At 36.1% G+C, this 49,272-nt stretch carries 40 protein-coding genes and 1 pseudogene; 27 read left to right on the forward strand and 14 right to left on the reverse strand.

What is annotated here, in order from left to right:
- Both pgi and Q0543_RS16135 read left to right on the forward strand, forming a co-directional pair.
- The coding region (pgi, locus tag Q0543_RS16130) for a glucose-6-phosphate isomerase (RefSeq protein ID WP_299255489.1) at positions 1–1,516 on the forward strand (1,516 nt) is incomplete at its 5' end.
- 70 nt (positions 1,517–1,586) lie between these two features.
- A complete protein-coding gene (locus tag Q0543_RS16135; RefSeq protein WP_299255491.1) occupies positions 1,587–2,771 on the forward strand; it encodes a glycoside hydrolase family 3 N-terminal domain-containing protein in 1,185 nt (394 codons plus the stop codon).
- A gap of 71 nt (positions 2,772–2,842) precedes the next feature.
- Here the strand turns inward: Q0543_RS16135 and Q0543_RS16140 are convergent, their stop codons facing one another.
- A complete protein-coding gene (locus Q0543_RS16140) occupies positions 2,843–3,553 on the reverse strand; it encodes a DNRLRE domain-containing protein (protein ID WP_299255493.1) in 711 nt (236 codons plus the stop codon).
- A gap of 217 nt (positions 3,554–3,770) precedes the next feature.
- Between Q0543_RS16140 and Q0543_RS16145 the strand changes: the two genes are divergently transcribed.
- Together Q0543_RS16145 and Q0543_RS16150 are read left to right on the forward strand one after the other, a co-directional pair.
- Entirely contained in the window at positions 3,771–4,799 is a 1,029-nt protein-coding gene (locus Q0543_RS16145; RefSeq protein ID WP_299255495.1) for a sterol desaturase family protein, read from the forward strand.
- Positions 4,800–4,965: 166 nt separating this feature from the next.
- Positions 4,966–5,463: a pyridoxamine 5'-phosphate oxidase family protein gene (locus tag Q0543_RS16150; protein ID WP_299255497.1), complete on the forward strand. Its 498-nt coding sequence runs from the start codon at positions 4,966–4,968 to the stop codon at positions 5,461–5,463.
- Positions 5,464–5,554: 91 nt separating this feature from the next.
- On the opposite strand, the gene Q0543_RS16155 is transcribed toward Q0543_RS16150, so the two are convergent.
- Both Q0543_RS16155 and Q0543_RS16160 read right to left on the reverse strand, forming a co-directional pair.
- Positions 5,555–6,538, reverse strand: a complete 984-nt coding sequence (locus Q0543_RS16155; protein WP_299255499.1) for a type I phosphomannose isomerase catalytic subunit — start codon at positions 6,536–6,538, stop codon at positions 5,555–5,557.
- A gap of 111 nt (positions 6,539–6,649) precedes the next feature.
- Positions 6,650–6,988 carry a YraN family protein gene (locus Q0543_RS16160; protein WP_299255501.1) on the reverse strand — a complete coding sequence of 113 codons (339 nt, stop codon included), beginning with the start codon at positions 6,986–6,988 and terminating at the stop codon, positions 6,650–6,652.
- 36 nt (positions 6,989–7,024) lie between these two features.
- On the opposite strand from Q0543_RS16160, the gene lipB reads away from it, so the two are divergent.
- The 8 genes from lipB (at position 7,025) to Q0543_RS16200 (ending at position 16,449) form a co-directional block, all read left to right on the forward strand.
- The gene (lipB, locus tag Q0543_RS16165) at positions 7,025–7,759 is read left to right on the forward strand and encodes a lipoyl(octanoyl) transferase LipB (RefSeq protein WP_299255503.1); all 735 of its coding nucleotides are present in this window, start codon (positions 7,025–7,027) and stop codon (positions 7,757–7,759) included.
- A 252-nt stretch (positions 7,760–8,011) separates the two neighbouring features.
- The gene (locus Q0543_RS16170) at positions 8,012–8,410 is read left to right on the forward strand and encodes a hypothetical protein (RefSeq protein ID WP_299255505.1); all 399 of its coding nucleotides are present in this window, start codon (positions 8,012–8,014) and stop codon (positions 8,408–8,410) included.
- 144 nt (positions 8,411–8,554) lie between these two features.
- Positions 8,555–10,384, forward strand: a complete 1,830-nt coding sequence (locus tag Q0543_RS16175; protein WP_299255507.1) for an ABC transporter ATP-binding protein — start codon at positions 8,555–8,557, stop codon at positions 10,382–10,384.
- Between the two features lie 8 nt (positions 10,385–10,392).
- Positions 10,393–12,651: a ribonuclease R gene (gene rnr, locus Q0543_RS16180; RefSeq protein WP_299255509.1), complete on the forward strand. Its 2,259-nt coding sequence runs from the start codon at positions 10,393–10,395 to the stop codon at positions 12,649–12,651.
- Positions 12,652–12,732: 81 nt separating this feature from the next.
- Positions 12,733–13,710: a polyprenyl synthetase family protein gene (locus tag Q0543_RS16185; RefSeq protein ID WP_299255511.1), complete on the forward strand. Its 978-nt coding sequence runs from the start codon at positions 12,733–12,735 to the stop codon at positions 13,708–13,710.
- A 28-nt stretch (positions 13,711–13,738) separates the two neighbouring features.
- Positions 13,739–14,353, forward strand: a complete 615-nt coding sequence (locus tag Q0543_RS16190) for a rhomboid family intramembrane serine protease (RefSeq protein ID WP_299255569.1) — start codon at positions 13,739–13,741, stop codon at positions 14,351–14,353.
- Between the two features lie 282 nt (positions 14,354–14,635).
- Positions 14,636–15,508, forward strand: coding sequence for a diacylglycerol kinase family protein (locus Q0543_RS16195; protein ID WP_299255513.1), 873 nt, complete (start codon positions 14,636–14,638; stop codon positions 15,506–15,508).
- Entirely contained in the window at positions 15,505–16,449 is a 945-nt protein-coding gene (locus tag Q0543_RS16200; protein WP_299255515.1) for an App1 family protein, read from the forward strand. Before Q0543_RS16195 ends, Q0543_RS16200 begins: the two co-directional genes overlap by 4 nt.
- Positions 16,450–16,454: 5 nt before the next feature.
- Here Q0543_RS16200 and Q0543_RS16205 read toward each other — a convergent pair whose 3' ends face one another.
- From Q0543_RS16205 to rplU, 4 genes are all read right to left on the reverse strand, one after another.
- Positions 16,455–18,071 carry a right-handed parallel beta-helix repeat-containing protein gene (locus Q0543_RS16205; RefSeq protein WP_299255517.1) on the reverse strand — a complete coding sequence of 539 codons (1,617 nt, stop codon included), beginning with the start codon at positions 18,069–18,071 and terminating at the stop codon, positions 16,455–16,457.
- A 47-nt stretch (positions 18,072–18,118) separates the two neighbouring features.
- Positions 18,119–19,162 carry a sodium:calcium antiporter gene (locus Q0543_RS16210; RefSeq protein ID WP_299255519.1) on the reverse strand — a complete coding sequence of 348 codons (1,044 nt, stop codon included), beginning with the start codon at positions 19,160–19,162 and terminating at the stop codon, positions 18,119–18,121.
- A 369-nt stretch (positions 19,163–19,531) separates the two neighbouring features.
- Positions 19,532–19,801 carry a 50S ribosomal protein L27 gene (rpmA, locus tag Q0543_RS16215; RefSeq protein WP_299255521.1) on the reverse strand — a complete coding sequence of 90 codons (270 nt, stop codon included), beginning with the start codon at positions 19,799–19,801 and terminating at the stop codon, positions 19,532–19,534.
- Positions 19,802–19,813: 12 nt separating this feature from the next.
- On the reverse strand, positions 19,814–20,122 hold the full coding sequence (gene rplU, locus Q0543_RS16220) for a 50S ribosomal protein L21 (protein ID WP_299255523.1): 309 nt from the start codon (positions 20,120–20,122) through the stop codon (positions 19,814–19,816).
- A 510-nt stretch (positions 20,123–20,632) separates the two neighbouring features.
- Here rplU and Q0543_RS16225 point away from each other — a divergent pair.
- The 6 genes from Q0543_RS16225 (at position 20,633) to Q0543_RS16250 (ending at position 27,976) form a co-directional block, all read left to right on the forward strand.
- Positions 20,633–21,607, forward strand: a complete 975-nt coding sequence (locus Q0543_RS16225; protein WP_299255525.1) for a ribonucleoside-diphosphate reductase small subunit — start codon at positions 20,633–20,635, stop codon at positions 21,605–21,607.
- 57 nt (positions 21,608–21,664) lie between these two features.
- Positions 21,665–24,037: a ribonucleoside-diphosphate reductase subunit alpha gene (locus Q0543_RS16230; RefSeq protein WP_299255527.1), complete on the forward strand. Its 2,373-nt coding sequence runs from the start codon at positions 21,665–21,667 to the stop codon at positions 24,035–24,037.
- Positions 24,038–24,117: 80 nt separating this feature from the next.
- The gene (locus tag Q0543_RS16235) at positions 24,118–25,119 is read left to right on the forward strand and encodes a HEPN domain-containing protein (RefSeq protein WP_299255529.1); all 1,002 of its coding nucleotides are present in this window, start codon (positions 24,118–24,120) and stop codon (positions 25,117–25,119) included.
- A 300-nt stretch (positions 25,120–25,419) separates the two neighbouring features.
- On the forward strand, positions 25,420–26,268 hold the full coding sequence (locus tag Q0543_RS16240) for a hypothetical protein (protein WP_299255531.1): 849 nt from the start codon (positions 25,420–25,422) through the stop codon (positions 26,266–26,268).
- Positions 26,269–26,611: 343 nt separating this feature from the next.
- A complete protein-coding gene (locus tag Q0543_RS16245) occupies positions 26,612–27,097 on the forward strand; it encodes a cytochrome c (protein ID WP_299255533.1) in 486 nt (161 codons plus the stop codon).
- A gap of 387 nt (positions 27,098–27,484) precedes the next feature.
- A complete protein-coding gene (locus tag Q0543_RS16250; RefSeq protein WP_299255535.1) occupies positions 27,485–27,976 on the forward strand; it encodes a hypothetical protein in 492 nt (163 codons plus the stop codon).
- Positions 27,977–28,143: 167 nt separating this feature from the next.
- On the opposite strand, the gene Q0543_RS16255 is transcribed toward Q0543_RS16250, so the two are convergent.
- The 3 genes from Q0543_RS16255 to Q0543_RS16265 form a co-directional block, all read right to left on the reverse strand.
- Entirely contained in the window at positions 28,144–28,377 is a 234-nt protein-coding gene (locus tag Q0543_RS16255; protein ID WP_299255537.1) for a hypothetical protein, read from the reverse strand.
- A 12-nt stretch (positions 28,378–28,389) separates the two neighbouring features.
- Positions 28,390–28,695: a transposase gene (locus Q0543_RS16260; protein WP_299255539.1), complete on the reverse strand. Its 306-nt coding sequence runs from the start codon at positions 28,693–28,695 to the stop codon at positions 28,390–28,392.
- A 127-nt stretch (positions 28,696–28,822) separates the two neighbouring features.
- Complete coding sequence (locus tag Q0543_RS16265) at positions 28,823–28,945, reverse strand: hypothetical protein (RefSeq protein WP_299255543.1); 123 nt, start codon at positions 28,943–28,945, stop codon at positions 28,823–28,825.
- A gap of 257 nt (positions 28,946–29,202) precedes the next feature.
- On the opposite strand from Q0543_RS16265, the gene Q0543_RS16270 reads away from it, so the two are divergent.
- The gene (locus Q0543_RS16270; protein ID WP_299255545.1) at positions 29,203–29,811 is read left to right on the forward strand and encodes a hypothetical protein; all 609 of its coding nucleotides are present in this window, start codon (positions 29,203–29,205) and stop codon (positions 29,809–29,811) included.
- A gap of 284 nt (positions 29,812–30,095) precedes the next feature.
- Here the strand turns inward: Q0543_RS16270 and Q0543_RS16275 are convergent, their stop codons facing one another.
- A complete protein-coding gene (locus tag Q0543_RS16275) occupies positions 30,096–32,534 on the reverse strand; it encodes a T9SS type A sorting domain-containing protein (protein ID WP_299255547.1) in 2,439 nt (812 codons plus the stop codon).
- Between the two features lie 495 nt (positions 32,535–33,029).
- Here Q0543_RS16275 and Q0543_RS16280 point away from each other — a divergent pair, with 495 nt between their 5' ends.
- The 6 genes from Q0543_RS16280 to pta all read left to right on the forward strand — a co-directional run bounded on the left by Q0543_RS16280 (position 33,030) and on the right by pta (position 39,995).
- Positions 33,030–33,611: a Crp/Fnr family transcriptional regulator gene (locus tag Q0543_RS16280; protein WP_299255549.1), complete on the forward strand. Its 582-nt coding sequence runs from the start codon at positions 33,030–33,032 to the stop codon at positions 33,609–33,611.
- Positions 33,612–34,002: 391 nt separating this feature from the next.
- Positions 34,003–34,890, forward strand: coding sequence for a pirin family protein (locus Q0543_RS16285; RefSeq protein ID WP_299255551.1), 888 nt, complete (start codon positions 34,003–34,005; stop codon positions 34,888–34,890).
- A 49-nt stretch (positions 34,891–34,939) separates the two neighbouring features.
- Positions 34,940–35,467 carry a YceI family protein gene (locus tag Q0543_RS16290; RefSeq protein WP_299255553.1) on the forward strand — a complete coding sequence of 176 codons (528 nt, stop codon included), beginning with the start codon at positions 34,940–34,942 and terminating at the stop codon, positions 35,465–35,467.
- Between the two features lie 203 nt (positions 35,468–35,670).
- A complete protein-coding gene (locus tag Q0543_RS16295; RefSeq protein WP_299255555.1) occupies positions 35,671–36,315 on the forward strand; it encodes an HXXEE domain-containing protein in 645 nt (214 codons plus the stop codon).
- 392 nt (positions 36,316–36,707) lie between these two features.
- Complete coding sequence (locus Q0543_RS16300) at positions 36,708–37,889, forward strand: acetate kinase (protein ID WP_299255557.1); 1,182 nt, start codon at positions 36,708–36,710, stop codon at positions 37,887–37,889.
- A gap of 12 nt (positions 37,890–37,901) precedes the next feature.
- Entirely contained in the window at positions 37,902–39,995 is a 2,094-nt protein-coding gene (gene pta / locus Q0543_RS16305) for a phosphate acetyltransferase (RefSeq protein ID WP_299255559.1), read from the forward strand.
- Positions 39,996–40,247: 252 nt separating this feature from the next.
- Here pta and Q0543_RS16310 read toward each other — a convergent pair whose 3' ends face one another.
- Positions 40,248–44,132 (reverse strand): OmpA family protein, encoded by a 3,885-nt coding sequence (locus tag Q0543_RS16310; protein ID WP_299255561.1) that lies wholly within the window; start codon positions 44,130–44,132, stop codon positions 40,248–40,250.
- Positions 44,133–44,376: 244 nt separating this feature from the next.
- Entirely contained in the window at positions 44,377–46,011 is a 1,635-nt protein-coding gene (locus Q0543_RS16315; protein ID WP_299255563.1) for a GLUG motif-containing protein, read from the reverse strand.
- A gap of 185 nt (positions 46,012–46,196) precedes the next feature.
- On the opposite strand from Q0543_RS16315, the gene Q0543_RS16320 reads away from it, so the two are divergent.
- Together Q0543_RS16320 and Q0543_RS16325 are read left to right on the forward strand one after the other, a co-directional pair.
- The gene (locus Q0543_RS16320) at positions 46,197–48,221 is read left to right on the forward strand and encodes a T9SS type A sorting domain-containing protein (protein ID WP_299255565.1); all 2,025 of its coding nucleotides are present in this window, start codon (positions 46,197–46,199) and stop codon (positions 48,219–48,221) included.
- Between the two features lie 177 nt (positions 48,222–48,398).
- A pseudogene (locus tag Q0543_RS16325) lies at positions 48,399–48,764 on the forward strand (RDD family protein); the annotation flags it as partial.
- Between the two features lie 114 nt (positions 48,765–48,878).
- Here Q0543_RS16325 and Q0543_RS16330 read toward each other — a convergent pair.
- Positions 48,879–49,193, reverse strand: a complete 315-nt coding sequence (locus Q0543_RS16330; RefSeq protein ID WP_299255567.1) for a hypothetical protein — start codon at positions 49,191–49,193, stop codon at positions 48,879–48,881.
- Positions 49,194–49,272: the final 79 nt, after the last annotated feature.

The following is a 49,272-nucleotide window of genomic DNA, read 5'->3' on the forward strand; positions in this document are numbered from 1 at the left end:
ATTCAATGATATTTTAGTCGATTACTCAAAGAATAGAATTACAGACGAAACCATGTCGTTATTACTTGCATTAGCAGAAGAGGCTGGATTGAAGCAAGCAATCGAAGATATGTTTACGGGTAAAAAAATCAATGCAACTGAAAAACGTTCGGTATTACACGTAGCGTTACGCAACCGTTCCAATACACCTATTTTTTCGGATGGTAAAGATGTAATGCCAGAAATAAATGCGGTATTAGATAAGATGAAAGGCTTCTGCGAAAACGTTCGCAGCGGGGCATGGAAAGGCTATACAGGAAAATCTATTACGGATATTGTTAACATCGGTATTGGTGGTTCTGATTTAGGTCCGGTGATGGTTACAGAAGCACTTAAACCATACGGTTCTGAAACATTAAATGTACATTTTGTTTCGAATGTAGATGGTACACACATTGTAGAAATTACAAAACATTTAAATCCAGAAACTACTTTATTCATCATTGCATCCAAAACGTTTACGACGCAAGAAACCATTACCAATGCAGAATCTGCAAAAGCTTGGTTTTTAAAAACAGCTAAAGATGAAACAACCGTTGCAAAACATTTCATAGCACTTTCTACAAATGCCAAGTTGGTAGCAGCCTTTGGTATTGATACCAATAACATGTTCGAATTCTGGGACTGGGTTGGTGGTCGCTACTCGCTTTGGTCTGCCATCGGTATGTCTATCGCATTATATATTGGTTACGACAATTACATTGAATTATTAAGTGGCGCACATGCCATGGACAACCATTTTAAAGAAACACCTTTCTCTAAAAATATACCCGTTATTCTTGCCGTGTTGGGCGTTTGGTACAATAACTTCTATAAAGCTGAAACGCTTGCCATTTTACCTTACGACCAATACATGCATCGTTTCTCTGCATATTTCCAACAAGGAGATATGGAAAGTAATGGCAAACATGTAACAAAAGATGGTACGGATGTGAATTACCAAACAGGACCAATTATTTGGGGTGAGCCTGGTACAAACGGACAGCATGCCTTTTATCAATTGATTCACCAAGGAACAAAATTAATCCCGTGCGATTTCTTAGCACCAGTTGTAAGTCAAAACCCAATTGGCGATCATCATCCTAAATTGCTTGCTAATTTCTTTGCACAAACAGAAGCTTTAATGAAAGGTAAAACTGCTGCAGAAGTAAAAGTAGAATTAGAAAAAGCAGGTTTATCTGCTGAAGATGTTGCAGCATTAGTAAATCATAAAGTATTTGAAGGCAACAGACCTACAAACTCAATCTTCTTTAAAAAGTTAACGCCCTTTACCTTAGGCTCGCTAATAGCGATGTACGAACATAAGATTTATACGCAAAGTGTAATTTGGAATATCAATGCCTTCGACCAATGGGGTGTTGAATTGGGTAAGCAATTAGCGAACGCAATTCTTCCTGAATTGAAGGATGCTACGCCCGTTACAAATCATGATAGTTCTACAAATGGCTTGATTAATTTCTACAAAAAGAATAAATAATACGCATTCGTTCAAATTTAGAAACGTCAGGTAAAGAATACCTGACGTTTCTTTTTTAACTATCTATACTATGAAAAACACCATTCTAATCCTTTCCATTTTATTGTTTTCGGTTTTCATTTCCTGCAAAAAACAACCTGTTGTTACGCAAGACAAACCCTTGACTGTAGTTGCAGCGGTAGAGAAAAAAGCCCCTATTGAAAAAGTTAAGAAACCTCTTTATATAGGTAAAAGCTTAGATGAAAAAATTGGGCAAATGATTATGATTGGCATCAATGATCGTAAAAGTTTACCTTCGAATGATTCATTAATTGCTGAAATCAAAAGTGGCAAAATGGGTGGTATTATTTTATTTGAAAAAAATATAGCCAATTCAAATTCTGCGGAAACATTAAAAAAGCTTATTAGTGATTTACAGAACAATGCACCTACCCCACTGTTCATAAGTATTGACGAAGAAGGTGGTAAAGTACACCGTTTAAAAGAAAAATATGGTTTTGTATCCATGCCATCTGCAGAGTTTTTAGGCAAGCTCAACAATATCGATACAACTATTTATTTTACTACAGCACTTGCAAAACAATTACAAAACTTGGGCATCAATTTAAATTATGCTCCATGTTTGGATTTAGCAACAAATTCAAACAATCCCATCATTGCAAAAGTAGGTAGAAGCTATTCTGCCGACCCTGCAATTGTTGCGACACAAGCAGCAGCAAGCATTCAGACACATCACGCATATGGGGTTAAAACAATTGTAAAGCATTTTCCAGGTCACGGCAGCTCTTCTTCTGATTCTCATCTAGGCATTGTAGATGTAACCAATCAATGGAACATCATTGAATTACTTCCATACAAAACATTAATTGATTCCGGATATATCGATGCGGTAATGACTGCTCATATCATCAACGAACATTTAGATGCGTCGAAATTGCCGGGCACCTTATCTAAAATTATGGTAACAGATATATTAAGAACCATGTTGGGATTTGATGGCGTAGTTTTTTCAGATGACATGCAAATGTATGCAATCAGCAAAAACTATGGACAAGAAAACGCTATAAAGCTTTCCATCTTAGCGGGAGTAGATGTTTTGGTTTTTGGCAACAATGTAAGTGTGACAGATAGAATGAAAGCATCTGAAATACATGCTATTATTAAGAAATTAGTTCTATCAGGCGAAATTCCAGAAAGCAGAATCAACGAAGCGTATGAACGCATACTTACATTTAAAAATAAAAAAGTGAATTAAAAATGCTTTTTACGAACATAAAAAATTTGACTTTTAGTCGATTTTTATGTTCGTAAAAAGCATTTTCGATTTTAGTATAGTATTGTAATTTTAGGACATAAAGATGGATATGCATTTTCAGATGATGCAAACCTCAATAAATTATGTCTTGAGAAATTTAGCATATCAATTTTAAAACCTTTATTCCCTGAAGCTAATTGCTCCTTCAATATTTCTGTTACATCAAAACTATATGTTTCAAATTTATTTTTTGTAACAGCTGTCATTGTAGCTGATACAGCACTTGAAGAAGGCTGATTAAAATAATTCAATGTTGATTCAGACCAATCACCTGTTACGTTGCTAACTTGTATCTTTTTTGTATCATCCTCAATATCATGTCCGTATGTTACATATTTAGGCATTGAATTGTATCGGAATGTATCTACATAAAGTGTAATAAATGCTCTGTCAATAACAGCTGATGCGGGAAGTTGCGCATAATCGAATTTTAAATAGATAATGTTATCATAGTACATTCCATAAATATCCTCAACTCCTCTCCAGCTTCCAACTTGAAGATTGCGCGATGAGCCAAAATTGGCTGAATTACCGCCATTATAGCCAAATACATAGCAGTCTTCTACTAAGTCTTCTGTTTGGATCTCAAGTGCACTTTTTGTCTCACAATAAAAAACAGGTTTGTTATTATTTTCAGGAGCAGGATCTATTTCTTGCTTTTTGCAGCTGCTCAGCGAAAGAACACCTAATAAAAGTAACATTGAAAGAATTGAATTTCTCATTTTAAAAGTTTTTTGGTTGAAGTGTTTAAAATATGGTTAAAATCTATCGTATAGTTACGAATATTTAATTATTCAACAGCATACTTATATTCATTATTTTGTATTATTTATTCATTTTTTAACATAAGATAAATAACCCAACCTCAAAATTTCACTTTTCATGGACATTTTTGCTCATTTTTAGTAAATTGCACATAAATTAAAAATTACGCATAACATGTTTCAATCAATAGTAGATGCCCTTCACCAACTTCAAGGTGATTATAAATTCGATGATCCAATAGCAGCATATGGTGTTGTAGCATTTGTATTATTAATCGGATTAGAAATTGTTTTAAGCTTAAAATATGATCCCGAACTATACCAATGGAAAGATTTTGGTGCAAGTGTTTCAATGGGAGCCGGATCAGTTGTAGTTGCGGTATTTGCCAAGATTCTATCCTTTGCTGCTTTCATTGGCGTATACAATCTCTTTAATACCCCCATTAACGGTGTAGCGAATGATTTTTTCCATCCCGCATCTGTCAATCTTTTTGGTTGGAGTTCTTTTGGAATGGCTTGGTATATATTCCTTATTTGTCAAGTATGTGATGATTTTAACTACTATTGGTACCATCGTTTGAGTCATACTATCCGTTGCTTATGGGCAGCGCATATTGTGCACCATTCTTCTGATAATTTCAATTTAGGCTCTGGTATTCGTAACGGCTGGGTAACATTAATTTACAAACCGATCTTCTGGTTGTGGTTGCCTGCAATTGGATTTAGTCCGGTTATGGTAATGATTTGCTTATCCATTCAATCTTTATGGCAATTTCAATTACACACCAAGTTTATGCCCTACTTGGGTTTCTTTGAAAAGTTCATGAATACGCACAAACAACATCAAGTACACCATGCGCAAAACGTTGAATACATGGACAAAAATCACGGTGGTTATTTAAATATTTTTGATAAAATATTTGGTACGCATGAAATATTGGATGACAAAAACATCGAAATCAAATTTGGCGTAGTGCATCCTCCAAAGTCTTACAATCCCTTGGTTATTTTAGGTCACGAATACAGAGACATCTGGAACGATATGAAAAGCACTCCAAATTGGGGACATAAATTCATGTATGCATTTGGCCCTCCAGGCTGGATGCCAGGCGATTCTTCTCAAACAGCAAGAGCGTTGCAACGCGAAATAAAAAGACAAAAGGAAGCACAAAAAGCAATCCAACAGCAAACAACAGCGGTGTAACACAAAAAAGGTTTCGTAAATTATTTACGAAACCTTTTTTTATATTTTTCGAATTCAATGTGCATAATTATTATGCAGAACATACTTTTTTACAATCATTCGCCAGAATCATGTAAAACGAATTGCTGTAACAAATGGATATTTGCATAGACTAAATAATACAGCTATGAAAAACACTCCAGCAAAACAAGTAAACAAATTAGTAGAACTTGTAAAGGAAGTGAATACATGCATGCTCATTACGATTGAAAAATATACCGAACATCTTTCTGGTAGACCAATGGGTATTACAAAAATTGAAGGAGATGGCACCATGTGGTTTTTTGCTAAAATGTCATCTCCGAAAGTAGATGAAATTGAACAAAATATGAATATCTCATTGGTAATGATGAGTGAATCAAAAAATATGTATTTAATGGTAAACGGCACTGCAAGGCTGTCTTACGATTATGGAAAAATGAAAGAACTATGGAACCCAATGATGAAAGTTTGGTTTCCATTAGGTATAGATGATCCAGAAGTATTATTAATTAAAGTTACTCCTACTGAAGCCAGTTATTGGGATAATTCTTCAAGCAAAATTAACATTGCATTTAACATGGTTAAAGCATTTGTTACTGGCAAAGAATATGATGAAGGGGAACATGGTAGAATAGCCTTATAAAATAGACTTCAAGATCTAAAAAAAAGTCCTAGCTAAATACAATTAGCTAGGACTTTTTACAATTGAAATAATCTATTATTTATTATACCTATTAAGGAATATATACTTCTAATAATTTCACTTCCCCTAAAGGAGAAAATAATAATTCTTTTACAGAAGCAGGTATTAGCACAACATCCCCAAAGGTTAGCAATTCAGAGGTATTATTATTTGTCGTCATCATAACATCTCCTTCCACTACAATAAAAATGCGGAACATATCTGTTTCCGAATAATCCAATTCAATTTCATCTGTTAAAACAAATAAGTCTGTCGTGAAATACTTGGAATCAACTAAGTTGACAGGAATATTTTCTTCCGCTTCGTATTTCGTTTTGTATTCCTCTTCAAAACTAAAATCGAGTGCAGCTAAAGCTAAATCTGTGTTCAATTCACGTTTATTTCCTTTCGCATCTTTTCGATCAAAATCATAAATGCGATACGTAATATCTGATGTTTGTTGTATTTCAGCCAATAAAATCCCTCTTCCAATATAATGAATTCTACCTGCGGGTAAATAAAACACATCGCCTGCTGCAACCGTTTCGTAATGCAACAAATCTAAAATTTTACCTTTATTTAAGTAATCTAGATACTCTTCTTTATTCGTTTCTCTATTAAAACCAACATTCAATCGTGCTGCTTCATCAGCTGCAAGAATATACCACATTTCTGTTTTACCAGCACAATTATGTCTTTCTGAAGCAATAGCATCATCGGGATGCACCTGAATACTTAAATCTGCATTCGCATCAATAAACTTTATAAGTAGTGGAAATTCATTCCCAAAACGTTTGTAATTTTTTTCTCCCATTAAAGCAGCGCCATGCTCTTTAACCAGCTTACTCAAATCCTCTCCTTCAAAAATACCATTTTCAATAATGGAAGACTCTTCCGAAACAGCAGATAGCTCCCATGTTTCACCACAATTGGGAAGCGGTGAAAAATCTTTTCCTAAAACAGTCTTAATTTTAGAACCACCCCAAATTTTATCTTTGAAAATGGTTTTAAATCGTAATGGATATAACGTGCTCATTGTAAATTAAAATATAGTTGCAAGATATAGAAAGCAGTTTTTAAACCAAAGAAATAGCACGTTGAATTCAAAAAAGTGAGTATTCAACATACAATTTATTTAAACCTTTGTCTAAGTTACATCCATTATATGGACAGGATTTTCTGTTCCTGTAATTGCAATTACATCAAACCGAATACGCCCATTCCAATTATGCTCAACAACATACGCCTCTGCTGTCTGCATAATCTTTTGCATTTTCTTGTCGGTTACAAACACTTCCGGGAACCCGAATTTATTATGCTTGCGATATTTCACCTCCACAAAACAGATGCATGTTGAAGTTTTTGTTATAATATCAATTTCGCCTCTTCCAGATCGATAGTTTCGTTCCAATATTTCATAGCCCTGTTCCATTAAAAACAAACATGCTTTATCCTCTCCTGCCTTGCCTTTTAGTATATGCTCCATAAAAAAATTGTATCTTTATGTATTGAATGTGGATCAATGTATAAAAATACAAACAAAAATATACTAATTGAAGATTTGGGTATAGTCGATTATCAGCAAACCTGGGACTATCAAACAAAACTTTTCAATTCAATTATAGAAAAGAAATTGGCACTAAGAGATTTGCCTGAAGACGATCAAATTGCGCCCTCAGGATATCTATTGTTATGCGAACATCCACATGTTTACACCTTGGGAAAAAGTGGTAAACGTGAAAATTTATTAATCAATGAAACTGAGCTCAAACAAGCTGAAGCTCAATATTTTGAAATTAATAGAGGAGGTGATATCACCTATCACGGACCCGGACAATTAGTAGGCTATCCTATTTTGGATTTAGATAGCTATTTCACAGACATTCATAAATATTTACGCTATTTAGAAGAAGCAATTATCCGCACATTAGCAGAATTTAATCTGCCTGCAGGACGAATAGATGGTCTTACAGGTGTTTGGATTGGCTTTGAAGATATTAAAAAAGCCCGAAAAATATGCGCCATGGGTGTAAAAGCAAGCAGATGGGTTACCATGCATGGTTTTGCGCTCAATGTGAATCCTGATTTGCATTACTTCAAAAATATCATCCCCTGTGGAATTGATGATAAAGCAGTTACGTCCATGGCTGCAGAACTAAATCGTTCCATTCCAATGGAGGATGTAAAACGAATACTCGTAAAACATCTGGTTGATCTGTTTGAAATTACCATTGAGACTTCTATAACAACGTACTAACTAGCAGTAAGGGTTCAGTTTATTCTAAGTATCATATAAAAAATGTCGTATAAAGAATTTAGTAAGTAGTTAATAGAAATTTACACCCACATCGAAAAATAATAACAAAATGTCCTGGGTGCTCGTAATTTTAAAAAACCATTCATAATTTTAATAAACTAGTAGGTGGTTGGTAGAAAAAATACAACCACGGAAAAAGCATGAACAGCTGATAATCCATTAAGAATACATGCGCATCCAATAATAAATCGAATGAAAAAAGATATTCCTTTCCTTAACGTAGAAGGTGTATATATTGCCGTAGCACAAGAGGTTTCGGACAATGTATCCTGGAATGTGTACATCATTAATAGCAATGATTTCCCAATTGATAATGTATTTGTACGTTCCCGCGGATACGGCATAAAAGATGGTTTTCCGCAAGAAACATCCGTATTACGACATGTATTCCCCATTGTAGAGGCAAATAATTTCATGAAAATAGAATTGATTGACCCATCTGTTTTTCATTTAAACAATGAATATTGGATTAGTTATTTTATTGGTAAACAGATATATGACAAAAAGTTTATATTTGTACCCGAGACAATAATTGAACAAAATCTAGTGCAAATTCCACAATTAGGCCTAAAAGGGATTTTACACAGTTAGTTGTATTTCATGGTTTTATTCAATCTTTTGGGTTAAACCTTTTTATAAAAAAATCGTTTAAAGAAAGAGCGTTTTATTCAACAATTTGCATTGTGCCAATTTTAGAATAAATTACCATATAATCGTTTTTGAAGAGAAGCACGAATGCAGCAATCGGTTGATAACAAGGAAGAAGAATTCTTATTAAAAGTAAGCAATCTCAGCACCCATTTTCGCACAGAACGTGGAGTAGTTAAGGCTGTTGATAATGTGAGCTTTACCTTAAAAAGAGGAGAAACAATTGGCATTGTAGGCGAATCAGGTTCTGGTAAATCCGTTACTGCATTATCTCTCATGAAGCTTATTCCCAATCCGCCTGGGAAAATTGCACATGGAACAATTGAATTTAATCATCCTCAAAAAGGCATCATTGACCTCGTTCAGCTAGGTAGTGAAGAAATGCAGACTGAACGTGGAAATTCTATTTCCATGATTTTTCAAGAGCCAATGACTTCCTTAAACCCTGTGTATACTTGCGGGGATCAAGTAATGGAAGCCATTCAATTACACCAAAAAGTTTCTAGAAAAGAAGCGAAGAAAAGAACTATAGCCTTATTTGAGAAAGTTGAATTGCCTCGACCAGAAGCAATTTTCAATTCATATCCACATCAAATATCGGGTGGACAAAAACAGCGGGTAATGATTGCAATGGCAATGTCTTGCAATCCTTCTATATTGATTGCAGATGAGCCCACTACAGCCTTAGATGTTACGGTACAAGCGCGAATCTTAGAGTTGATGCAGCAATTGCGTGATGAAAACAATATGGGCATTCTCTTTATAACCCATGATTTGGGCGTAGTTGCAGAGATTGCGGATAAAGTAATTGTCATGTATCAAGGCAAAATTGTTGAACAAGGTACGGTATTCGAAATATTTAACAATCCCAAACACCCCTATACAAAAGGACTTTTAGCGTGTAGACCCAAATTGGATATTCGTTTGAAAGTACTGCCTGTAGTATCCGACTTTATGGAAATGGATGCGGAAGGGAAATTTCAAGAAAAGGAACGTAAATTCTCATCCATCGGTGAAGCCATATTATTTAATTATGTTTCGGATGAAGATATCGATGAACGCAATCAAGCCTTATGTAAATTAGAGCCTATTTTAAAAATCAGAAATCTGAAGTTATGGTTTCCAATCAAAAAAGGCATCTTCAATAAAACCGTAGATCACGTAAAGGCGGTTGACGATGTAAGCTTTGATGTGTATCCTGGTGAAACAATTGGCTTGGTAGGAGAATCGGGTTGTGGTAAAACGACCTTAGGTAGAAGTATTCTTCGATTGATTGACCCTACAGACGGATCTATTGAGTTTGAGGGAATCGACATTTTAGCTCTAAAAACAAATCAGCTGCGTGAACTTCGAAAAGACATACAAATTATTTTCCAAGATCCGTATTCTTCCTTAAACCCACGAATGACAATAGGTGAAACAATTATTGAACCTATGCGCATTCACAATATATTAGACTCGGATTATGCACGAAAAATACGTGCGATTGAGTTATTGGAACGTGTAAACCTAAATAGTAAACAATTCAATCGCTATCCCCATGAGTTTTCGGGTGGCCAGCGCCAACGTATTTGCATTGCGCGCGCACTCGCATTAAACCCAAAATTCATTATTTGCGATGAATCCGTATCAGCACTTGACGTGTCCGTTCAAGCACAAGTGTTAAATTTATTGAACGAATTAAAAGAAGAGTTCAATTTTACTTATATCTTTATATCACATGATTTATCCGTCGTTAAGTTTATGTCGGACAGAATCATTGTAATGAATAAAGGTAAAATTGAAGAAATGGGTTTTGCAGAAGACATCTACAAAAATCCACAAACCGAATATACTAAACGACTTATTCATTCCATACCAAAAGAAAATCTCGAAGATATTATTCGAGCCCAAACAAAACGAAAGAAAAAAGTCTAATCTTTTTCATGAGAAATAAACACACAGAACAAAGCGAAAACAAAGGCGGAGAAAGCCTTAAATCAAAAATTATTAAATTTTTTAACAATAGCAGAAAGAATCCTTTCAGCTATAAAGAATTAATCAAAAAACTGCATCTCGTTCGAGATAAAGACAAGAAATCTTTAAAAGATTTATTGGAAGAATTGGTCATAGAAGGAGCAATCTCAAGAGATAAATCTGCCTTGTATAGTTTCTCCGCATCAACGGATGACTTAATTACAGGACGTGTAGATTTTGTAAATCCACGATTTGGGTATGTTATACCGCAAGGAGATGGAGACAAAAGCGACATCTGGATCAGCAGCAACAAAATGGGATCTGCCCTAGATGGCGACATTGTGCGTGTATCTGTATTCAAACGCAGTGGCAGCGGTAGCAGAGGTACCAAAAGTGCAGAAGGCGAAGTAGTGCAAATTCTTGAACGCAAGCGTACCTCGTTTGTTGGTCGCATTGAAGTATCCGCACGACATGCATTCGTAATTCCTGATGGACGAAAAATGCACGTTGATATTTTCATTCCGAGAGAAAGCATCATGGGTGCTAAGACAGGTGAAAAAGTATTGGTAGATATTGTTGAATGGGGTTCTCGTGAAGAAAAAAGCCCTACAGGTAAAGTTACAGAAGTGCTTGGTATGGCTGGCGAGAATGAAACCGAGATGCATGCCATACTTGCAGAATTTGGTTTGCCCTACGAATTCCCTACTCAAGTAATTCAAGCAGCACAAGAAATAAAAGAAGATATAACCGAAGCTGAAATTAAGAAGCGCAGAGATATGCGCGATACCTTAACATTCACCATAGATCCGGAAGATGCGAAAGATTTTGATGATGCTATTTCTTTTAAATATTTAGAAAATGGCAATTGGGAAATCGGAATTCACATTGCCGATGTTTCGCATTACGTACATCCAGGCGACATCTTAGATAAAGAAGCATACCGCAGAGCAACATCTGTATACTTAGTAGATCGTTGCGTACCAATGCTTCCAGAGCGCTTGTCCAACGAGTTGTGTTCACTTAGACCTAACGAAGACAAACTTACGTTTTCAGCAATCTTTGAAATGGATTCGACAGGTAAAATATATACAGAGTGGTTTGGCAGAACGATTATACATTCCAACCATAGATTTAGCTACGAACAAGCACAAGAAGAAATAGAAACGCAAGAAGGAAGTTTAGTAAAAGAATTAACGATACTAAATACCCTTGCGAAAAAAATGCGTGCGCAACGCTTTAAAGACGGCGCAATCAGTTTTGAAACCATTGAAGTAAAATTCAAATTGGATGAAAAAGGAAAACCATTAGCTGTTGTTCCTAAAGTTCGTAAAGACGCGCATAAATTGATTGAAGAATTTATGTTGTTGGCAAACAAAAAAGTGGCGGAGTTTGTTTTCAATCTGAAAGGGAAAGAAAAAAATACCATGGTCTATCGTACACACGATGCACCAAACCCAGAGAAGCTTGCGACACTTTCTAATTTTGCAAAACGTTTTGGTCATACAGTGATATTAGATGACGAAGATAACATTGCAAAAGAATTGAATAAACTAAGTGATGAAGTAGAAGGCAAACCAGAACAAAACGTATTGCAAAGTTTGGCGATACGTACCATGTCTAAAGCAATTTACAGCATACAACCAGACATGCACTTTGGCTTGGCATTCAAACATTACTCGCACTTCACCTCTCCTATTCGTAGATACCCAGATGTTATGGCGCATCGTTTATTGCAACACTATTTAGACGGAGGCAAATCTGCAGACAAGGATTATTACATTGATGCATGCGAACATTCATCTGCACAAGAAAAATTAGCTGCAGAAGCTGAACGTAGTTCGATTAAATTCAAACAAGTTGAGTTTATGCAAGGCAGCATAGGCGTTGAATTTGAAGGTGTTGTTTCTGGCGTAACTGAGTTTGGTATGTTTGTAGAAATCGTATCCACCAAATGCGAAGGTATGGTGCGACTAGCAGACTTAGACGATGACTTCTATGAAGTAGATATGGAAAACTACAGAATCGTTGGCAAGAAAAATAAGCGCATGATTACCTTAGGCGATACCGTTCAAGTAATTGTTAAATCAACAAACTTAGAACGTAGAACAATAGATTTAGAATTAGTAAAAAATAAGGACGGAAATAAGGACGGAAATAGACCTGCGAATAAAAATATAGATAGAGACGCATTAGATTTCGGTGATAGTTCACAATCGCCAAAAAGATAAATCAATACATCTGTGCTCTTGCAACAATAATTGATTTATACACGCATCCCTGTTTCTGAATATTGCATTAATTAAAATACTATGTTACTGACTACAGAGCAAGTTTCCAAAGACATTACAAAAGCGATATCAAAAGCTGAATTTGGAAAAGAACCTATAGAATTATACGAACCCATTCGCTACATCATGGAGTTAGGAGGCAAGCGCACACGCCCACTCCTAACCTTGCTCTCTAGCTATATTTTCAATGAAGATTGCAAGCAACATATGAATGCTGCAATTGCCGTTGAAGTATTTCACAATTTCACATTGATGCATGATGACATCATGGACAATGCTCCGCTTCGCAGAGGTAAAGCAACGGTACATGAAAAATGGAACACCAATATTGCAATTCTTTCAGGAGATGTTATGTTGGTAGAAGCATACAAACAATTCCTTAGTGTAGATAAAAAGCATCTTAAAAATGTATTGGAGCGCTTTAATGAAACAGCAGCAGGTGTATGTGAAGGACAACAATACGATATGAATTTTGAATCGCTTTCAACTATTTCTGTCGATGCATACATCAATATGATTCGTTTGAAGACTGCTGTATTATTGGGTTTCAGTATGGAACTTGGCGGAATAATAGGAGACGCAGATGCAAAATGTTGCACCAATTTGCGAAATGTAGGTATTGCTGCTGGTATTGGATTTCAACTAAAAGATGATTTATTAGATGTATATGGCGATGCAGCAACATTTGGCAAACAAGTTGGCGGCGATATTCTTGCAAATAAAAAAACGTATTTACTCATTCGTGCTTTAGAAAAAGCAACAGGCAAAACAAAAAAAGAATTAGAAAGTCTACTTACAGATAAAACTATTTCGGACAAAGCGAAGATTGAAGGTGTAACTGCTATTTACAATCAATTAGAAATTAAAGAAGAAACAGAACATCGCATTCAGTTCTATTTTGAAGATGCGATTACGTCTTTAAACAAAGTTAAAGGCTCGCTTTTTCGCAAGCATTACTTAAAAGATTACTTACTTACACTGATAGGCCGAGAACAATAAGCAGCCCAAAACACCTTTTATTATGCAAATGCAATTGTTCTCCATTACACTGATCATTATTATCATTAATTGTGTTATTAGCTATATAGCAATAAACAATCCGACGGTAATGAATAAATTAATACTAACACCTTATTGGGTGGAACGTAAAAATGAATATTACAGATTTCTTACTTCTGGCTTTATTCATGCGGACTACAAGCATTTAATTTTCAATATGATTTCCCTATACTTCTTTGGTTACATCGTTGAAGCATGGCTGGGGACTAGCTTGTACATTATTATGTACTTAGCGGCAATTGTTATTTCAGACATTCCAACGTATCTGAAATATAAAAACAATTCCAACTATGCATCCTTAGGTGCATCGGGCGCTGTCTCGGCAGTAATTTTTGCATCTATTTTGTTACATCCCATTAATCTGATATTTATTTACTTTATACCAATGCCTGCATTTGTATTTGGGATATTGTATTTGGCCTATTCCTATTATATGGATAAACAAAATAGAGATCACATCAACCACTCTGCACACTTTTACGGAGCAGTTGTAGGTATTGCTTTTATTGGCATCTTATATCCAAGCACAATACCCGCCATGTTTGAAACCATCTTAGGTGGCATTCAGCGTTTGTTAGGCTAAACGGACATCTCTTAAATGCAGAATAGCATACGAACCACGAATGAAGTCTTGATTTAAAAAATACATTCCGATTCATTACAAAATATTTGTTTTCAGTGTCTGAATCCACACTTTTATTCTGATCACTGACCACTTTTTCACTGACCACTCGTTTTCATCTGCTTTCAAACCAAGTTTCTATATTCACACATTTACACTTAAAACACAAAACGTTACACCTTATACCCATCCCATAGCATTCTTCACTCCTTTTTTTTATATTAGTATAGGTCCAACAACTATATGAGAATATTATTTGTCATCAATCCCAATTCAGGTGCTGGAAACGGCAGAGCAACCCTTGCACGTATAATAGAAGTAGCTGCGCAGAAACATATTTCTACGAGCATACTGTATACGACAGGCAAGGGCGACGACAAACTAATTCGGGATGAGTTGGAGCTATATAAGCCAGATATGGTTGCAGCAGGCGGCGGAGATGGCACCATACAATTAGTAGCCAGGAATCTATTGGGCAAAAATATTCCTATACTATTGTTGCCTTTGGGTTCTGCAAATGGATTAGCAATTTCTTTAAGTATCCCCACGAATGAGGATGACTTGGTTGAGTATGTATTTGCCAAGTTAAGGCCGATGCCGTTCGATATGTTGCGCATAAACGATACACATATTTGTGTGCATTTAGCAGACATTGGTATCAATGCTAAAATGGTTAAAGAATATGGTGCAGCTGGAGACAGTGGAATGCTCGGTTACGCAAAACACATTGCACAAGCCGTAAAAGAAACGCCGCTTTTGCATTACACAATAAAAACAGATGCTGATGCAATTGATCAGCAAGGCTACATGCTTACGTTTGCGAATGCCAATATGTATGGTACAGGCATTAAGATTACCGAAGGTTCTGTGCACGATGGTAAATTTGAAATACGCAACATAGCCGAATTGAGTTGGATCGATGCAATTAAAGCGGGTCTTACAAAATTCAATATTCATATAGACAATCACATGTTTGAAGACGTGATTAGTTGTCGCACTGCAGAAATATTTATCGATCAAAAAATAGATTTTCAAATCGATGGAGAATATATCGGAGAAGTTGATTATTTGAAAATCGAAATCCTACCTTCCGCTATAACCATTTTAATACCTTGAGTCAAAGACAACCCATATTACTAAGCTTATACGCACTCTCTAATGGAGAAAAAGTGATGGTATTTGGCCACATCACACATTCCTTTATTAAAGATTTAAGTTTTACAGGCTTCAGTTCATTTAAAACATTTTTCACTTTATTCTCTTTATACCGCACCCGATTTGTTGCAGAACAACCTATTGAAATCATTTTCAATACGGGAGAAGTAATCACTACAACAGATATTAAAGGATCTTTTTATGTTACGACAGATTTAGTTATTGGACAGCAAAACATCATAGACATTCGTGTTGCCGGTGTGTCGGTAATATTCTTAAAGGAATTATATGATTTAGAAATTCATACATTCCATTCGAATACGATATTAATTAGCGACATCGATGATACAGTTATTCACTCGTACATTTCAAATTCGTTCAGTAAATTTCTTACGCTCATGTTTACTGCTATGGAAAAACGCATAGCAGTAGAGCCTACTATGAAATTGATTCATGATCTCTGTAATAAAGGAGTAGCCCCGATGTATCTATCAAACAGCGAGCAAAATTTATACCCACTTATATCTCGTTTTTTAAAACACAACAACTTCCCCAAAGGACCTTTATTCTTAAAGGAAATGCGCAAACTACGCGATGTGTTGCTTGGTAAAAAATATCCTATAAAAGAACTGCATAAATTAACAACCTTAAACCAACTCATTCGATTTTTCCCAACGAATAAATTTATACTCGTGGGTGATAATACACAACATGATTTGGATATTTATTTACGTATGGCAGAAAAATTTCCGGATAACATTCAATACATTATTATACTTAAAGTTATCAATCGACAAGCAGACGATGAAGTGGTAGCCTACCAAACGAAGGCGTTACAGGCTCAAGGGATTGGATTGTATTACGGTAAAGAATTCCCTACGAATTTTGAATTGAACGAGTAAATAAATCAATTTACAACAATCCGAAGCGTTTGACTTCCGCATTCAGAGTTAACACGAATTAAATACAAGCCAGATGAATGGATGGAAACAGTTATTATTCCAACATTCACATTACTATATTGTTGAATTCTATTCCCGTTTAAATCAAATATATCAATTGCCTCCAAGGGGCTATTTAACTTCAACTTAAAATCTCCATTATTGGGATTGGGATATAGTTGAACCAATTCCTCTGTTGGTAAGGTTGTTTTGTTTTTTACAATTGCCAAAGGAATACTATTGGATTCATAGGCACCCATATCCACAACACCTTCAGCAGGTCTTTTATAATCATCAAAGTCGAATATGGGCGCATCGGTATTAACACCTGCATTAATAGCAGGGCTCGCTAAGGCTACATTCAGATTGTCATCGACATTATTGGCAATATTATCTACACCATCCACATCTACAAATAGTGGATTACCTTCAATACCATTTATACCCTTCACTTCATTTGTCCAATTGAGACCTTTATATCCATGAATTAAATTATGGTCAACAGATACGCTCGACACACCCGACTTGTCTGATATTTGCATCGCATCATTTGAAGCGACTATATTGTTAAAGATTGAAATGTTGGAAACGTTAGTAGAGTAGACAATAATCCCTCCGCCCCAAGCCGTATTCGCATCTCCAAATCCATTGTTATAAACGGTGTTGTTCATAATACGAATATCGTTTCGAGGGCCATCCAAATCATAATTTGAAACAACGATTCCAAAATTATCATTGTTATATGTTATATTGTTGTAGATATTAATTGCGCTGGCAGTACCCCCATTTTCAGAGGAGATAACAATACCATCCGAACAATTAAATACACGATTGTTATAGATTTCAATATCATGCAACTCTTTATCCCAACTGTCTGCATAAATCCCTAAGCGATCCAAATCATGCACAACGTTATTATAAACTTTTCCGAATGAGCACGCTTCTTTTGTATCAATGCCTTCACCTCCATTTGTAGAGCCGCCACTTTCAAAGACTTCGTTGTGATGAATTTCAAAATTAGATACCCCAGAAAATGTAATGCATTCTTGCGAACCCGTTGAAAGACTTTGGTAACAAGCCTTTCGGACAGTATTGTGTGCAGCAAAGATATTCGATGAATTCCATACACTAATGCCCGACGCCCCAGTATTAAAGGTTTTATTGTTTTCTAAATAAATATGATCGCAGGCTTCAACATAAATACCAAACCAATAAGCGTTTTGAATGGAAAAATTTCGAATGCGTATATAGCTTTTTGCAATGAGGTTTAATGTACCAGACCATACGGATGTATTTGTCGGCTCTTGTATCGTTACTGCTCCTACACCAATAAAAGTAATTAATGCATCGCTTGTACCTGAGTTGGCGAATGTTATTTTTTCTGTATAGGTGCCTGCTTGTACATACACGGTATCTCCTGCTTCAACTGTTGATGCTGCCTTTTGAATGGTCGCCCAAGGCGAACCATTCAAACCTAAATTTGAATTTGAACCACCGTTACTTGGATTTACGTAATAGACAGATGCACTAGATTCTATAATCCATATATGCATGAGTAGCACACAATAAATAATACGTATCATATATTTCTGTATTAAATCAATCAAATTATTTCAATACCATCAAACGGTTAACCCAAATACACCAAGCCAACAATTCCCAATATGTATACGAGAATAACGGCAATAGAGTCTACGCCCATTCTGGCGAATTGTGTTTTTCTTCTAAAAATTAAACCAATCATGTAAATACTTGTGAGTAAAATACCCAAACCCGTTAAGAACATATCCGTAGGCTGAAGATTTGATATCAAAGCTTTCCCGCTTATGATAGAGCCTAATAAAAATAGGCAAGGTAAAAATGCATTCCCACCAAAAATATCGCTCATAGCCATACGATAATCTTTTAATTTTGCAGAAGCAATGCCTGTAGAAATTTCAGGTAAGGATGTAGATGCGGCAAGAATTGTAGCTCCAAAAATAACTCCACTCATATTAAACCTTCCTGCAAGTTCTTCGCCACTCACCTCCAACATCCATCCTGCAAGAAGCGTTAACACCGCACAGATACTAAACCAAATGATGGATGGCTTTACGGAACCCGACGTTTCTTGATCGCTATCCACTGCTTGTTTTGGTTTTTCTTCCTGCACATCTTTTACAGCATGTAAAAAACTGGGTAAGGTATCTTTTTTCGAAAGAATGAAAATGCCAAACAACCATACTGCAAAAATCAATATTTCAATGGGTGTGATATGGAATGCCATTATATTGGGAGAGATGAATTTCCCCATCAATACAAGCGTCAGAATAAAAATTAAAATGAGACCTTCAATAATTAATTCGACAGAAGATGCTCTATATGTTAGTGGCGCAGACTTTCCAACACCAAATACATCAATTACGGAAAGTACAACCGTTTGTATGGCAATGCCTCCCAAGATATTACTGGCTGCAATTTCCATGTGTCCGTTATAAGCAGCCACACAGGTAATGGCAATTTCAGGAAGATTGGTAACAATGGCTAAAAAAATAATTCCGCCCATTGCCTCTCCTATTCCAAAGTGTTTTGAAATAATATCTATTGCAAACGAAATCTTCGTTCCCGCAAACCAGATGATGGCAGAGCAGAACAGGAATAATAAAATTAATAAAGGGGTAGCGATTGAATGCATTTTATATAAGTGGTCAGTGGTCGGAAATTTTGACCCAAAAGTAAAGATACGCTATAAAGCAGGTTTAATATTGTAGGCTATACGTTTTAAGTAGAGAACTAGTAAAAAAGGAAAATTGTCTGAATCAAGATTAAATTGATTTAAGGATTAATAAGAATGAATTTGGCTTAGTTTGCTTGATGAAATTCTTTTAAAAAAATACCTCTTGGTGAGACTTTGTTTTTACATGGGTACAAAATCCAACTGCCTGTAATCCTGTAAATCTTAATTCAGACAATAAAATTCTAAACCATACAACAGCAAAAGAACTCCAATCTACTTGCGTAGACAGGAGTTCTTTATTTTATACATTTCAGTAAGAAAACTTACTTATGCTTTTGCTTCTGCAGGAGGAAGAACAGATACGAATGAACGATCCATACGACCTTTTCTGAATGTTACGATACCATCCGTTAAAGCGAATAATGTATGATCTTTTCCGATACCTACATTTTCTCCTGGATGATGTTGCGTTCCGCGTTGTCTGATAATAATGTTACCAGCAATTGCTACTTGTCCACCAAATAATTTTACGCCTAGACGCTTGCTATGTGATTCACGACCGTTTCTTGAACTACCAACCCCTTTTTTGTGTGCCATGGTATTTAATTATTAAGCGATGTTTTCGATCAAAACTTTAGTTAATGACTGACGGAAACCGACAGTTTTTCTATATCCTTTTCTACGTTTCTTTTTGAAAGCAGTTACTTTATCATCTTTAAGATGTTCAAGGATTTTACCAGTTACTTTAGCACCAGCTACAGTGGGTGCGCCTACCTGGAATTGGCTATTGTCGGCGAGTAAAAGAACGTTATCAAACGTTACAGACGAGCCTTCTGCTCCTTGCAATCTGTAAACATAGATAAAATGATCCTTTGCTACTTTGTACTGCTTGCCTCCAATTTCTACAATTGCGTACATGATTCTTTTGGTTTAATTTTAATAATTAGGACTGCAAATGTACGGGTTCTCAATTAAAGAACCAACCCTTCGTGCGAATTTATTCTAGGTTGCATTCTGTGGAAAAGTTTCATCTCATCTAAAAAGTGCCTCTATCACCCAAAAAAGCAGTGTGAAATATTCACTTTTTTGTATCAATCTGTATGCCAGCCAATCTTGTTTTTTCTCGATTTTATTACAGGCTGAAATGTGGAAAACAGTATTTGCATCCACTTTGGTTTTCAGTGCCATTTTTAGCATTTTTGTAAAGTGCCAATCGGGCTAGTCAAGTAATTCTTTTTTGATCTATTACATTTGTAAAATCTACCACAATACTAGTAAACACGGGCTGTTACTAATAAATTGAGAATTCGCAAATGCTGTTCAAATACATGTTACAACAATCATATACAGCCTTATAGACGCTGTTTAAAAACTTTATTTGATTAACACATGTTATACAAACTGTATGACATACAAACGTACGCTATTATGAGTCTACTAGAAGAGCCATTATTAAAAGAAAATAAGAACAGATTCGTACTGTTTCCTATTAAGCATGACGACATCTGGGCGATGTATAAACAAGAAGAAGCTAGTTTCTGGACTGCGGAAGAAATCGATCTTTCTCAAGACTTAATCGACTGGGCAAACTTGAACGATGGTGAACGTCACTTTATCTCTCACGTGTTGGCATTCTTTGCTGCAAGTGATGGTATTGTAAATGAAAACTTAGCAGTTAACTTCCTTGAAAAGGTTCAAATCCCTGAAGCTAAGTGCTTTTACGGATTTCAAATCATGATGGAAAACATCCATTCTGAAACCTATTCGTTGTTAATTGATACCTATATTAAAGATTCGAAAGAAAAAGATCGTCTATTTAATGCCATAGATACGGTTCCTTGTGTGAAGAAAAAAGCAGATTGGGCGCTTCGTTTCATCGACAACGGTTCTTTTATTGAAAATATCATTGCTTTTGCTGCTGTAGAAGGCATTTTCTTCTCTGGCTCGTTCTGCTCTATCTTCTGGTTGAAAAAACGTGGTTTGATGCCAGGTTTAAGTTTCTCCAATGAATTGATCTCTAGAGACGAAGGATTGCACTGCGATTTTGCTTGTTTGCTGTATACTAAGTATATTAACAATAAGCTTCCGGTTGAACGTGTGATAGAAATTATCATGGAAGCGGTTGAAATCGAAAAAGAATTTGTTACAGATTCTCTACCGGTTGATTTGATTGGGATGAACGCACGTTTGATGCAACAATACATTGAGTTTGTAGCGGATAGACTGCTCGTTGCTTTAGGTGCACCAAAACAATACAACGCTACCAACCCATTTGATTTCATGGAAATGATTTCGTTGGAAGGTAAAACAAACTTCTTTGAAAAAAGAGTTTCTGAATATCAAAAAGCAGGCGTTATGTCTGAAAAAGATTCGCAAAAATTTAGTCTGGATGAAGACTTTTAAAAATATGATAAATACCAATACCCAATTAACAACACTTAATAATTTAGCTTTTTTCTTATGTTAGTACTAAAACGAGACGGCAGACGCGAGTCTGTAAAATTTGACAAAATCACATCCCGCATCGAGCGTCTTTGCTACGGTTTGGATATGAACTATGTTGACCCAACATCCGTTGCGAAACGCGTGATTGACGGCTTATACGATGGTGTAACGACGGAAGAATTGGATCACTTGGCTGCAGAAACTGCTGCTTCGATGACTACCAAACACCCTGATTACGCTACGCTTGCAGCCAGAATTGCAGTTTCTAACTTACATAAGAAAACAAGTAAGTCCTTTGCAAACACCATGAAGCGTTTGTATACCTACATAGATCCTAAGACGGGTGAAAATGCGTCTATGATCTCAAACGAGGTGTATGAATTTATTCGTAAGAATGCTTCTATCTTAGATTCAGCTATTATTTACGATCGCGATTATGGCTATGATTATTTCGGTTTTAAAACACTTGAAAAATCATACCTATTAAAAGTAGATGGTAAAATTGTTGAACGTCCGCAACACATGATTATGCGTGTGTCTTGTGGTATTCACGCAGGCGACCTTGATGCAACATTGGAGACGTACAATTTAATGTCTGAACGTTGGTTCACACACGCTACGCCTACCTTGTTTAACTCAGGTACTCCCAAGCCTCAATTATCTTCTTGTTTCCTACTAACAACTCAAGACGATTCTATTGACGGTATTTACGAAACATTGAAACAATGTGCAAAGATCTCTCAATCTGCGGGTGGTATTGGTCTAAGCATTCACAATATTCGTGCAACAGGTTCTTACATTAAAGGCACCAACGGTACTTCTAACGGTATCATCCCAATGTTGCGTGTATTTAATGATACAGCACGTTATGTAGATCAAGGTGGCGGAAAACGTAAAGGGGCGTTTGCTATCTACCTTGAACCTTGGCATGCAGATGTCTTTGAATTCTTAGACTTAAGAAAAAACCACGGTAAAGAAGAAATGCGTGCGCGTGATTTGTTCTACGCTATGTGGATTTCTGATTTGTTCATGCAACGTGTAGAAGACAATGGCGAATGGTCCTTATTCTGCCCGAAAGAAGCGCCAGGTCTTGCAGAGGTTTACGGTAAAGACTTTGAAGCCTTGTATGAAAAATACGAGAAAGAAGGTCGTGCACGTAAAACAATCAAAGCACAAGAACTTTGGTTTGCAATTTTAGAAGCACAAGTTGAAACAGGTACACCGTACATGTTATTCAAAGATGCTGCCAACCGCAAATCAAATCAGAAAAATTTAGGTACGATTAAGTCTTCAAACTTATGTACAGAGATTTTAGAATATACAGCACCAGACGAAGTAGCGGTTTGTAACCTTGCTTCTATTGCGCTTCCAAAATATGTAATCGACGGTAAGTTTAATCACCAAAAGTTATATGATGTTACCTATGTAGCAACATTAAACTTGAACAAGATTATCGATGTCAACTACTACCCTGTTCCGGAAGCAGAGAAGTCGAACAAACGTCACCGTCCGATTGGATTGGGTGTACAAGGTTTAGCAGATGCATTTATTATGATGCGTATGCCATTTGAATCGGAAGAAGCACGTCAGTTAAACATTGATATTCACGAAACGATTTACTACGCTGCCATGACGGCGTCTAAAGATCTTTCTGCGAAACTTGGACCGTACGAAACATTTAAAGGTTCTCCGGTATCAAAAGGAATTTTCCAATTTGATATGTGGGGTGTAACGCCTACATCTGGTCGTTATGACTGGGAAGCGTTGAAACGCGAAGTGAAGAAACACGGTGTACGTAACTCCTTATTGGTTGCGCCAATGCCTACAGCTTCTACGTCTCAGATTCTTGGTAACAACGAATGTTTTGAGCCATACACATCAAACATCTACACACGTAGAGTATTGTCTGGTGAATTTGTAGTGGTAAACAAACACTTATTAAAAGACTTAATTAAGTTGAACTTGTGGAACGACAAGATGAAAAACAGACTAATCGAAATGAACGGTTCTGTACAAAACATCAACGACATCCCTCAAAACTTAAAAGACCTATACAAAACAGCATGGGAAATTAAAGGTAAAACCTTGATTGAAATGTCTGCTGACCGTGGCGCATACATCTGCCAAAGCCAAAGCTTAAACATCTTTATGACGGATGTAAACTTCGGTAAACTTACTTCTATGCACTTCTACGCTTGGAAAAAAGGTTTGAAAACAGGTATGTACTACTTAAGAACGAAATCTGCAGCCAATGCAATCCAATTCACTGTAGAGAAGCAAGCAGAGGTGCAAATCACAGCACTTACTATTTCTGAAGCAGAGAAGAAGGCACAAGACATGGCGTGCTCTCTAGATAACCCTGAAGGTTGTGAGAGCTGCAGCGGATAGGTTCTGTCTAACATTTATAATGCAAACCCCGGTCTGAAAAGGCTGGGGTTTGTTTTTGGGGAATTTTAATTTTAACAAATATGGAAATTAGACTAGTTTGTGGACACAGGTATTTTTTAATTGACGAAACCGTTTTGAATTTTTCCATTCATGATTTTATTCTTTCAAAAGACCGTACCCTGTTGCATAGATCGTTTTTTTATCCAGCATTTTATGAAAGAGTTGGAACAAATGCGTTTCCAATGTTAGAAAAATACCCTTATTTCATTTCCACAAATGATAGCAGCTATTTTTTGAACCAAACAAATATTCTAAATGAAGATCGATTATCTGAAAAAAAATTAGAGGCATTACAGTATTTCATGCTTTGTTTGTGGTTTATAAAGGACAATAGTGCTAACACAGAATATTTATATACATATATTCCTCAGCGAAAAATGGCATTATCCAGAATCAGAAATATTCTTTACAGTAATGCAAGCGGAGAGTATTTAGAGACATTATTTAACATTTCAGATTTAGAATCTGCTAAAAATATTTTTCATAGACTTCAGACGTTAAGTCAAACTGAGTTAAAAAAAAATGAAATAACTGGTCTTCCCAAACATATTGAAGACCATTATAAAATTGATGAGGGCGATTTCAATTCTATTATATATAATTCACAAAATAGAATTGATAGAGCTATACTTTTTCTTCAATTAGCCCGTAGTAAATCATATCTGCCAATAAAAATAACTTTTTACATAGCAATATATGAAGCTCTATTTACTACTTCAGATGGTGAAATCTCACATAAAGTTACTGAACGAGCAACACTATATTTAGCAGGAAGCATTGCTGAAAAATTAAATAATTTCAAGATTATAAAAACTGGTTATGATATTAGATCAAAGTTTGTACATGGTCAAAAACTAAATAAAAAACACAAATCCAAAGAAGACTTAATTCCTATTAGTAAAGAACTAGATGAATTAACTAGAGTACTATTAAATAAAATAATTCTTTCTGATTCTGATGTCTTTTTACTAGATGATGAAAAACTTGAAGAGTGGTTTAAAGAATTAATATTGAAATCCTAAAGCTCCACATGGCGAGTCTTTAGCGCAGCGGGACTGGTGTCTAGCAATTGTCTGAATTGGGATTCGTCGGATTAATGGGATTGTTATAATAGACGACGTGAATTATAATAACAATCCGTTCAGCTATTCAATATCATGTCCATCATCTAAATCAAAAGAATCATAGTTCAGACAAAGGCCGTTGGCTCATAAAGCGTACCACCATAGATTTGCAGGTTGTTGGTCGAATGGCACAACAATGGGTCGACTCGCGGTTTAGATAGAATACACAATAAACAGTTATAAACACACCTATTTAAAATGAAACCATACGTCATATCTATATTTTCCTTCTTCCTCCTGCATCTACAATCCAGTGCATGCAGCTGCAGCTTCGATAAATATTTAACGATAGAAACCTATAATAATTCTGCATTGATCTTTACCGGAAGAGCTGTTCGGATTGACACAGTGATGCGATTTGAGAAAGAGCAAAAGATTTATTATGTAATTGACATCTTATATAAAGGACATCCTACTTCAGATACCGTTATTGTTGATGCACGTATATCTCAAGGCATGTGCGGCATCCGGGTTAAACTCTATGAGCAACGCATGATTTTCACTACATATACGAATGATTTTGTGAATGGCAAAACTACCAACGAACGTTTATTATATACGGATCTTTGTCACAGAAGCTGTATAACAGATACAACTGATCGTTCAGACCTAACAAAAATTATATTGGATCAAAATTATCAGTTTCTAAAACAAATTCAACAAAACAAAGACTTCACCTTCGATCAATATTACCTTTCAAAAAAAAGCATCTTTCATGATATTCCTGCTGACACTTTATACGCAAAAGGGGAATTCAAAAATGGTACAGCAGTTGGCACGTGGAACTATTATAATGCAGAAAAAGTATTATGTAAACAAAAAACGTTTTCACCTGAAGGGTTTGCTATGGAAATAGTAAATTATTATAAGAATGGAAATATCTATTATAAAGTTGTATACGATATCTATGGTAAAGATGAAAGCAGCATTCAATACGATGAAGCAGGGACGGTCGTAAAACAAGAAAATGCAGACCCCAATTCAACAGGTGTGAGAGAAAAAGTATATTATAAGCCATCGGGAAGTTTAGCTGTAATTAAGTACTAATTCACCTGGCGCGAGTCTTTAGCGAAGCGAGACTGGTGTCTAGCATTGTCTGAATTGGGATTCGTGGGATTAATGGATAAAATGGATTGTTGTAATAGACAGCGTAAATTATTATAACCATCATTTCAACTATTCAACATCATGTTCATCATCTAAATCAAAAGAATCATCGTTCAGACAAATTCAGTTGGCTAATTGAGCATACCATCAAAGCTTACTGGGTTCTTGGCCAAATGGCACAACTGGTTGGATATTGGTTTGGTCAAGGTGCACGACGCAAACATACAATAAAATTATACCGAAAGAATAGTTATATTACTGTGGTTGCTAAAAGCTGATACCGATGAAATATGCCAATAAACTTCTATTATTATTTTTCACTTCAGCACTATTGCTTGGGCTTTGTTTGTTATTGATACATTTGCAAAAGGATACAAATCCTCAACAAGCTGATGATATTTTTTATTGTGGAAACGCAGCTTATTCATCTGAATATACTGAAAATTCAATCCATGAAGCGGGAGGACAATTATTCAAAGAAAATTGTAAATCTTGCCATAAAATTCATGAAATATCTGTAGGCCCAGCACTATTTGGTATAACAACAAGAAGGCCTACAAAATGGATTTATGCGCTCATACACAATTCGGACTCTTTAATTAAATCAGGAGATACTATGGCAGTCAATGTATATAATAAATACAATAAATGTGTCATGACTGCTTTCCCAACATTTACTAATTCAGAAATTGATTCTATATTACTTTATATAGAAGCATCCAATTATATATCTAATCAGCCATTAACAAAAATATTTATTTGTAAATAGAAGTTAGCCTATTTACTGCTGTTGGCGCCCCCACTCTATCGTACACACGAATACATTCGTTCTTGTGCCAGAGGCCAACAACCAGTTACTGTATGATGGATAAGGGATTGCCTGAACCGCTCACCTGGCGCCAGTCTTTAGCGCATCGTGACTGGTGTCTAGCATTTTCTGAATTGGGATTCGTGGGATTAATGGATAAAAGGGATTGCTATAATAGACAAAGTAAATTATTATAATAAACTTTCTGCTATTCAATATCATGTCCATCATAAGAATCATAGTTCAGACAAACTCAGTTGGCTAATTGAGCGTACCTTCGTAGATTCGTATACCAATAACCATCTATTAAACGTTTGATTCCATATACACTATTTCAACTTTTCAATTATGAAATCTCTATTTTTACAACTGATACCTACAATCGTATTTATAAGCTTACACTATAATGCGGTAAGTGCTAACCCAATCGATTCGAGTGTAAGTAGACCGCTAATTATTAACCGAGCATGCATAACAAGCGATGCAGCAAATACCCCTCCTCGAAAATACATATATGATTCCGATGCGTATGCTCGTTTACTAGCATGGAGTGCATGTAGAGCAGATAGTTTCCCAGATGTTGATTTTAATAAAAACGTATTGATATTCGTTTCCTATACCTATTCTGGCTGTATTTATAACGCAGAACGCTTTATGCGATGCTATGTAGATCATACCACTAAAAAGGTAATCTTAAAAATAATTGTTAATCAGAAAGGGCCATGTAGGCCGCTTTATTATGCACAAGATTTTTTCCCTATCCCAATCATACCAAACGATTATAGCATTGAAGTACGTCCCCCAGAAAAAAGAGCTTGGTATATTATTCCAGCAGAATAATAAAAATCACCTGGCGCCAGTCTTTAGCGCAGCGGGACTGGTGTCCACCATTCGGCAGTCTTTGACTGCCTTTAGCAAATAATAAAATGCAGTCAAAGACTGCAAAATAAACAACACGATTCACGCTCCGCTAAAGACTCGCGCCAGAGAAGTAAGTGGAACTTTTTTTACACATACACCACTTCCATCATACAATCTATCCCTCCCGCATAATTTCTAGCACTGCTGTATTTGTATTCTTCTGCTGATAATACAAAACCAGCGCGCACTGGATTTTCATGCACATAATTCAAGCGTTCTTCAACAAGAAATACATTGTTGAGTTCAATCGGATGGTATCCATTTTGCCAAAATTGATATCGTTCGTTACTCGTATTTTTACTTCCTATTCTTTCAAACATACAAAGCATCCATTACCTTTTAGTTTCAAATGGATTATGTTTAATTGCATCCAGTAACTTATAAGAAGTAAATTTCTTGAAATCACGTACAATAAAAGCAAGGTTATTATCTTTCTCTGCACTAATTATTAAATGCACATGATTGGTCATAATGCAAAACGCATGAACCATCAAACCTTTATATTTACTACAGTGATTTAGGCTATCGATAATAATATTCCTATATTCATCACGAGTAAATACGTCAATCCAATTAACAACAGTAAACGTTACGAAATGAGCATACTGCCCATCTCCTATTTTGTATTTTGAACTCATAGCTGTGAGTGATTAAAAAACGATAAATTAATAACATGTAAATTAAGAAAAATAGTTAATTAGCTTTTTGTAAAAAGGTTAACAATAGTTAAAAAGCAGTCAAAGACTGCCAAATAATAGACACCAGTCACGCTTCGCTAAAGACTGGCGCCAGGTGACCAGGTGAGGTGAATACATCAATCCAATTAACAATAGTAAACGTTACGAAATCCGCATACTGCCCATCTCCTATTTTGTATTTTGAACTCATAGCTGTGAGTGATTAAAAAACGATAAATCAATACCATGTAAATTAAGAAAAAAAGTTAATTAGCTTTTTGTAAAAAGGTTAACAATAGTTAAAAAAAGCAGTCAAAGACTGCCAAATGCTAGACACCAGTCTCGCTGCGCTAAAGACTGGCGCAAGATGACCTATGCTTATCTTTTCATTAATCGGACCACACAAAGCACGGCACCTATACATACATATCACCCACTTTTATTTATATTTAGTAAATAACACCAAGCATGATGTTGAAATATTTTATATTCTTTATTGCAAGTAGTTTTTTCAGTTGCTCGGCGCTGCAAACAAACGAAACAGAACCGACTACTCTCGCTCAACAGTATGTGGATACGGTTAAACCTATCGTTAACAGCAATAAATCAAGTATGCCTAACCCCATTAAAGTAGCAAAATTTAAAGAATATGCAACAGATTGGAATGAAAGCGAATTCCCCGCTCCCACACCGAGCATGCTTGTACAGTCATCTGTTATAGATCCAGGGTATCTGTATATATCCAACAGTTTCGATTCATTAACTACTAAAATAAGTACGGAAAACACTCCCTCAATTGGAAGACCTTGCTCTTGGAAACAATCATTTAAATCCAGTATCATTTATAGTACGTCAACTTGCATGGCCGGTGGTACAAAATATTCCATTCAGACCAAAAGCAAAGACAAACAAATATTGATTCGCCTGATTGATGTATTATTTTACACCTCAGAGAATGATTGGAATAGTGACTCTACGCAATACGCCCCACTATCCGAAATGGCTGGCAGCTACTATTCACTTGAGAAAAGTGATGCAGGAAATTACAGTATAGTGTACAGTTGCAGCTATAAATAGAAGTGCGTTAAAATAAATTAAAACCAAGCTCAATTATCAATATTAGCTTAATCAGTGGTTCAGATAAATACCGTTGGTTAATTGAGCGTACCATCATAGATTAGCAGCTTATTGTCAGAATAACTCAACAACGGTTTGAGTGGTAGGTTTGGTGAAAGAATTGCTATCGCAAACTTATGTAAAAACTCACATAAATTAATTTTGAAATTCCGTAGCCATTACATTCAATAAAAAAGTCCTGCGTAAAAATACAGGACTTTTTTATTATTGACATACGAACTTAATTACTTTTTACTAATCTTTTGCATTGCCACACGTTGCGCTTGTTCGTTGTATAAAAGAATCAGATACATTCCATTTTTCAAGGCCGCAATATTCAATTCTGTCACTTCGTTTCCTTCCATCACTACAGCACCTAAATTATCAATAAGTACATATTTTGAATAACGTATACCTTCAATACGAATTACATCTGTTGTTGGATTTGGATACAATTTAATTTCACTGGAGGTGATTGCAACATCTGTCTCGGTTGTAATTGTATTGATTACAAAATCGCACGTAGCACTCATGTTATTAATATCCAATGCAGTTAATGTAACTGTAAATATATCATCTTGTATGAGTGTGCCAGCGTCAGGAGTTTGCGTAATGATTGGTGCTTCGTTGCAGAACCCTGTTGTTGTTGCCGATTGAGTAAAATCAGGAAGCAAGGTTCCTTTATTCAGCGATTGATCCACTGCACACGTAATTTGCTGCGTGCCGAGTACAAGAAATGAACATTCACTTTTATTTCCGGCTTTATCTTCAGCAGTTATTGTTACAGTCATGTTGGGATTAAATACAGAACCAGCAAGGGGTGATTGTGTAATAATGGGATTGGCATCTGCATTGTCAGTCACTGTAATCAATGATGTGTATGAGGGAATGATTCCACAGTTACTTTTTTGTTCAGTAGGACATGTGATAACGGGCGCTTCTATATCTACTAAGGTTTTCACATCATGGATTAAATAGATTTCACCCAAATTTCCGACGGCATCTTGAAAATATAGATATACATCATACGCTGCTCCTGAAGCTAAGTCTGCAATACTTTTATTGATAACAATTTCTGCTTGATCGGCTTGAATATTGCCAAACTGCAATGCATTTATTCCGTTTAAAATGTCCGAATGTATATTTATTTCATCTTCTTCACTTGGATAAATACCATAATGAACGCTGCCTCCTTCTTGTGTATTTACTTGTAGGTTAAACGTTGTATAATTGATAGCTGTAACCTTTGGATAACTTGCTGTGAGAGGCTTTGCATAATGATCCCCACCAAAGACAACATATACTTCCCCAGATTCGTTGCCACCAGACAAAACAGTGCCTGAAATTTCACTTCCAATCATAAAGTCAGAATAGCCGTCTCCATTTATATCACCACCACCACTTATTTGCCTACCAATATTTGTTTGCTTTATATTTTTTATTTTGAAACCACCAGTACCATTTAGTATTGTGGGATCAAAAGTTGCAGGTACGATTTCTTTGGAACCGTATACAACCCAGTTTTCATAATTATTAGACACAACTAAAAAATCGTCGATTCCATCGTCGCTCACATCTCCGATGGCTGCAGAAGTTAGATTAAATCCTGTAGATGCAAAACCATTTGTTCCGTTAGCAACAAAGGTTTTTGCAAATGCAGTTTTTGAGCCATAAATAATAATATTACCCGAAAAACAATCATCGATTCCATCGCCATTGATATCTCCAAGCGTGCCCACTGGAATTAAGAAATTATTAGAGGCATTTTGAATGGAAAAACCATTTGTGCCATTTACAGCTTTTATATCAACGATCATTTGAAAAGGTGCGGCATGACCGAAATAAACATAGGTCTTTTTTTCATCAGCAGAACTTCCAGTCCAAATACCAACCATAACATCAGCATAGCCATCTGCATTTATATCACCTGCTGAAGCAACATAAAAAGCAGATATATTTGCTGACACCTTACCTAATTTAAAGCCACGAGTACCGTCTAACCAACTTGCATCAACATCTAATGGAAAATTAGAGTTCCTACCAAAAAGAATATAGGTAGTGCCCGACCATGCATATTGACCTAACAAAATATCATTAATCCCATCTCCGTTTACATCACCTGCTCCCTTAATTTCACCAACGCCACTTTCAGTAAAAATAAAACCAATGGTAGCAGTGATCTCATTCATTGTTATAGTAGCTGAAAAACCGGTACTTCTTCCATACAAAAACATATGCTTATCCCCCTGAGATGCCAATGCAATATCATCTATACCATCGCCATTAATATCGCCTAACTTCCCAATTGATGCGCCTCTTCTTTCATCTTCAGCAACACCTTCCACTTTAAAGCCATTAATACCATTTAGGGTAGTTAAATCAAATGGGGAAGGATATGCATTGACTGAACCAAAAATAATATACGTAGTGCCAGCTAGTTCAAGATTATTCGGTTCAATAAATTGTGTATTTATAGCGATATCTTCTAACCCATCGTGATTGATGTCACCAACAAAACTCAATTCAGAACCAAGGCGATCGCCTCCATTCAAGCCTTTTACAATAAATCCATTTTTACCATTCAATGTGTTTTGATCAAATACAGAAGGAAAATTTTGTGCATTACTGGTCAAAAAATTCAATGTAGCGATTAAAAAAAATAAAGATTTTTTGGATAAATTCATAGCAATTCGTGAATAATGGATTGTTAATAAAACAGAAGTGCAAGAAAATACTTGTAGGCATCTTATCCAAACCGATAACATTCCTATTCCTACCGTTAAATAAATAGTTTACCTATTTTCTCCATATCGTATATATAATGGATGCTCAAACCTATTTTGTATGTGGCTACAGGGGAAAATATTCCTCCATTTGAATAAGGCATCCTTTTCAAAGTGAGCGCCAATATCAACGAGATAACAAATATTTTTACTATTGTGTTAAGATGATCTTACTTAGCAATTCCACCACGAGACAGAAAGAGACAAATTCAGTTGGCTCTTTGAGCCTACCATTATAGATTCTTAGGTAGTTGCCCAATACAACCATACAGGCTTTATCGATGCTTAGATCAAAATACCCTTACCGTCTACCTGCGTAAAAACCATCCATTCACTTTTCCATTCTTAATTATAAATACATATCTTTAACAAAACACGAATAACCGTTAATGCACCATGTACGAATCGCTACGCGCTTATATTGAAAAATATGCATCCGATACTTTTTCGGAAACAGATTTTGAAGTTGTAAAAAAAACCTTTACGCACAAACGATTTAAGAAAGGTCAGTTTCTGTTGCAAGAAGGTGATGTATGCAAATACAATGCATTTATTTTAAAAGGCTCTATGCGCCTGTATTCGGTAGATGCAAAAGGTATAGAGCACATTATTCAATTTGGTATAGAGAATTGGTGGGTGGGTGATCGTGAAAGTTTAACCATGCTTACGCCTTCTAAGTACAACATTGATGCTATTGAAGACACAGAAGTGTTGTTAATCACATCCGAAGAATTGCAACAATTAACTGCTACCCTACCCATTTTTAGCAAAATGATTCACACCCTAAACCAACGAAATTTTAGTGCTTCACAAAAACGCATTCACGATGCACTTAGCTTAACAGCCGAAGATCGTTTTCTAGAGCTACAAAAAAACCATCCAGACTTTTTACAACGTTTTCCGCAAACCATGCTTGCTTCGTATTTAGGAATCACGGCGGAAACATATAGTAGAATTCGAAAGAAAGCGCTGAAGTAAAAAAAATCCGAATCGATGCGTAACGATTCATTTTTTAAAAGTATGTACAGGATTTAAACCCTTGGCTATAGTGATACATTGGGATATATTTACTGTTTCAACGTTCACATTTTTTAGAGATACAAAAACGCGTACCGAATCTATATTAAAGCTAACACAGAGAATCCTCAGCAGTTAGAAATTTTTCAGGTACAGATTCGAATAGACTCAAATACTCCCAATTTATGTATTTAGGCGCTTAAGCATTTCACATACATCCCACCTCTTGACATTTGTCAAGCCTCTTTATTGTCATTTGTCAATCCGATTCCTCTTTTTATGCTGTTACTTTGTATCAACAAAAAGGGAAAGCACGAATGCTTCTTCTAAGTTAAATAAAAGTACTACGAAAATGGAAAAGACGATCGGAACAAAATATGGTGGTATCAATTCCAAAGTTGGCGAACTTTTAGTGAATCGATTGTTGCCAAACAGATATATGGATGCAGTAGGTCCATTTGTATTTTTGGATCACTTATACCCGAGTGTTCAAAAACCAAAAACACCAGCTGCGCCTACTGGACAATTTGCACATCCCCACCGTGGTATTGCAACTTTCAGTTATGTATTTAGCGGCGCGCTTGAACACTTTGACAGCAATGGACAACATGGTATTGTAGAAGAAGGTGGCGCACAATGGATGAATGCAGGAAACGGCATCATCCACGACGAACATTTCAGTCCCGACTTTCAAGCGCGTGGTGGAATCATGCACGGACTTCAATTCTGGATTAATTTACCTGCAGAAAATAAAGCACAAAAGCCCGATTACATGGCGATACAGGCAGGCGATATTCCTGAAGTAATATTGCCAAACGAAGCAGGTATCATGCGCATAGTTATCGGCGCTTGCGGGGATAATAAGTCGCCTGTTAAAACATTCAGCGAACAATTTCTTTATCATATAAAACTGAATCCAAAATCTAGCTTTATGTATACAACCAACGTAGGTTTGGAATACGCTGCCTTTGTGCCTTCAGATGAAGTAATTATTAACGGAAAAGCCATAAGCAAAAGTGAGATTGTTTCATTTGCAAACACGGATGGCGACATAAGTTTTACAAATAATAACATCACAGAGGTTGATCTTGTTTTATTTGGGGGCGCGCCTTACACCGAAGCAATCTTTGCAGAAGGCCCCTTTGTTATGAACAGCCGCTTAGAAATTGCACATGCCTATAGAGATTTCTTTAACGGAGATTATGGGAAAATTAAGTATGAAGAAAGTAGAATAAATTAAGAATAAATAAAAAGTAAATACGTAAACAAAATTTAAAATACATACAATTATGACAACTACAAATTGGGTAATCGACGCATCTCACTCTGAAATTCAATTCAAAGTAAAACATTTAGTTATTACAACTGTTACAGGTGCTTTTAATGATTTCAGCGGTACGGTTGAAGCAGGCGACGACACGTTTGAAAATGCGAAAATAAGCTTCGAAGCAAGTACGGCATCCATCAATACAAACAGCGAACAACGCGATACACACTTAAAAAGTGCGGATTTTTTTGATATAGAAAAATTTCCAAAATTAACGTTCAGTGCAACGAAGTTTACAAAAAAAGGCGATGACTTTGAATTGGTCGGTGATTTAACAATTAAAGATGTTACAAAATCAATTACACTTGCGGTTGAATATGGTGGAACGGCAAAAGATCCTTGGGGAAATACAAAAGCAGGTTTTGAAGTTTCAGGAAAGATAAGCCGCAAAGAATTTGGTTTAACATGGAATACCATCACTGAGGCGGGCGGCGCATTGGTTGGCGATGAAATTAAACTCATTGCAAACGTTCAATTATTAAAACAATAATTCAAATAAAATCCCGTCCAAAATGGACGGGATTTTATTTTTTAGATTCATAGATAAAAAGGATTGTAATAATAGAAAACGTGAATTATTATGATAAATTTGGACTAAGCTGCGCTAAAGACTGGCGGCAGAAAGCCAGAAACAACTGATAGAAATATGGACAGAACAGAATATTCTAATCGCAAACAATAAAAAAATATAATATGGATGTATTAAGAAAACATTGGTATGATTTAGGTGGATTGTTATCTATCTCTGTTTTGGTATTCGTATACGTAAACCTTAATACATTATCTTCTTATCAACTATTAATGTGGCTAAGTTTAACATCGTTATTCTTTCATCAACTAGAAGAATATAGAATCGTAGGCACCTTTCCTGGCATGATTAACACAGCAGTTTTTAATAGTCCCATACCAGACAGGTATCCATTAAATACAAATACTGCATTATATATCAATATGGGTGTTGGCTGGCTATGTTATTTATTGGCCGCTTTACTAGCTAAAAAAGCTATCTGGTTGGGGATTGCTACTATACTTATTTCCTTAGGAAACATTATTGCTCATACATTTCTGTTTAACATTAAAGGCAAAACTTATTTCAACGCAGGAATGATTACGTGTTGGTTGTTTTTCGCTCCATGCATATATTTTTTTATAAAGATTACATATAGCGAAAATTTAATAACAGTAACTGATTATCTAATTGGAATTCCGCTTGGAATATTTCTTAATATTGTTGGTGTATTAAAAATGATTACTTGGCTCGCAGATAAAAATACGCCGTACGCTTTTGAAAAACGCAATCTATTATTAAAAGACAGAGATATTAATAGAAGTATTTAAAAGAGGACTGGCATTCCTTGTCCCAGTGATAAGATAATTAAAAAATTTTCTAAATTTAGATCCATGCGATTAATGAATAAAATAATATTGAATAACAGGCAATGAATAATATTCATTTCAGTTATTCAATATCATGCAAATCATACAAATCAAAAGAAACATCATTCAGGCAAATACAGTTCGCTAATTAAACATTCCACCATAGATTCGTAGGTTGTTGATTCGAAAATGCCTACAACGGATTGATTCGTAGTAGGGCTAGGGTAACCATTCCAAAACATGATACCCATCACCAACCATAAAACCTTTTATCATTTTTCGAATATAAGCCTCGGCTATGCCTTGTTCTTTCAGCTATACTTATTAACTTAGTTAAAAGATTTTAGTACCCTATGCCGTCCATACTCGTTATAAACAGCGGAAGTTCTTCCCTTAAGTTTTCGCTTATAGATATTGCCACACAATCGCTCCTTCTTTCAGGAATTGCAGAAAAACTTGGTTTGTCCAATGCATTTCTGATTATAAAAAAAGACGATACAAAAGAAACGATAGCGCTCGCATCTAGCACACATCAGGCGGCGATGGAATACATTCTCACATACATTCAGCGCGAGGGTTTAAATGATGCGATTGTTGCCATTGGTCATCGAGTGGTTCATGGTGGAGAGTTTTTCAAATCAGCCGTATTGATTGATGATGCAGTCATCAAAATCATTGAAGATTGTATTGCCTTTGCTCCCTTACATAATCCTGCGCATCTTGAAGGGATTTATGCAGCACGTTTGTTCGCTCCTACGCTCCCTCAGGTCGCGGTATTTGATACAGCCTTTCACCAGACGCTTCCAGACTATGCCTATCTATATGCCTTACCAATGGAATACTATCGAAAACATGGCGTAAGGCGTTACGGCTTTCATGGTACGAGTCACCAATACGTTTCGCAGCAAGCAGCTCTATTGTTGAATAAAGATCTTGGAGATAGTGGATTCATAACCGCACACCTTGGTAACGGAGCAAGTGTTTCTGCGGTATTAAATGGTAAAAGCGTTGATACAAGCATGGGCTTTACACCCCTTGAGGGCTTAGTTATGGGTACGCGCACAGGCGATATAGATCCAGCGATTATCCCCTATCTGGCAAATACTTTAAATATCAGTGCCTACGACGTTGTAAATACGTTCAATAAAAAAAGCGGATTACTTGGCTTGTCTGGCTTATCTTCCGACATGCGTGAACTTCAAGAAGCCGCTGCCGGTGGTCATAGGGGCGCTGCAATAACAATCGAAGTATTTGTACATCGTCTAGCAAAATACATCGGTGCCATGACAACTTCTTTACCAAAAGTTGATGCACTTATCTTTACGGGAGGCATTGGAGAAAATTCTTCCATTGTTCGTTCTAAAACTTTAAAACGCTTGCACGTTCTTGGATACACCATCAACGAAGAACTGAATGATAAAGCCGTTCGTGGTGCACATGGTGTTATTACCACAGCCGAAAGCATTCCAGCGATCGTAATCAATACAAATGAAGAACTTATGATTGCCCTTGATACGGCAGCATGTATAAAATAAACTAAAAATAGTATGCGTACCTTTTACCTTGCCCCTGTCGGCCCAAACGCTGGCCTAACATCCGTTTCACTTGGAATGGTTCGAGCTTTTGAACGATTGGGAATCAAAGTTGGTTTTGCAAAACCCATTGCCGATGCTTGGCCATTAAACGATAACAAACGTTCCTTACATTTCGCAGAATCCTTATTTCATATCGATATCCCAAAGCCTATATCTGTGGGTTATGTAGAGAAGATGATCGGTACCGGACAAATGAATCAGTTATTGGAAGAGATTGTAACATTACTGTCCATCACAACAGACACGTATGATATAACCATTATCGAAGGACTGGCACAAGATGCCGATAGGCCAATTCTTGCTTCACTCAATGATGAGATTGCTCGTAACTTACGTGCAGATGTAGTACTTGTTGTACCTGTGGACAAACGTTCGCCATCTGAAATTGCAGAACAAATTGAAATAGCCTTACAACAATACGGCGGACCAGATCACACTTCTTTTGTAGGATACGTGCTAACAAAGACGCATGGCATTGAAGATGCGGAACAACTGCATCAGCAAATTGCATCTTTTAGCAAAACCATTGCTGCAAAGAAATTGCTTTTTATTGGTGCAATTCCTTACGAACCTACTTTAATGGAAGCGCGCGTATCGGATATTGCATCGCAGCTTGAATGCCGCGTATTATCGGATGCAAACATTAGCACTTCGCGTGTTAAAAGCTATATGGTTGCAGCACGATCAGTTGAATTCATTGCAAATCGCTTGAAGCCGGGCGTACTCGTTATTACACCGGGAGACCGAGACGATATTTTATTAGCGACTTCGCTTGCCGTTCTTAAAGGAATTCCGATTGCAGGCTTATTGCTTACAAATGATTTTGAACCCAGACCAACCATTCATGAATTATGTTCGCCCGTATTGACACATAAAATTCCGGTGTTGCTATCTCCGCTTACTACCTACGAAACCAGCGGTTTGCTTGATAAGATGGACAATCACATTCCGATGGATGATATTGAACGCATTACCAAAGTAGTAGACCATGTAGCGGACCATTTAGATGGGGATATTCTGAAAATAAAATTGGGACAACCTTCTGAAAAACGCATGCCTCCTGCAGCTTTCCGATACCAACTGATTCAATCTGCTCGCATTGCAAATAAACGCATTGTATTACCTGAAGGTGAGGAACCGCGAACCATTAAAGCAGCCATCATCTGCCATGAAAAAGGCATTGCTCATTGTATCTTATTGGGCAACCCAGAACGCATACAAGAAGTTGCTTTAGCACAAGGTGTAACCATACCACCAGACCTTCAGATCTTAGATCCAGATTTGATTCGTCAGCGTTATGTGATGCCAATGGAAGAAATACGCAAAGGCAAAGGCTTAACGGCACTTCAAGCTGAAAAACAATTGGAAGACAAAGTGGTTTTAGGAACGATGATGATTGTGCAGAACGAAGTAGACGGTTTGGTATCGGGTGCCATCCATACAACAGCCAATACAATTCGTCCGGCGCTACAATTAATCAAAACCGCTCCTGGTTCTACCATTGTATCTTCGGTATTCTTTATGCTGATGCCAGACCAAGTATATGTGTATGGTGATTGTGCGGTGAATCCAAACCCCACGTCCGATCAGCTTGCTGATATTGCCATTCAAAGTGCAGATTCAGCAATCGCTTTTGGAATAGATCCAAGAATTGCGATGATCTCCTACTCTACTGGAACGTCGGGTATTGGCGAAGATGTAGAAAAAGTAAAAGAAGCAACACGTATGGTAAAAGAAAGAAGACCCGATTTGATCATCGACGGACCGCTACAATATGATGCTGCAACTGTTATGAGCGTCGGCATGCAGAAATCGCCTAACAGCCCCGTTGCTGGGCGTGCAAACGTATTTATATTTCCCGACCTAAATACGGGAAACACTACTTACAAAGCGGTGCAACGCAGTGCAAATGTAATTAGTGTGGGCCCAATGTTACAGGGCTTAAAGAAGCCTGTAAATGATTTATCCAGAGGGGCATTGGTGGATGATATTGTGTATACAATTGCTTTAACAGCGATTCAAGCGGCGGCGATTGAAAATAATTAAAGTGTAATTTTTTTACTAAACACCCGTCTTTAGAGAGACTGGTGTTTAGTATTTCAGCCTTTTCAGCCTTTTCTGCATACGTCTGGCGCATTCTTTAGCGCAGCGTGAATGGTTTCTAGCATTTTACAGTCTTTGACTGCCTTTAGTAAATAAAAAAGCAGTCAAAGACTGTAAAAATAAAAGTCACGAGTGACGCTACGCTTAACACTCGCGCCAGACAAGGCTTAACATTCTTACAAGAAAATATAATTTCTACTTACTCACGATTTTAAATTCTACACGTCTATTTAATTGACGTGTTTCTTCGGTAGCATTGCTAGCAATGGGATTAGCTCCTCCATAACCTTTTCCAGTGATCCGATTTTGTGAAATACCTTTCGCTACCAAATAATCTTTTATTGCAGCAACGCGTTTCTCCGATAGTTGTACATTCAATCGAGCGTCACCTTGATTATCGGTATAGCCCAATAATTCAATACGCATAGTCGGATTGTCTTGCAATAAAGTATATAACTGATCAAGCGACTCATTACTACTTTCAAGTAAGTCTACACCACCACGTGCAAAATATACATTTGGTAATTGTAAGGTCTCACCCACTTTGATGGGCTTCAATTCATAGGTACTGCTTGGTTGTGCTTGCTCTGATACGTTAACAGAGACATGTTCATTTACATAACCCTCCTTTTCTATCTGTATCGTATACGTTCCAAAAGGCAGTTCAATACTATACGCCCCGTCTGCAGAAGTCTTTATTTTCTTATACGACAATTTGCTTCCAGATTCAAAAACAACAATCGTAGCATCAATGGACGATTGATTCGACTTGTCAATAATACGACCACTTAATATCTGCGTTGTAGGAATAGAGCTTCCATCGGGAATTAATTCGATTGTTTTAACAAGGGTATCCGTAGTTACTACACGCAATAAATTAACGGTATCCGAGATTGATTTGTATCCTTCTTTCTGAAAAGAAAAAACATAGATGCGATCTGCGTATGCATTTGTACTAGAAGATTGACCTGCCCGAATGGATGTAGAAGGTATGACAAATTTTGATTGTACATCCATACAGCTTGTTGTTGCCTGAATACCTTTTTTTGTTCGTGCATCTATAACGTTGTATTCAATGGTATATTGTCGTGGCAAATACGCTTCTGCATAAACTGGCATGAATACCGGACCCAATGCATTTCGAATATCTATTTGCAACAGAGTAGAGGTCCTACCACGTTGGGTAGGTGAGAAATTAAGTTTGACCACGAGGGATGCGCCAACAGCTAATGTAGATGTAATAGGAGATGTAATTGTAAATTGCCTTTGATCGGGACCAACTAATCGCAGTGCATTAATGTACATGATATTCTTACTCGTATTTGTTAATACCTTCGTAAAGCTCGTATCTATTTTCTTCCCTACCTCAATCAAACCCATATTCAATTCGTTGTTGGCTATCGAATATGGCTTTACAATTCCAGTCCCAGAAATGCGAACGCTTACTGTATCGTATTTTGTTATAACTTTCAGTACAGCTTCTTGCAATCCAGACTTAATTGGTACAAAACGCAGTTCAATATCTTGCTTTGATTTTGCATGCATTATAACTGCTGAAATAGGATTCAAAATTTTAAAGGCCTTTGCATTTTGTCCTTCAATTGAAATCTCCAAAATAGGAATATCTATTGAAGTAACATTCTTAATACATGAAACGACAACACTATCCCATATACTTTCAAGATACGTAGAAGCAAATTGTATACTCTTCACTTCAGGTTTTGTTGAAAGGATTGTAAATGGTTCAGAAGATTGATCTGAGATAATACCACCTGTCATATGTTCAATCCCTGAAGTAACCATGTACACTTCTTTAGAAGATGCATTTGCAAATAAAATATATGCACCATTACTAAAAGGTACAAACCAACCAAATTTTACAGCCGTTGGTAGCACATACGTTAATAAGACCTTCCCTGTATTTAAATCAATTAAGACAGGATAATTATCTTTAGAACAGATCGCATAATTTTGATAGGTATCCAAAGACATGAAGGACTTGGAAGAATTTTCAAAGGAATAAATTTTCTTTCCGTTTAAATCATAGGCCGTAAAATCTTGGTTCAAGCCATCTGCAGACCAAGTAGAGACAAGCAAAACAGTCTCATCTTGATTGAATTCAACATTCACAATTTGCTGGTTTGGAATAAAAATATCCAACACCTTCTTGCCATTTTGGTGATCCCATACCCATACATGGTGATTTGTTTCTTCTACGGATACGATATACTTTTTTGTAAAATCCGTTATTTCTTTCCCTGCGACAAAACTAATATCCTTAACTTTTATTCCCGTTTTAAAATTAAAAATACCCAAACTTCCATCTGTATCTTTTGCCACGTACTCTGTAAGATCATTGTTTATATAAGGTTCAATAAAACTGCTTAATGTTTTTCTGAATATTCCCCATTGTTCAATAAATCGAAACGTGTATGCATCATATACTTGTATGGGTTTTCCTTCATCATAGATGAATATATACTTCCCATCTGGAGAGAAAATAAAATATCCATTCCGAATGGTATTTTCTATTTTAGAAATTACCAAATTGGTATGCGTATCATGTAAATTTAATTGTGTTGGTGTTTGCGATATGTATCGATCCCCGTCTGGACTTAAGTTATATGCATTCATAACTCCTGTAAAACGATCGTGTATCATTTTAAATTCAGCCTTTGTTTTTTGTTCCACTACACGGGTTTCTACCTTTATTAAATTAGAAGTTCCAGGTTTATATGGAATTTTCCATTTAAAGAATTCATCTTTACAACTATCTTTTAAGACTACCCAATCTTTCCCTGCATTTGAACTAAAAGACACCTTTACGGGTGCATGAGTATTCTGCAAGCCCCATCGAACAAGGGTATCTGTACCTGTATAAAACAATTCCTTCCCATCTGGTGCCATTAAATGTATGGCTGGCTTTTCGCTAGGCGGTTGATATTGATAATAAATAAATGTGGATGGACAACCAGCAGAAACCAACTCCATACTGCCTGAAATAAACTCTGTAGAAGTACCTGTATATTTAATAGTAACATCTTCAGAAACTCCTCTACTTATAGTATGTGGTAAAGCAGGTTCTGTTACTAAAAAATTTGTTTTGGAAAAACGAACAGATTGAATAGGAAAATTCCCATTGATTGCTTTTACTGAAATCGGTATTTCTTTTGTAGTTGCATTAAACGTAATGGCATTTACATCCAGAAGCAGGCGTATCGTTTTATTTATAGGTGCATCGTAATGTGACGTAATTTGTTTTACAGTATTCTTTTTTTCTCCGAATAAGATATCTTTAGAATTTCCGCAGGTTGTGGTACTCTCCCATTCTATTGTGGAAGGTGTAAATCCTTGTATGCGATACAGAATACTTAGATAGGCTGTATTAATTTCTTGCTCTGAAATAACATTCTCAAAATAATATCCATTGGTTGCCCGAACAATTTCTCTTAATTCATCCGGGGTACGCATACCTAGGGTAATCACAAAAACCTTCGCACCCATGGCTTTCGCCTTTTGAATAATTTCTGGCGTGTGTACTTCTCCATACCCATCGGTTAAAAAAATAAGTACTTTTTCATGCAAGCCTTTTTTAAGAATATCCAAGCCGCCAGCATTCGAGGTTGTAAATCCTTTGTCATAGTCAGTCCCACCTCTTGGTTTCAAGGTCTCAATAGACTTCTGTAACTTTATTTTATCTCGTGTAAAATCGGAATGTACATAACTCGCATCATCAAAACTGGTGATAGCACATTCGGATTTATCTAAGGGCAATTTAGAGACGATTGCATTGGCGGCACTTTTGGCAAGTTTTATATAAGGCCCTACCATGGAACTTGACACATCTATCGTCAATACCAATGAAATTTGTTTGGCTTGAACTGCGTTCGGATTTATGACTTTAACAACCCGCTGTGCGTTTGTATTCTCAGTTATAAAAACATCGTCTTCCGTAAATGTGATGATCTGTTTTTCAGCAGCATCTATTGCAAAGAAATCAGCCTTTACCCTTGGGTAATTACTTGTATCAATATTGAAAAACGTAAGCTGCTGTCCAAATACACGTGTATTCAGACACATACAAAGACTTATGATACTAATAAAAAGAATATTTTTAATAAAACGCATATAGCGGACAATTTACCGAATTTAAGGATGTGTTCAAATAAAAGGTTTTGTTGAATAAGGGGTGCATTCAAACCTTATTTGAATATTTTTATCTGCATTAATTCAAATTGCTAATTAATACCTTTGGATGATGGACTAACGAAAAAGGCCTTCGTTTAATTGTAAACGAAGGCCTTTTAATACACAAATCTACAAACTAATCCATACGTTCCACGCGTTTGGAAAACACATTACCTGCTTGGTCGTGAATAATTATCAGATACACGCCATTTGAAAATGAAGTTAAATCTATTTCTTTAGTATTTGTATTTGATTGATACAATTTAATTCCCATCATATTGTACACTTCAACGCTTGAAATAGTTGTAGCGTATTGTATCTGAATTTTATTTTTTGTTGGATTGGGGAAAATAGATATGGCATTTTGTACATCCGCTGGATCATTTATTCCTGTACAAACACTCACTGTCGCAACAACTTCAGTTCGTGAAGAAATGCATGCTCCATTTTGAGCTTCTACCCAAAAGCTTTTTGATTGACTAAGTACTGGTGTTATAAATACATTTCCTGTATGCATACTTGCACCTCCTATTGAACTAACAAACCACTGTAATGTATTTGTAACGTCAGTTGTTGAGGCATTTAAAGTAGCAGTGGCATTTGTGCATGCATCTCCATTTTCAATCGTAGAAATTTGAGGAAGAGTATTATTTTGATTCACAAAAATTGGGTATCCACCATAACATCCCAAAATATCCATTTTCCAAATATCATCATTTCCATTTGTTGATTCTCCCACAAAATCCCAATCAGTAAATGTAGATTGTGTTTTCATTTCGATAGTTGTTTTACCTACTCCTGCATCACTAGTTGATTGACCAGAAACATCTGTATCCCAAAATAAATTAGTTGTTGTACCCTCATTAATTGCAATCATTCCTCCGACTGAACAGTACATACCTGTATTGTTCACTATTCCAGAAGCATAACAGTGTTTGATTGAATTATAATTAATACCTGCAAAACCACCAACAAAACCATCATCTTTTGTTCGGGTTACATTACTGCTTGAGTAACAATTAATGATTGAGCTATTATTTCGACCTACGAATCCGCCAGCATTAGAATATATTCCCTCACCTATTACTTTACCACTAGAATAGCACAGTTCTATTTCATTATCATTCGACCCAACTAATCCTCCAACGTTACTTCTATCCATAGAATCAATTACATCGCACATTGAATAACAATTATTAATTATACCTTGTCTACTATTATAACCAACCAAACCGCCAATATCATACATACTTATATTAGAATATACGAATCCAGTAGAATGGCAATTATTCATTTCACCATTATTATTCCCTACTAACGCACCAAGATAGTTCCCATTTCCCTTTACGTTACACCCGCGAAGCGATATATTAGATAGTGAAGAAACAAAACCTGTAAATCCAAAGAAACCTATTCCTTCGGTTTCACTATTCATAAAAAGAGAATCAATGAAATATGAATTTCCATCAAAATTCCCTGTGAATGTTGTTTCATAATTCCCAATTGGATTAAATCCTTTTCCTGAATTGTAAAAATCACCACCAATTTTAAAATCCACAGATGTAAATGCAATATTTGCGGTTTGTATAAATGAATTAATCCAATCTTCGCTGTGTTCTGAAAGGTATTTTAAATCTACTTTATTAGCTACTTTAAATGGATTATCCGTTGTGCCCAATCCGCCAGAATACATTTGCGCATATGAGTTGTTACTAATCAAAATAATCATCGATAATCCGAACATCAAAATTCTAAATAGGTTTGTTTTCATATAAATACATTATTGAATAAAATATGTGCAAAGATAGTTTATAATCTAGTGATACAATAATGCTATTTCTACACCGTAATCTATTAAAAATACAAAAAGAACTATCTTCAATACTACTGATTACCATTGTATTAAATACCATTTTTTCACTACATTTATCCATATTTTAAACTAAAAATCACAAAATGAAAAAACTTTTGCTTTTATTTTTAAGTATTGGAATGCTTCCCATACTTAGCAATGCTGCTTGTACTCTTACTACAACTGGCAATCAGACAATATGTGCAGGTAGCACAGCTAATTTAATTAGCACTGGAACTGGCGGCTTTACGGCGTATAATTGGACTTCTACTGGCACTGGAACATTCTCTAATTTTACCACATTAAATAGTATTTACACACCATCCAATGCGGATATAACTGCAGGTACAGTTACTATAACAATAACAGGAACGGGTGGAACATGTTCTACGACAACTTCTTCGTTAATTCTTACAATTGCACCTTTACCTACTAGCAATGCAGGAACTGACTTAACGCGCTGCGCTGGAATGGGTGCTGTAAACTTAAATGGAACGATGTCTGCGGGTGCTAATTTTCTGTGGACTACTTCTGGTTCGGGTTCATTTTCAAATATGACTATGCCTACATCTACGTATATACCTAGCACAGCTGATGAAACTACAGGTACAGTAACACTTACTGCAAAAGTAACAAATGCATCTGGATGTGTTGTATCAGATAATTTAGTTTTAACATTTGTACCAATGCCTATTGTCAATGCAGGTCTGCCTCAAACAATATGCCCCAATGCAATCGTTACATTATCAAATGCAACGGTTACAAATGCTTCCACATTTTCATGGACCACTTCTGGAAACGGAACATTTACGAACAGCACCACATTACAAACATCTTACTTTCCTTCTGCTTTAGATATTGCTATGGGAAGCGTAACGTTAAAACTATCGGCTATTAGTATGAGCGGATGTGTCAGTATGAATACAATGACTGTAACTATTGTTCCTGAAGGCACTGTTAATGCAGGTTTGGATCAAACAATAACAACTGGTTCCGTAAATTTAAGTGGCACAATAACCATGTTTACTTCTGGTTCTTGGTCAAGTAATGGAACAGGAACATTTGGTTCTACAACTTCATTATCGACAACCTACACACCATCTGCATCAGACATTTCTAATGGTATCGTAAAAATAACACTTACTGGCCTAAATGGACTATGCACTACTGTGACGGACCAAGTTCTAATTACCATAGGAAATGATTTGAAAATCTCAGGAACAATTAATGTTGCTGCAAATAAATTGGATAAAGGAGTTGTTATGTTATTTAAACAGTTAAGCTCTGGTTTACATTTCATTAAATCTGACACCATCATTGGTAGTGATAATGGGGCATATTTATTCGATCACGTTCCTGCTGGAACTTATGTATTAGTTGCAAGCCCAATTACAGGGTCAAGCTCTTTAAATACGTTTCTACCTACTTATTCAGGTGGTGTACAAACATGGAAAACTGCAAGCCCAATTACTGTTATAGCAAACAACATATCAAATCTTTCCTTAAATTCCTATACAAGTGCTGATCCTACTTGGAACACAGGCTCAGATGTCATTGCAGGGATAATTACAGTGAGTGAAAATGCATCTGCAAATGCACGTACTACAGGTGCTACTGTACCAGCAGCTTTTGTTATTACTTATTTAACGGATGCCTCTGGAAATAAAATCGCCTACACACAAACAGATGTAAATGGTGCGTATTCATTCAAAAATGTAAAAGCTGGTAATTATAAAATTGCCCCAGAGTTTGTTGGCACTGGTTTAGCTGCAAACGGAACGTCTATTCCTGTTACTGCAGATGGAAATCCTTCTACTAAAGAAGATGGATCTATGACTCTTGAAGAAAAATCGTCATCCACAACAGGAGTACTAAATAAAACATCCTCTACATCAGTTTACGCGTATCCGAACCCTACGAAAGACATCGTAACTATTACGGTAAGCAACACCTCAGGTTCTGGTGAATTAAAGTTGTACAACGAAACAGGAAGTGTTGCATTTCAAAAAGTTGTTTCTGTAAACGAACCGACACTTACAGTAAACATTGAAGCATTACCTAAAGGTATTTATATGTTGCAATTAGTAACGAACGATACTGTTTATACTTCAAAAGTAGTCAAACAATAATTTTTAAAAATCAAGAATTGAAGATTCGCTTTGTATCGTACAAAGCGAATCTTTTTTTTAATCGTACCGGTTTAACGAACCTCTAAAATTTGCAAACAATAAATTGCCGTAGTAGAACTAAAATAAATTATGGAAAATGAAATATTAAATCAAACAAATAAGTAGCCTTCTCTTACGGATCGCATAAAATCAGCAAGTTTAGATTCTATTTTTATTTTATTTTTGATGTCGATTGTAGCAATGATGTTTGATGAAATCGCTGATGTGCCCGGCTGGATACGTGCATGCATATTTATTGGTTTATTTTTCATCTACGAGCCACTTGCCCATACCTTGGGTTGTACATTGGGAAATTATATAATGGATATACGTATTAGAAGCAATAGTGACCCGAAACAAAAGATAAATATCATTCAATCCTACATTCGTTTTACTTTAAAAATGGCACTTGGATTTATTTCGTTTTTCACAATAAATAGCAATCCCAATCGCAGAACAATGCATGATATGGTTTCAAAAAGCATCGTAGTGTATTTCGAATAAACGAAGAATCTAATTCGTTAGAATTCTGTGTGCTTTCATGCATGAAACACCTAGAGTTAAAAATTGTACTGTTCAACTATAAAAATATCACGAATGTAAATTTTTTATATGCATTCAATTCTGTCTTCTTTTAGTTAAGTAATCTCTACTTTCTAACAACAATTCATCACACATACCAGAAACAGACTTTAAAAATGTAGGAGGCACATGTGAATAGGTATCCATAGTTATTTTTTGACACAATGGGAACATGTAAAATAATTTATATAAAATACAGGTTGCATGTTTGGAAACATCCTCCCGAACTTTAAAATACATTCCATACATCTTAAGTCGGTAATTTATAAACTCTGAAATATCTGGTATAGATTCAATCCATTTATGCTTATCTAAATAGAATACCCACATGGATATTAGCGCATCTTCCATCTCAGCTACATCAATAGCACTAAACTCGGGTCAGGTAAAAAAGCTGGGGAGTAACTGATAAAATATTAACTTTACAGGT

The organism is uncultured Cytophaga sp. (assembly GCF_937863595.1).
In the GTDB taxonomy this organism is placed as follows: Bacteria; Bacteroidota; Bacteroidia; order Cytophagales; family Cytophagaceae; genus Cytophaga.

Excerpts from the sequence above, each read along its gene's own strand:
- Q0543_RS16135 (WP_299255491.1), top strand. The coding sequence starts at position 1,587 with ATGAAAAACACCATTCTAATCCTTTCCATTTTATTGTTTTCGGTTTTC.
- Q0543_RS16140 (WP_299255493.1), bottom strand. The coding sequence starts at position 3,553 with ATGAGAAATTCAATTCTTTCAATGTTACTTTTATTAGGTGTTCTTTCG.
- Q0543_RS16145 (WP_299255495.1), top strand. The coding sequence starts at position 3,771 with ATGTTTCAATCAATAGTAGATGCCCTTCACCAACTTCAAGGTGATTAT.
- Q0543_RS16150 (WP_299255497.1), top strand. The coding sequence starts at position 4,966 with ATGAAAAACACTCCAGCAAAACAAGTAAACAAATTAGTAGAACTTGTA.
- Q0543_RS16155 (WP_299255499.1), bottom strand. The coding sequence starts at position 6,538 with ATGAGCACGTTATATCCATTACGATTTAAAACCATTTTCAAAGATAAA.
- Q0543_RS16160 (WP_299255501.1), bottom strand. The coding sequence starts at position 6,988 with ATGGAGCATATACTAAAAGGCAAGGCAGGAGAGGATAAAGCATGTTTG.
- lipB (WP_299255503.1), top strand. The coding sequence starts at position 7,025 with ATGTATAAAAATACAAACAAAAATATACTAATTGAAGATTTGGGTATA.
- Q0543_RS16170 (WP_299255505.1), top strand. The coding sequence starts at position 8,012 with ATGAAAAAAGATATTCCTTTCCTTAACGTAGAAGGTGTATATATTGCC.
- Q0543_RS16175 (WP_299255507.1), top strand. The coding sequence starts at position 8,555 with ATGCAGCAATCGGTTGATAACAAGGAAGAAGAATTCTTATTAAAAGTA.
- rnr (WP_299255509.1), top strand. The coding sequence starts at position 10,393 with ATGAGAAATAAACACACAGAACAAAGCGAAAACAAAGGCGGAGAAAGC.
- Q0543_RS16185 (WP_299255511.1), top strand. The coding sequence starts at position 12,733 with ATGTTACTGACTACAGAGCAAGTTTCCAAAGACATTACAAAAGCGATA.
- Q0543_RS16190 (WP_299255569.1), top strand. The coding sequence starts at position 13,739 with ATGCAATTGTTCTCCATTACACTGATCATTATTATCATTAATTGTGTT.
- Q0543_RS16195 (WP_299255513.1), top strand. The coding sequence starts at position 14,636 with ATGAGAATATTATTTGTCATCAATCCCAATTCAGGTGCTGGAAACGGC.
- Q0543_RS16205 (WP_299255517.1), bottom strand. The coding sequence starts at position 18,071 with ATGATACGTATTATTTATTGTGTGCTACTCATGCATATATGGATTATA.
- Q0543_RS16210 (WP_299255519.1), bottom strand. The coding sequence starts at position 19,162 with ATGCATTCAATCGCTACCCCTTTATTAATTTTATTATTCCTGTTCTGC.
- rpmA (WP_299255521.1), bottom strand. The coding sequence starts at position 19,801 with ATGGCACACAAAAAAGGGGTTGGTAGTTCAAGAAACGGTCGTGAATCA.
- rplU (WP_299255523.1), bottom strand. The coding sequence starts at position 20,122 with ATGTACGCAATTGTAGAAATTGGAGGCAAGCAGTACAAAGTAGCAAAG.
- Q0543_RS16225 (WP_299255525.1), top strand. The coding sequence starts at position 20,633 with ATGAGTCTACTAGAAGAGCCATTATTAAAAGAAAATAAGAACAGATTC.
- Q0543_RS16230 (WP_299255527.1), top strand. The coding sequence starts at position 21,665 with ATGTTAGTACTAAAACGAGACGGCAGACGCGAGTCTGTAAAATTTGAC.
- Q0543_RS16235 (WP_299255529.1), top strand. The coding sequence starts at position 24,118 with ATGGAAATTAGACTAGTTTGTGGACACAGGTATTTTTTAATTGACGAA.
- Q0543_RS16240 (WP_299255531.1), top strand. The coding sequence starts at position 25,420 with ATGAAACCATACGTCATATCTATATTTTCCTTCTTCCTCCTGCATCTA.
- Q0543_RS16245 (WP_299255533.1), top strand. The coding sequence starts at position 26,612 with ATGAAATATGCCAATAAACTTCTATTATTATTTTTCACTTCAGCACTA.
- Q0543_RS16250 (WP_299255535.1), top strand. The coding sequence starts at position 27,485 with ATGAAATCTCTATTTTTACAACTGATACCTACAATCGTATTTATAAGC.
- Q0543_RS16255 (WP_299255537.1), bottom strand. The coding sequence starts at position 28,377 with ATGTTTGAAAGAATAGGAAGTAAAAATACGAGTAACGAACGATATCAA.
- Q0543_RS16260 (WP_299255539.1), bottom strand. The coding sequence starts at position 28,695 with ATGAGTTCAAAATACAAAATAGGAGATGGGCAGTATGCTCATTTCGTA.
- Q0543_RS16265 (WP_299255543.1), bottom strand. The coding sequence starts at position 28,945 with ATGAGTTCAAAATACAAAATAGGAGATGGGCAGTATGCGGATTTCGTA.
- Q0543_RS16270 (WP_299255545.1), top strand. The coding sequence starts at position 29,203 with ATGATGTTGAAATATTTTATATTCTTTATTGCAAGTAGTTTTTTCAGT.
- Q0543_RS16275 (WP_299255547.1), bottom strand. The coding sequence starts at position 32,534 with ATGAATTTATCCAAAAAATCTTTATTTTTTTTAATCGCTACATTGAAT.
- Q0543_RS16280 (WP_299255549.1), top strand. The coding sequence starts at position 33,030 with ATGTACGAATCGCTACGCGCTTATATTGAAAAATATGCATCCGATACT.
- Q0543_RS16285 (WP_299255551.1), top strand. The coding sequence starts at position 34,003 with ATGGAAAAGACGATCGGAACAAAATATGGTGGTATCAATTCCAAAGTT.
- Q0543_RS16290 (WP_299255553.1), top strand. The coding sequence starts at position 34,940 with ATGACAACTACAAATTGGGTAATCGACGCATCTCACTCTGAAATTCAA.
- Q0543_RS16295 (WP_299255555.1), top strand. The coding sequence starts at position 35,671 with ATGGATGTATTAAGAAAACATTGGTATGATTTAGGTGGATTGTTATCT.
- Q0543_RS16300 (WP_299255557.1), top strand. The coding sequence starts at position 36,708 with ATGCCGTCCATACTCGTTATAAACAGCGGAAGTTCTTCCCTTAAGTTT.
- pta (WP_299255559.1), top strand. The coding sequence starts at position 37,902 with ATGCGTACCTTTTACCTTGCCCCTGTCGGCCCAAACGCTGGCCTAACA.
- Q0543_RS16310 (WP_299255561.1), bottom strand. The coding sequence starts at position 44,132 with ATGTGTCTGAATACACGTGTATTTGGACAGCAGCTTACGTTTTTCAAT.
- Q0543_RS16315 (WP_299255563.1), bottom strand. The coding sequence starts at position 46,011 with ATGAAAACAAACCTATTTAGAATTTTGATGTTCGGATTATCGATGATT.
- Q0543_RS16320 (WP_299255565.1), top strand. The coding sequence starts at position 46,197 with ATGAAAAAACTTTTGCTTTTATTTTTAAGTATTGGAATGCTTCCCATA.
- Q0543_RS16330 (WP_299255567.1), bottom strand. The coding sequence starts at position 49,193 with ATGGAAGATGCGCTAATATCCATGTGGGTATTCTATTTAGATAAGCAT.